Origin of the sequence: Flavobacterium sp. DSP2-3-1 (genome assembly GCF_049896865.1) — a bacterium.
Classification (GTDB): Bacteria; Bacteroidota; Bacteroidia; order Flavobacteriales; family Flavobacteriaceae; genus Flavobacterium.
Genome location: NZ_JAFCVD010000015.1, coordinates 1 through 52497, shown reverse-complemented (window position 1 = coordinate 52497; position 52497 = coordinate 1). Strand labels below are relative to the sequence as shown.

Sequence of the window (52497 nt, the reverse complement as noted above, 5' to 3'; positions counted from 1 at the left end):
GTCAGGAGCAAATAAAGAACATTTATTCCATTCGAGAGAGAGGGCTTTTTAAAAGTCCTTTCTTTTGAAAAAATGTCTTTATCTCCCCCCTAAAAGTTGCATTAATTAGTTGAATCTAGTATCTGAAAGGAATTTATTTTTTCAACATCAAATAAGCCAGTCCTGAATCATCAGTAGTCGTTCCATTTCAAATTGCATAATCTCTTGAATATCTTGTTTTATCTGCAGATAATTTCGCTGTACCATCGAAGTATCAATCTTTATTAGTATTGCAATATCTTTATAATTAGCCTCTTCTTTTTTTGGCACATCATGGTCATTGAGTATTTCACAATGAAATGTTTTTAATTTAATTTTGCAGTCAGGATCTTCAGCAACCATACCGACGAATTCACCGGAACTTAAGTAAGAAATGGTAGAAGGCGGGACGGCCGACTCTAATTGTATCGAACGGCTTATGGAGGTGTCAACGCTGTTAATAGATAGTGGTTCTCTGACTTGCATAATCTTACCAAAACGTCAAGACAATTGCTTGGCAGTGTCACCAGTTAATTGACCGCTAACAATGTTTCCAGTGATGGGGTGCAAATGCATTTTAAGGAAGCTGACAGTGCGGGCAATTTCAAACTGAATCAGTATCATCAAAATTATGGTTATGATCTGGAGGTAGCACTGTCCAAACATCCAATCAAGGAACTGAATACTCGTAAATTTAAAGAAGATTTAATGGATTCCCTAAAAAAAGGAAACTTACAATCGGCCACTTTCGTGAAAGACGGTAAAGAAGTCAAGCATTATATTGAAGCTAATCCACAGTTTAAAACCATCAATGCATATAATGGAAATCTAAAACGTATTGACAACCGCCAGACGAAAGTGGAAAAGCAATCAGAAGGACAAAATACCTCACAGAAGCAGGACAATAAAAAACAGAGTCAAAATACTGATGACGATGGACCTGCCGCTCCCCAGGAAGCCAAAAAGAGAAAAAGAAAACAGTCTAATTCAATGTAGATTTTGATGGAACTACTAAAGCCCTTATCCGATTTCTTTAAAGCAATAGAGAATGACTACCGTATTAGCATAACGCATATTGGTATTTATGTTGCACTATTGCAGTTTAGAGCGGGTAAGGGTTTTAATAATCCAATACAAGCGTACCGATATGAAATTATGGATTTAGCGAAGATCGCTTCGCCAAAAACATACCGTAAATGTATGCGGGAACTCAACGAGTATGGTTATATTATTTACAAGTCCACCCGCAAGCGAAATTAAGGGAGTACCATTTATTTTCCATATTCTCTATTTGATGTAGAAGTTAAATTTCCAAAGGAAAAGAGCTATGAAAAAGTTAACAATTGAGGAGCTTACCAAAGTAGTAGAAACGTTATTTGGGAAAATTGAATGTATTGAGATCTTAATGAAGGAAAAGAATTTACTTTACAAAAAAAATGATCGTGCAAAAAACGGTTTAAAATTAGAAAAATGTATTTCAAACTTCAATAAAAGAGATTTGGCGCAGTTCTTCTATATTCTTATGGATGAAAAAATTTTATTTTTTGATGCAAAAGCAGAAAATTCTAATAGGAGTAAAATGCAGCATTTTGTACAAACAAACTTTACGTATGTTGGGGATTCTAAAATGCAAATAAATATTGAGAATATCAGTAAACAATTTTCTGAATCTAAAGGCTTTACTTATCGAGATAAACAGTAACAATTTCTAGATAAAATTAACGAATCGACTTACAACTATAGGAATGAGGATTTAAAGAAGCTATTTGGATTGTCAAATAACACCATTATTAAATATCGACAGACGGGAATTTTACCCTATACTAAACTCGGTGACTTATATTTGTAAGAAGCTATTAAAATTAAAAAAAATATCATCCGAAAACGAGCAATGAAAATGGAATTTTGATCTGTGTTTTGCTTTATATATATGTTATATTACAAAATATTTGATAAATGATACTATTAGAAATAACAAAAGGATTCCAATTGGAATCCTTTTGTTATTTAGTTGGATTTTACTTGAAAGTATCTTGTATTTGGAGATCAGCTGTATTTTTACTTTAGTTTTGACATATCCTCCATTACATTTACATCTAATACTTTTGCATAATGTTGTGTTTGCTTAATATTAGTATGACCCATCATGGATGAAACATTTTCTATCCTCACTCCGTTCCCTAAGGTTACCGTAGTTGCAAAAGTATGTCTTGCGACATACCACGTCAGATTTTTAGTTATACCGCACAAATCAGCAATCTCCTTAAGATAAGCATTCATTTTCTGATTAGAAATCTGAGGTATTAATCCAATCTGGAGATGTTTGTACTTATCAATAATCTTCTGGGTGGGAGGTAGGATAGGAACATTTGCTCTAATTGCTGTTTTTGCCCTATTAGTCATAATCCAAAGTGCATCACTACTATCCTGAAATATATTACTTGCCGTAAGGTTAGAGGCGTCAACTGGGGCATAACCCGTTTAGCAACTAAAAAGGAAAACATCCTTAACGCGCTCCAATCGTTTTACTGAAAATTTCTTATTCTCAATTCGATCTAATTCTTCATGTGTTAGAAATACAGCATCTTTGATACTTAACTTTCCATCGTAAAGATTAAATGGATTCTTCTCCATTAATCCCATTCTAATACAATAATTACAGGCAGTTTTGTACATTCTCATATACTTTACTATCGAGTTATTTTTAATGCCTATTCTTCCTTTAAAACTACTTTCATACTTTAGGTACGATTCAAGATTGTAAACAAAAGCGCTGGAAATCTCATTAGAATGAAGATCCTCGACTCCATACTGCTGCTTCATAAAGTTTACGAGTAATTCCTTGGAACGTCCATACTTTTGGAATGAAGCTTTAGATCGCTTTCCAGCCGTTACTTTTTTTTCAAAGAAAGCATTGTGCTTATCCATGATTTCTAAAATGCTCGAGCCTTTTGTTTGACTAGTGGTTTTACCGTTAAATTCATTTTTAACCTATACCAGTGAAATATCAGAACTTACCTTAGCTAGTTCATTAAATTTCTTTTCGATATTCAATTGGAAAAGATCCAAGCTGTGTTTTAATACCTTTTCCTTTTCAAGTTTAAGCACCGTTCTGAGGTTTTTGGTAAACAGCCAACTTTCTTTTAGAATTGATTTACCGGTTGTCATCGTGATGGACTGTTGGTTGTAAGAGATACGGGCAAAAATGGGAGATTCTCCCTTTTTGTTAGCTTTTCCAGCTTTGAGATAAAAAATTACTTTTAACATAACTTCTTGTTTTTAAATTAATAATCAAATTGATTTAAAAACTTTGAGAGTTGCTAGTGTCGGCGGGGAATTCCCGGGGAATTCTTCCGATTTAGTGACCCTATTTTCTCGAAAATGGATGAAAATAAAATAGGGTCACCAATAGGGTCACTGTTCTTTGATTCTATGTGTGTATTTTGACACATTATAAAAAACGAAAAAGCCTTTAAATACTACTATTTAAAGGCTTTTGACTTTTAAAGTTTCTTTTGAAACCTTATGTGGCGGAGAAAGAGGGACTACAATTTTACAAATTCCCAAAAAAATGAAAATACCATCTATATATGTTAAGTCAATAAATTCAATACTTTACAAGGTTTTTTTAATAATTATCTTTGGATAATTAGGGATTAATTTGGATAGTTTTTGATAAATGTGGGCTAGATGTGGACTAGATTTTGTATCTTTATGTTATATAAAAAGGCAAAATTATGGCTTCTATCAATCTTCTTTTGCAAAGCAAAAATAGTCCAGCAGTAATTTATGTTCGATTACGTGATGGAAGAACTCTTGACATCAAAGCTAAGACAAATTATCATATTGACATTGATAACTGGGAGGAAGCGGAACAAAGACCAACGAAGAAAGCTATGAAGTTAATTGACTTCGCAAATCTTGATACAGATTTAGCAACTTTAAAAAATGACCTCCTAAAGGCGTACAACAAAAGTAAAGGTGTAAAAACTGTTGACGCACAATGGTTGAAGGATTTTGTGAACCCACCACAAGTAGGCGAAAAGCATACAGATAAACTTGTGGATTACATTGATACTTTTATAGACTTTAAAAAACGTGATGTAAAAAGTAGTACTATAACAAAATGCAATGTTATTAAACATCTATTGGAGCGATATCAGAAACATACTAAATCAATCTTATATATTCGTGACATTGACACTAAATTCAAAATGGATTTTGAAAAATATTCCATCAGTGTTGGTTATGCTCCAAATACTACAGCTAGAAATATTCGTTTCATCAAAACATTTTGCAAGCACGCTAAAGCAAATGGAGTTGAAACACATCATCAATTAGATAGTATCAAAGCAAAGTACTATAAAGTTGAAAGCATCTATTTAACACCAATAGAAATTGAAAGCATTGAAAATATTGAAAGCAAAGATTTAACCGATGGTTTAGAAAATGCTCGTGATTGGTTATTAATAAGCTGCTATTGTGGCCAGAGGGTTTCTGACTTTTTACGTTTTGATAAATCAATGATTAGATACGAGAAAAATAAAACAGGAGAACTAAAACCTTTAATCGAATTTACCCAGGTTAAAACCGATAAAATAATGACAATTCCATTGCACTCAAAAATTATGGAAATACTTAAAAAATACGATGGTAATTTCCCAAGAAAGATTTCAGACCAAAAATACAACGAGCATATTAAAAAGGTTTGTCAAGCAGCTAAAATAAAACAACCTACACACGGTGTGAAATTCGACCACGAAACTAAAGTAAAAGTTGAAAAAGATTATGAAAAATGGGAATTGGTTTCAAGTCATATTGGAAGAAGATCCTTTGCTAGTAATAATTACGGAATTATACCAACCTCATTTTTAATGTATATTACTGGTCATACAACTGAAGGTATGTTTTTAACTTACATAGGAAAAAGCAATAAAGATATTGCGATGGAATTAACTAATTATTTTTAAATATTATTTAGAAGATGGAAGTTGAAAAAGCAAACAATTTTGAATTTACAAATATTGGCAAAGGTATTATCGTTCCTGTTACTTATAACGAAAACCTTGATAATGATCCTTTATTAAATTCCGAAAATGAATACCTTATCTTAAATGAAAAATTTATTGAAGAGTATTGTTTAAAAGTAGAATACACAAAAATTGAACAATTAAAACGCAACTTTACTACAGGCTTTAACTTTAAAGAGTGGGAAAACATACAAAAAAAAGAAGTAAGGGACTCTTTTTTAAAATTGGTAAAAGAATTAGATCAAAAAAATATTTTCTTTTTTGGCTGTTCATTTGACAATTACAAACATAATTATGATTGGCGTTTAAAAGCATTTTTAGAATATTTTAGAGATGCTAGTCAAGATGATTTCATTGATGTTGAGTTAGAATTTTTGGAAAATATTTTATGTGACTTAAAAAATTATGATGACTATCCGGATGATTTTTATCAATCACAAATCCCTAATTTTGGTAGAGTTTATGAATTAATTACAATAATTGGTAAGCAATTCCATTTTTCTCATAATAAAAAAATAACTTTTCTTAAAGAGAAACAAGATTTAATCAAACAGTTTGTAGAAAATATAGAGTTAAGAGATAAGAATGAGGAAGAAAAAAGCCAAAATGAAATTCTAAAAATCACTCTTGAAGATGGGATATATAAATCAAAAAAACATATTTCAAGCTCAAATTATATTGAAGAAAGTTTAGGGGTTGAAGATAAAACTGGAAATGAAAATCTATATATTCATATTTTCTCAAATGGTGATTCTTTTTATTTATTTGAAAAATTATTCTCTTATTATAAAGATAGCAAGAATCAACTTGCCGACTTTAGTTTTATATATAGAATGATGTACAAAGACGGTTATATCTTACCTCATTTTAAGCCGAAAATGTTTATTGACTGGATTGGCGGTGAACCATACGAAATTTGTATTGATAAAATTAAAACATCAGATAAATGCTCAACTGATGCTAAAATAATGGCTTATTCTACCGCAAAAGAGCTTATTCAACTAAAATAATAAACCGTTCCGCAAAAAGAACAAAATCATACCGTCAATAGAATGAAAACGGGTTGATAAAAGCCTCCTCTTAAAGTGAATTTTGCCTTGTTAATAATTTAAACAAGCAAAATTTATATGATCACAAACTCAATCCTACTCGAAACCTTAACAGTTGAACAACTTCAACAACTGATAGGCACATCCGTTAAAAACGGAATTCAAGAATTTCAAAAAGAAATTAAAACAAAAGACAATTCCGAGGAATTGCTTTCAAGAGACGAAACCTGTCAATTTCTCAAAATCGATTCTTCGACTTTGTGGGCTTGGACCAATGCTGGCAAAGTTAAAGCCTATGGCATAGGAGCGCGCCGGTATTATAAAAGAAGCGAATTATTAGAAAACCTCACCTTACTCAAAAAGTAGGGCAGAGGTTTTTCTTATTTCAAGTAGACCATAAATATACTATAGTCTACAAGTTGCTCAAAATTCAAAAAAAAAATATATCACATCAAAACTATTATTATGGTCCATTCACGTGCAGAAAGACTCCAAAACATAGAAAAACGATTAGAGGAAATAACAAATAAAGTTATTCAAAGACAAAACCAAAATACAACGGATTTGACAATTGATGACGAAGAATTTCAATATATAATGGCATTCTGTTCCGGAACCGGAAGATTTTGGAGAGAACAGAGAGTTATTGAATACACTCAAAAGGATGGTAAATTTTTCTATACTATTGAAGCAGTAAATAAAATGCTAGTGCAAGAATTCGGAGCGATAAAAAAAAAGTAAAGGCCAACAAACATATTTCGGTGCCTATTGAAATGTTTATCGATGCTCAGAAATTTGGTTATCAAAAAGACTTGAACTTTTTTCTTTTTTTGAAACTTACTTTCACAGAAGGAAAGGTCAAATTAGATTCAAAAGGGTTATTGATTATTGAATTTCTGCTACAAATAAAATGCAGAAAAACATCACTTAGATACATTCACCTCTTACAGGAGTTGAACTTTCTAACTTATAATGAAAGAACGAGCTATTATACAATCAATTCATTTGACAAAATAAGACAATTTCACGGTTGGGAAGTTAGATTAGCATTTCCAATAGATTACAATACTTATAATAAAATACAAGCAGTTACAGGGGCAGTTATTTATGGTTATCTCCATAAGGATTTTTGGAGAAAAGTGAAGAGAAAGAAAAGCGTACAAATAAAAGGGTGTACCTATAATTTTCCATCTCCAACTTTCAACTATAAAAAGAAATTGGCTCCTGTTTCTGTTATTGGTGTAAGTAAGATTTTTAAAATATCTATTGCGACAGCTTCACGATTAAAGACTGCAGCGTACAAAGAAGGATTCGTAAAACTTAAAAAGAACTTCGAAGATATTAATATGGATATTCCTTTATTGATGTCAATCCATAAATATAATGATTTGAATGATAATATTGTTTATCACAAGGATGATTATAGAATGCAGTTAATTGACACGGTTTACCCACTTTTTTATTTTATCAAAAGAACTAACCTGAAAACATAAAGAAAAGGGATTATAAGGGAAAAAGGAATTGTAGATTAAATAAGCAAATGGGGAGCGAATTCTAATAGTTTTAAATAGTAATGTGGGAAACCGTAAAGGAAATCTATTTGCGGTTTTTATATTTGTAACAGCAGACAGATCACCTAAGAATTAAATTTAGTTACTTGAATAGATTAATTTTCTTATAGCTATATTAGCACCCCTAAACAAGGTAAAAACAATGAAAAACGATAAAATAAAACTTTCTCAATTAGAAGGCTTTTTAATGAAAGCAGCCGATATACTGAGAGGTAAAATGGATGCATCTGAATACAAGGAGTTTATATTTGGAATGCTTTTCCTAAAAAGAATGTCTGACATATTTGAACAAAAAAGAGGGCAATATAAAAAAACAGATTACGCACATTTAGACGAAGAAACTTTAGCGATTGTTCTAGAAGACAAAGTAACCTATGGCGATACTTTTTTTGTTCCTAAAAGAGCAAGATGGAACGAAGGTTTTATTGATGAAAACGAAAATCCACAACCTCCAATAAAATATTTAAAAAGCAATATTGGTCAAATGCTAAACAAAGCATTAGATGCAATTGAAGACGCAAATTCAGAAACATTATCAGGTATTTTTAAAGGTCGAATTAATTTCAACAAGGAGGTCGATGGAAAGGCAATTGTAAAAAATAATGACCTTATCAAGATGTTGGAACACTTCAATTCGTTTCCGGCGTTAATTAATGAAAACTTTGAGTTTCCAGATTTATTAGGTGCTGCTTATGAATACTTATTAAAACACTTTGCTGATGAAGGAGGGAAAAAAGGAGGGCAATTTTATACACCAAACCAAGTAGTTAGATTGTTAGTACAATTGATGAAACCTGAAGAAGGAATGTCAATTTATGACCCAACAGCAGGGTCGGGAGGAATGTTAATCCAGGCACATCAGTACATTGAGGAGCAAGGGCAAGATGCTAATAATTTAGAATTGTTTGGTCAAGAAATGGACCCCACTGTAGTTGCAATTTGTAAAATGAATATAATCTTACACAACATTTCCAAATACACTATTGAATATGGTGATACATTAGAAGAACCATTAAATGAAAAAGATGGTAAACTATTACAATTTGACAGGGTAATTGCTAATCCTCCATTTTCTCAAAATTATAAAGAGGCCGAGATGAAATACAAATCTCGTTTTCCTTATGGCTTTGCTCCTGAAGATGGTAAAAAGGCTGATTTTATGTTTGTGCAACATATGTTGGCAAGTTGTAAAAAGAACGGGAAGGTGGTCGTTGTAATGCCTCACGGTGTCTTATTTAGAGGTGGAAAAGAAAAGGAAATTAGAGAAGGAATGTTAATAGACAATGTAATTGAAGGGGTCATAAGTTTGCCACCTCAGTTATTCTATGGTACAGGAATTCCCGCTTGTTTGATTGTTTTAAATAAAAATAAACCGGATAACTTAAAGAATAAAGTGTTTTTTATCAATGCAGACAAAGACTTTGCAGAAGGTAAAAAGCAAAATTCCTTACGTCCAGAGGATATTGAGAAAATTGATTATGTTTTTACAAATAAAGTTGAAGAACCTAAATACTCCAAGTTAGTTGATTTAAAAACGATTGAAGAAAACGAATTTACTTTAAACATAAGAAGATACGTTGACAATACACCTGAACCTGAACCTGAAGATGTAAAAGCGCATTTAGTGGGTGGTATTCCTATTACTGAAATAGAAGCTGTTCAAAACTCAATTTGTCAAAAATTTAATTATGATGGTAGTGCATTGTTTAATGTTAAAAACGAACTATACAAAGACTTCGTAATACAAGATAAAGCAGCAATTAAAACTCAAATCGAAGAGGATCAGAATGTTGTAAAAACATTAGTAGATTTAGGATTACATTTGGAAGATTGGTGGCAGTTAGCAAAAGAAGATTTTTCCACATTAGCACCATTAAAAGCAGTAGGAAAACCAAATGCAATGGAAGAAGGAATTACTTCCTATATTTCTCTAGGTGGCGATAAAATACCAAAAGTCAGAAAAGAATTATTGGATACGATCAAGAAAAAGTTTGTTCCTGTTGGTGTATTAGATAAATTTCAAGTAGCAGGCGTTTTCGTGAATTGGTGGGATAATATCAAGTATGACCTAAAAACCATTATGCAAAATGGTTGGGATGCAGGACTTATACCTGATGAATATCTTATTGCAGAATTTTTCACCAAAGAACAAGCCGAAATTGAAAACCTTGAAATAAGCCAATTCGAGAAAGAAACCAATTTGGAGGAAGCTATTGAAGAAGCAATCAGTTTGCTAGAATACGAAGCAGAGGAAGATGAAAAAGTTACTAATGCCAAAGTAAAAGAGCAACTTAAAAAAAACATAGATTATTTAGTTAAAGAAAAAAAGAAGCTCAATGAGGCAAAAACATTTCAAGAAATCAATAAAATCATATTGAAACTTGAAGCACAGATTAAAGAATTAAAGGCAACTTTAAAAGTCAAGAAAGCCGAACTAGAACTTAAACTAATTCTAAAACGTTACGGATCTGAAGAGGAAAAGGAAGAAAGTGTGAAGCTGTTAAAAACAGTAAATACGGAATTGGATAAACTGAACAATACCACAATAGAATTAATTGTTGATTTCAAAGCTGATTTAAAAAACACTGCCGATTTTCAACAAATAAAAAAATCTGTAGCTGAATTAGAAAAACAGTTAAAAGCCGATAAAACAAAGGAAGCTGAAACTTTATTAAAATTATCTAAAGTAATAGAGGCTAAAAAAACAATTGCTGAAGTATCAAAACAAGTTACTGCACTAACCAAAGACAAAGGCATTATCACAAACAAATTAAACAAACTGGATAATTTATTAGTAGAAATTGGCGGAATGATAACTACCGATGAATCTCAAAAACTAATACTTAAAAAACATTTTGATATTATAAACAACCAGTTGCAACGCTACTTAAATGCTGAGAAAAGAGCATTAATTGGTGCCTATGAAAACCTTTTTGATAAATATTTTGTTTCGGCTGATAGTATTGAAAAAGACAGAATCAACACAATGAATGAACTAAACGATTTTCTAACCGCTTTAAATTATTTAAATTAACATGGAAGAAAATAATAGTATTCCTGATGGTTGGGATAATCTTGAATTATCAAAATTGACAAATTTTGCTACAGGGAAAAAAGATGTAAATCAAGGAAGTTCAATTGGTGAATATCCTTTTTTTACTTGTTCAAAAAAAGTCTTTTCATCGGAATATTATTCCTTTGACAAGGAAGCTTTATTAATTGCAGGAAATGGCGATGTAGGTACTGTTCATTATTATACAGGTAAATTTGAAGCTTATCAAAGGACATATATTTTATCTGATTTTAGTGTTAACGTTCAATATTTGTATCAATACTTAAAATCAAATTTAATAAAACACTTATCAGAGGGTCAAAGTGGCACAACTATTCAATTCATAAAGATTTCACAACTAAAGAATTTTAAAATATTAAAACCTGTCGCTCTAAAAGAACAATCCAAAATAGCAGAAATTTTATCAAAAGCTGATAATGCAATATTAGAAACAGAAAAAATTATTGCAAAATACAATCGTATTAAAATAGGTTTAATGCAAAACTTATTGACTAAAGGAATTGATGATAAAGGTAATATTAGAAGTGAAGAAACACACGAGTTTAAAGATAGTCCATTAGGTAAAATACCGAAAGAATGGGATTTTTCACAAATTGCTAATGTGTATGATTTAAAATCAGGTATAACCCCTTTAAGAAGTAATAAAAAATATTTTTCTCGTGAAGGACATAATTGGGTAAAAACACTTGATTTGAATGAAGATTATTTATTTGAAACTGAAGAAAAAGTTTCAGATTATGCTTTAAATAATACATCACTAAAATTAATGCCAATCAACTCGATACTAATTGCAATGTATGGTGGTTGGGAACAAATCGGAAGAACATCAATACTTAAAAAAGAGGCAGGAACAAATCAAGCTATAACTTGTTTGAGTAACCCGAAATTTGAAATGAATTCTGATTTTGTTCAATTCATTTTGCAATATTACAGGTTCAAATGGAAGCAATTTGCAGTAAGTACACGGAAAGATCCTAACATTACAAAAAGTGATGTTGAAAATTTTTTATTGACATATCCACAAGATATATCAGAACAAAATAATATTGCAGATAAAATAAATTTAATAAAAAAGAATATTTCATATAATGAAATTGAACTAAAGAAACTAAAATCTATTAAAACCGGATTAATGCAAGACCTATTATCAGGCAAAAAAAGAGTGCAAATATGAAAAAAGAAAGAGAATTAGCTGAACTAATTTTTGATAAATTCAGAGCAGCAAATTGTAAAACTGGTCATATTGTTATGATGCGTTCTATAAATTTTGGACTTATTGATAAACTTAATCCTAAAGAAAAGGATTTGTTCTTTACTGTATTTAATGGTTTGATTTTTACCGGGTGTTTTACCTATGAAAAGGGAAATCCTGAATGTATACGTTTAACCGAAAAGGGTTATAATTACATTTATGAAGATGACAAAGCTGAATTAATGCTTCAAAAACCTTGGATTGTTCCTCCAGTAGATGACACAGATTGGGATAAAGCATTTTTCAAATTATGGAAAATTATAGGCCCTCAAGATACTGCAACTCATTATTTGAGTGGTCCACAATTTTATAAGTTTATTATGGAGTTGTCTGATGATATACCACCTTCGTACAGTAAGTACATTGAATACAGAAATAAAAAGGAATTATCGACAAGCCGTGTTGATTTCTATAATGATTTAATCAACCATTTGGATGAAGAAAAGCGAATAGAGTTGTATGTAAATATTCAATTGCTTTTTGAAGACAATTCAATTTCTCAAAATGTAACTAAAGAAGAGTTCAGTTTCGAACCATTTTATAGCACCTCAAATGAAGTAACGTTTGCTGAAGAATTAATACCTGCACAACAAATTACTTCAGTGAATTCAGAAGAAGCTGATGAAACTGATGAAACTTGTCCAACTGTTTTTATATCATACTCTTGGGACAGTCCAGAACACGAAAATTGGATAATTAATTTAGCTACTAAACTTTGTGAAAACGGTGTGAATGCCATTTTAGACAAGTGGGATTTGGGTTCGCTTGGCAAGCCTTTACCACATTTTATGGAACAATCAATTACTAAATCACAAAGAGTAATTTGTGTAATGACACCTAATTACAAAAAGAAAACAGATGATCTTTCAGGCGGTGTTGGTTATGAATACTCAATAATATCTGCCACAGTATTTACGGAAGGTGTAAATACGTCTAAATTTATACCCCTTTTCAGAAGTGGTACAGATTCAGATGCAATACCAACTGTATTAAAAGGTAGAAAGTATGTTGATATGAGGGATGATGACCAATTCCAGGAGAAATTTGTACAAGAATTATTGAGAGATATACACGTAGAACCAAAATTTAAAAAGCCATCAATTGGTAATAAACCAACCTTTGATTAGAAAGTAGTTTAATAAAAAATCTTATGATAATAACTAACGATAACAAATACAGAGGCAATCAGGGTACAAGTCTAAAATTAGACGAGTATTCACACGTAGAAAAACCTTTTTTGGAACAACTTATTGGTTTAGGTTGGGCTTCTAGCAACAACGAAGTGTTGGAATTAGCATTGCAACAAACGCCACAACAAAGTTATCGTACTTCATTTTCAGAGGTCGTTTTACAACCCAAATTGCGTAAATCTTTAAAAACGATAAATCCTTTCTTAACAGAGCCACAAATAGATGATGTAGTACGCAAAATAACTACGTTTGAAAAAAACAGCTTGATAGAAAGCAATCAAAAGGTACTGGATTTATTATTAGAAAACACAACCGTTTCTAAAAATGAAGAAACGGGAGAAGTTAGTCCAACAGTACGTTATATTGATTTTGAAAATGTAGAAAACAATATTTTTACAGCTATATCACAATTCAAAGTAAACATACCAGGAACCGATCATAACATTATTCCTGACATAGTTTTGTTTATAAATGGCTTGCCAATAGTTATAGTCGAAGCAAAATCATCAAAAGTAAAAGAGCCAATTCCAGAAGCTATTGACCAATTATTGCGATATTCAGAGCAACGTGGCGATAGCGGAGAAGGAAACAAAGAATTATTCTTTTACAATCAATTTGTAATTACGACTTGTAGTTTAGAAGCTAAATTTGGAACGATTACTACAAATATTCAGAAACATTTTTATCGTTGGACGGATCCATATCCAAAATCATTGAATGATTTGGTTCACGGAAAATCATCGCCAAACGACCAACAAAGATTAGTTGCCGGAATGTTAGATAGGAGAAATCTTTTAGACATCATTCAAGTATTTACAGTTTTTCAAATAAACGATAAAGGCAAAAAAATAAAAGTAGTTGGGAGATACCAACAATTCAGATCGGTTAAACTAACAACTAAACGTTTAATTGAGGGAAAAAATCCTTTAGAACGTGGTGGAATTATTTGGCATACACAAGGTTCAGGAAAATCATTAACAATGATGTTTTTAGTTCGTGAAATGCGTTTAAAACCTGAATTGTTATCTTGGAAAATTGTTTTTGTTACCGACAGAACGCAATTAGAAGAACAATTATCAGAAACTGGGGGGAGTATTGGATTTAATATAAAAACGGCTAATTTCATCAATCCCAAAACAACACCAAACGGACAAAGTCTCAAAGAATTATTAGCTACTGACAATTCTGATTTGGTAATGGCAATGATACATAAGTTTCAGGAAAATGGAGATTTAAGTGGTTTACAAATCTTTCCAGAACTTAATCAGGGTACGAATATTTTAGTAATGACTGATGAGGCGCACCGTTCTCAATACTCAATATTAGCGGCTAATTTAGACAAAGCATTACCTAATGCAACATCAATAGGATTTACGGGAACACCCACAGGAAAAACCGAAAAAAAATACAAAGATTACATTGATAAATATACTATGCGTCAAGCTATCGATGATGGTGTAACATTAGAAATTGTATATGAAGGATTAACCCACAATGCCGAAATTCCTAATAAATCAGGAATGGATAAAATGTTTGAAGATGTTTTTAGTGAATATACACTAACAGAACGTTTACAAATATTAGGGTTTGGTACTCGTAATGCTTATTTGGATGCAATTGAAACGATTACAGATAAGGCTACCCATATGGTAAATCATTATGTGGAGCATATATTTTCAGGAGGATTCAAGGCTCAAATAGTAGGTAACTCAAGAGAAGCTTGTGTTCGTTATAAAGGTGCTATTGATACCGCATTAAAAGTAAAAATAGCCCAGTTAGAAATAGCTAACCCGATGCTCGTAAATATTGAGGTTTTAAAACAATTGGAAACAGCGGTAGTTATTTCGGGAGACCATAACGATAAACTTCACATAAAAGCTTTTACAAATAAAGAGTACCATAAAAAGAGTACCAAACGTTTCAAATTACCATTTGGAACAACAGATGAAGAGGATAAAGCGGTAAACGGTAATGTGGGTATTATTATCGTAAACAATATGTTATTGACTGGCTTTGACGCACCTATAGAACAAGTAATGTACTTGGATAGAGTGATCGTTGCTCACAATTTATTGCAAACCATTGCAAGGGTAAATAGAATAGGACCAGAAGGAAAAGATAGAGGTTTTATTGTCGATTATGTTGGTGTTGGTCATCATCTAAAAAGAGCATTGGATACTTATGCAGAAAAAGAATTACAGGAAATTATCGATTGTATTACCGATGATGAAACTGAATTAAATGATTTAATAAAGGCACACAATGAAATTTGGGAATATCTAAAAGAGCAGGGGTTAGATGATCTAACAGATATAGATGCCTTTTTTGATGTCTTTTATGATGAAGATATTCGTTTTGAGTATATTAAACTTTATAATAAATTAACGATCTGTTTTAATAATGTTTTACCACGAAAAGAAGCTTTAGACTTTTTTACCGATTGGAAATCATTTACAGAAATTAATGCTTTAGCAAATAAACATTTTAGAGACAATCGTTTCAGTATGAAAGGTATTCCTCCAAAATTGAGAGGAATTGCAGATGAGTTTCTTAAATCAAAAGGTATTGAACAAACTATTGCACCAATATCTATTATTGCAGATGATTTTTTAAAACACGTAAAAAATAAAGAGCGAACAAAAACTAAAGCAGCTGGAGTAGAGCACGCAATCCGCCATTTTATTGATATTAATTTAGATGAAGACCCAGAATTGTTTGCCTCTTTCTCTGAAGCATTAGAAAAGATATTGGAAAATTTCAAAGGAAATTGGAAAGTTATTTATGAAGAATTAGAAAAACTTCGTGAGAAAATTAAAAATAGAGAAAAAGAGGAAACATATGGTTTAGACCGTAAAAAACAAATGCCATTATTCCGTATTTTCAAAGCAGAGTTATTCGACAACAGGGCGTTAAACGAAGATGAAATAGCCCTAAATGTAAATTTGACACAGCACATCTTTAATCTTGTAGTAACAGAAATAAAACTAACAGGATTTTGGGATAGTGTGCCAGCTCAATCAAAATTAAAAGGGGAATTACAAAAAATGCTTTTATCTGCAGAATTTAATAAATTACCAAATATTATTCAAAAGAGGAGTGAGTTAATTTCAAGAATAATGGAGCTTTCAAAAACTAATCATTTCAAAATGATAGCAGATTAAGATGCAGATAGAGTACGAAATAAAATTTAGCAAAAGAAAGACACTCAACATAACGGTTGAACGTGATAGGAAGATTATTGTCCGTGCCCCACTAAACTTGTCATTAGAAAAGATTGAAGAAATAGTACAATCAAAAAGGCAGTGGTTAAAAGAAAAAATGAATCATATTCAAAAATATCCTGCTGATACAGAGCCAAAAGAATTTATATCAGGAGAAACGCTATTGTATTTGGGTAGAAACTATCAATTATTAGTGGTTGATGAAGTAATTGAAGGAATAGAATTTAATCAACGCTTTAGAATTTCAAAGGTCAATCAAGAAAAAGCTAATCAATTATTTAAAGCTTGGTATATGAAACAGGCTTTACAAAAGATAGAGCCATTAGCTAAAATGTATGCTAATAGTTTAGGAGTAAAATACAATGAGTTTAAAACATCAGAAATGAAATATCGTTGGGGCTCCTGTACACCAAACAATAATATTATTTTCAATTGGAGAATAGTAAAAGCACCAATGTATGTTCTAGAATATTTAGTAGCACACGAATTAGTCCATCTTATAGAAGGTAACCATACGCCTCGTTTCTGGAATATATTATCCATTCAGGTACCTCATTATCAAAAAGCAAAAAATTGGCTAAAAGTTAATGGCCATTTATTGGAAGTGGATTTTTGATGTTTAATAATAAATTCTAAAATATAATTAATGAATACCTACAACATTTTACTTACTTGTATATTAATAATTTTTGTTTTCTTGCTTTTATCAATGTTAAGCTTTAAAAATATATTTGACAACTATTTCAAAAGTGAGAAGAAAAACTATTTAATTAAACCATTAGTAGTAATTGGAGTAGCATTAATAGTAATTTCTTTCGTTTCTCCATATTTTTACACAGGAACAAATATTGGCGACCAGATAACTTTTACAGCAAAAACCGGATATACAGGAGACACATTAGGCGGTATAATGAACCCTTTCATTGCTCTCGCTGGGGCCGTATTAACTTTTATTGCTTTTTATATTCAAAAAATCGCAAATGATGATATTAAAAATCAATTCAAAACACAACAGTTTGAAAATCAGTTTTATGAGAGGCTAAAACTTATTAAAGAAGAGATCAATACGATTTATTTACCATTAACAAATGGGAACACATTATCAGGAAGAAAGGTGTTTTACGAACTTGATAAAGAAATTAAATTTATTTATTTTATAGTTTCAAATCTTTTAAAAAATTTCGACAACTCAGTTATTTTTCATATTACATATCAGATTTTTTATAAAGGAAGAAAAGATTTTTTTTCAGATAAACATCTCATCTATGTTAGTGAGAAATATAATATTAGAAAAATAGATCTATTAGAATTAGATGAAATATTTACAAGTGTCTATAAGTATTTTGTAAATCTTTCCGATGATTATTCAATTCATAAAAGCATTCCTGTTGAAATCAATGAGGAAGCTATAGACTTAGAAAGAGTTGTGTCAGAATATCTAGAAAAGCTGGATAACGTAAAATATAAAGAATTATTCGAAGATCTTCTTAATGATGATGCAAATTATCACTATTCTTATTTGATTTTTAAGGACAAATATGATATTAAATTTAATCATGTCCCTTTTAAAGGTATGGAAACAAAGGTATCATTAATATTGAGACAGTTATTTTCGTTAGTGAAATTTGTTACTAACTATAGTACAGTTGATTACAAAGAAAAACGCAGTTATTTAAGAGTATTACGTTCTATATTATCAAATTACGAACAACTTCATATTTTCTACAATTGGTATTCTGGTAACGGCTCACCGTGGGAAGACGGTAAAAATAGATTTTTAACAGATTACAGAATGATCCATAATTTACCTCCTAATTTTTTAATTGAAGGATTTGATTTAGAAAGTATTTTTAGTGATAGAAATTTTGAATATGAAGAAGGTAGGAAATTAGAAGACTCTCTTTTTGAACAAATAGATATATTCAGTACCAAATCTTAAAATGGAATAAATAAGAGTAGCGATTTTTAACATAACAAATCTATGGCAAGTAAAGTAATTCTCAATAACGAAAGCATTGTTCCATTTTTTGGTGATAGAATTAGTTTTATAAGAGGACTAGATCCATTAGGCCTGCAAAACACATCAGATTCAACCTTCTCTCTATTACTTCCAGGACTTAATAATGTAACAGGACGTATAAGATATTATAGTTTTTATTGCTGGTTATTCGATGTATATAGCAAAGCAATAGGTAGTACAAATCCAGAAGATCAAAAACAGTTTATTCGTAGATCCGAATATATTATTGCATTAGCTTCTCAATATATTGAAGGAGATGCCTCAAGTATTCCAGGAAGTAATTATGCAAGACAAGAAATAGTATTTAAAGGAGAGGTTCAGCATAGTTTACAGGCGGGTACTTTCAAAGAAGATGGCAGCACTCGAGAAACCTATTGGAATTATGGAACGGGAGCATTTGGCCAGTATTATTTAGGTTCACTTCGTGATATTGGAATAATATCTGAACGAGACAATCATATAGGAGTATATGTGAGAACTAATAAAAGAGAAGATGGTTCTATTAGTGGAGAAGAATTGGCAGAAGCTTTTGAATCCAATATAACTCCATATATTAAAAGTTTGTTTTTAAAATGTATCAGTGCGGGTAGTATTTCAGATAACCAATTAAAAGAATTATTACCAGAGTTTGATTTAACCAAAATTCCACAAGATTCTGATGAGCAAAGTTTATTAGTTAAACTGCTTTTACAAAAAGATTTCCCATTACGTATCGAAGAAAATCCAAAAACACTTCGCAATCAAACGATCAAACATTTACTAGATTTTATTAAAATAAATGAAGGTGATTTCTCAGACAGAATTTTTATTTACAACTGTTTTGATAAAAAAGGGGAAATTAAGAAAAATGAAGACGAATGTTTAATGGGATGGTATTACTATCAGTTTAATGAATTTTGGCATTTTGCGAATACTTCTATATTCAATGGAACACTGGCGCATTTAGAAAAAATATCGGATCCTAATTGGTATCCATTATCTCATTTGGTTAAGGAAGTATCAAATCAAGTTGTAGAACAATACATTGAACTAAATTTCGCAACAGATAAAGAAAGCACTGTTGATGAAGTTTTAATTAATATATCTGGTAGTTCTACTATCTACGACTATTTGGAATTAACAACTAAATCAGTTTTAAGCGATAAGGTAAAAAATGCCTTTTTATTAATGTTTACTTTATATATTGAAAACAGAGCAAAATTGGTTGATTTAAAAACCTATGCAGAGAGCAATCAAGTGGCCAAAGATGGAGAAGGTACCGGTTATTTTATAACGCAATTTGAATCTAAAAAAGGGATGACATTTCAAAAGTTTGTTTATGATTATATCTACTTAAATATTATTTATCGGCACCAATACGTTGCTTTTAGAAAAATAGGAGGAGGCTCGCAATCAACTCAAAAATTTATTATTGAAGACAACTATATCAGATATTTAGGGAATTTTGAAGCGGGGTATACTGGTCCCAGAATAGGTCGTTTGATAGCGTTTTTGAAAGACTTAGATGTTATTTCAAATGAAAACAAACTAACTTCAAAAGGAGAATTATTAATTTCAGAATTACAAAGTACAAATGATTGATAGAAGAAATCTTTTAGACCTTATTGGTAAAAATAGAGGAAAGTATCATTCGTGTATACTAACTTGTTATTCGTTGGATTTCTCATTCTTTGAGGAACGTGTTTTACCAGTGTTGAGAACAGCTAACATAAAAAATGTTAATGTATTTGCAGATGGTAAATTTCTTGAATCTGCCCAGGAGAATACTACCGGAAGGGAGTTTAAATTTAATAAATCATATAACTTTCAACCAATTTATACCACAGGGGTTTTTCATCCTAAAATTATGTTATTGACCGGAGTTAAACACGGACTTCTTATTATTGGTTCGGGCAATATTACTTCTTCAGGTTTAAATACAAATGATGAAATTTGGGGTGCATTTCAGTTAGATAACCTTAATAATGACAACGCTCCTTTATTTAGTTCGGTTTGGGAATATTTACAGCAATTTACGAAACAAACTTATGGGTTTATTCCCCAGAAAATGCAGTGGATTTCGAAATATTCTCCGTGGTTATTGGAATTACCATCGGGTAAAAAATCATTCGATTTAGAAAGTTTGAAACAATCAATTCAGTTTGTTTATAATTCAAAGGAGAGTACCATTTTTAACCAAATTAAAGAAACGATACCCAAACAAAATCTTTCCGCAATAACAGTGATTTCACCTTATTATGATGTAAAAGGAGAGTTTATTAATGAACTTCATAGCCATTATAGTCCGCAAAAATTCAATTGTGTATTAGATGTTGATTATGGTTTACTCCCAACAGGGATAAGCGATGCTCTAAATAATATTGTGTCTTTTTATGATTGGAAAATTTGCAAAAAAGATTTTGATACAAAATTCAATAGACTACACGCTAAAATATTTCATTTTCAATATGAAGATGGTAACGAAATAATGGTTTTAGGGAGTGCTAATGCTACCAAAGCAGCAATGGGTATAAATGGTATTGCTGCAGTAAACCACGAAGCAGGAGTAATTATTAAAAGAATAAGCAAGATTAATTGGTTGACGGAATTGGGGATAAAATTACCTGAAGAAACCATTAATGCAGTTAAAGAGTTAAAACCAAATCTAGCGATGCTTTATCCTAAGGAACCATCTAAGATATATGCTATAAAGATTCTTTATTCAGAACTTAGAGCGAATGAAATTACTATATATCTCAAAGAGAATACTATTGATAAATCGCTTAAAGTAGTATGTGTATCACGGATATCTGAAATTACAGAACAAATTGAGTGTTTGATTGATGGCAACAGTATAAAAGTCCTTTGTGCTAAGCCAGATGAATTATTTAAAATTTATTTAATAAACAATGAGGGCCTTCAAATATCTAACTTTAATATCATCCATCGTCTGGATTCATTAATAAAGAGTAATCCAGACCCACAACAGGAAAAATTAGATTATCTTTTTGAACAAGATTATCCTGATGGTGAGGGTATTACTGAATTATTACAATATGCAGATTTTAGCTGGGCTGATGAAGAAAGTAATAATAAAATTAATAAATCAAGTAGTGGCATTTCTCATAGTAAAATAACAGATACTTCAAAGTTTTATGAGAAGTTAAATGCCAAAGATTTCAATACGATTAGCAATGATGTATTTTTAAAACAGACAGGTGAACTAAGTAATTCAAGTGTTAAAATCGTCGATTTTTTAAGGATAGTTTCGTCTGACGGTTCATTTACAACTGCTAATGATTTTAAAGAAAGTGCTGAACAATCATTATTAGAAGATACAGAGCAAAAAGGGCAAGGAGAGAACATTGAACATTCAATCAAAGCTAAAATAGCTGCAGAGAAAGAACAAAGGGCTATCATTAATTATTTTAAAAAATTACACGACCAATACAAGGATAAATTAAAGATCTTTTATGAATTAAAAACTTTAAAAGATACTCCAAAAGAGGAAATCACAATAAAAACACTGTCTAATGTGTTGATTGGTTTACAATTAATTCAATTATTTCAAGGTAAACAATATACTATAGAAAATTCAAATGAGTTAAACCAAGAAAAAACTTTAGTAGAGAAAACTTATTTGAAAGATGGAGAATTAAATTCAGAATTTGACTCGATAAAAGGATTCCTATTTGAAGTCTTGGGTAAATTTCTGTTACTTTCAACTGGATCAATGAAGACTTATGATTACGAAATTCTCATTCAAAAACTTAACCATAATCGTAAAGAGACTTTTGTTAAATCACTATTCATTATGATGAATCTAAATTGGAAAGAAAGAGAAATGGTGTATAGAGATTTATTGATACTAAACTCGTTGTATTTTATTAATCCAATAGATCCAAAAGACTTAGATTTTCTTAAAAACTTGCAGGAATCTATATTTAAATTAAAGTCAGAAGCAAAATTCATTTCAAATTCATTTACTTCAAATTGGGACTATTTCTGTGATTCAATTTTTCCTAAATATAGTATTTGGTATCAATCCTTTAATGATGCAGAAAGCAAAAAATCACTTATTTTAGATGTAGTAAACTTAAATAGTAATTCTATTATTTTTAATAGGGGTGTAGGTTTCAATAATGTCCATAAGGTAAATAAAACATCAAATGGGAATTATTCACTTGATTTGAAAAGAGAAGGCTATGAGTGGAATGATGATATGAAAAAACATATTACCACATCAATAGATTTTCCAGTAAAGTGTATAATATATTAAGCCCTATATTCGATGATATCGTGTAGTTTAAATCACACTTAATAATATGAGAAGTTCAGAACAACTTATTTCCAAATTAATAGAACTGAAAGACAATAATTCTATTTCGAGTTATTCACACATAAAAAACATCATTAAGAATCAAAGAATTCCGATTGCTTATACAGAAATTAAACCTTTCAAATTAATAAGATACAGGAGATATAATAACGATGAAGATTTTTTCGAAAGTGCTGAACAATTGTCTTATAGAAATGATATTTTGCACATAAATCATTTTGGTCGAGCAAACGAACCAGGTCAAGGCTTCTTTTATTGTACTGATAACAACAATCAAAATACAGGAATAGCTGAAGCGGTATCAGTTTTTCGTGGAAATGAAGATAGTGATGAGGAAATATTGACCATTGGTGCTTGGAACCTAAAAGAGAACCTAAAACTAGCAATGATTTTACCAAGTATGGAAAATGCTGGAATAAATGATGAGTTCGACAAAATGAAGGACTCATACAACAATTTAGAAGATAGTTCAGAGTTTGAAGACCTCAAAAATTTTAATGAATTTCTTGCGAAAGAATTCACACTTGATTTAGAAAAACACAAATCTAATTATAAAATAACTTGTGCCTTTTCAAATTACATTAAAGAACAATTTCCAGAAGTAGATGGTATTATGTATGCAAGTATTAAATCAGAATTTAACGGAACTAATATTGTTCTTTGGCCAGAAGTAGTTGACACAAAAACTGAATTCTTTGCAGCACGTAAATCAATTTTTAAAAGAACCGCTACCAAAACTTTTACAGAAGTTAAAACATTTGACAGTAAGAGTTACGACAGTCTACTTGATAAAATTAGTTGGTAAAATCCTTGTCTATCTGTAATAGTAGTTCTTAAATTTATAATTAAATCAAATACAATAATATTTTCATAAAACATCACGGGCAATCAAACAGTTTCTCTATACAAGTATAATAATGTAATTAAAGTTATATATTTGATGATGCCTGCTACTTGTGTATAATTTTATAGAAAAATATGAAAATTGCTATTTCGTCATTTTGTTGGGAGTGTTTTACCGAGACAGATCAATCAGCAGATGCATATGAAAAACTAAAAAAAGAATTGAATTCAGACGTTGATTCTGAAGTCGAACTTGATAATGAGAATATACATAAGTTTATTTGTCCAAAAGGGCATAGCTCATTCACACAGCTTCAAGAACAAAAATTTCAAATCTTATTTGATTTAGCATCTATGGCACTTAATGACGGATATACTAAAGAAGCGGTTTCAAGCTATTCTGGAGCATTAGAAAGATTTATAGAATATTTTATTCTAGTTTCTTCACTTAGAAACTCAGTGACTTTAGAAAATTTCAGTAACACTTGGAAGCAAATGTCAAATCAATCCGAAAGACAACTTGGAGCTTACTTTATATTAAGATTACAAGAAGGAAAGCCTACTAATTGGGATGAAAAAAAATCAGCTTTCAGGAATAATTCTATTCATAAAGGTTATATCCCTTCTTCAGAAGAAGCAATCGAATATGGCCAATATGTACTAACATTTATTAGAACAACTTTAAAAGAGTTAAACAGCACGAGTAAAGAGTTTTTACAGAAAGCGACTTTAATACATTTAAGTAAGAATGGAGAGAAATTACCTAAAAATGTTCGACTATCAAATAGTTCTATTCCGACAATAATAACTATTAGAGATATCGAATCAGAGGATTATGGAAAAAATACTTTGAAAGAAGAATTAAATTCCATTAAAGAAAATGGCTTTTACAAACACTTTTACAGGAAAAAAATATAACAGATAAGCCGCAGAGACGCCGGATGACATTAAAAAAAATGACAAAGAATAAAGATGTTTTTTAAGATAATAGATTTTATAAAGGATAATTTTATAAAAAAGAAAAGCCCTTTTAATTCAATAATTAGTTCTTTAGATTATCCAATCAAGAACGAAAGAATCATATGGCATATGAATGCTATTCAAAAAGGACTTTTAAAAAATGATTTGAGTTTAACAAATATTTCATATGCAAAACTCATTGAAAGCATAAGACAACAATTAGTAGATAAAATAGAGGGTGGTGAAGAAGTACTATCTAAAATAATAATTGAATACGATAAATTTAGGAAGATATATAAATTAGAATATCCTAAAAATTTTATTAAGAATGAAAATCTAAAAATTAATTCAAAGGATTATGAAACTATTTTAAATAAACATTTTGAAATTCAGCACAGAATTATTCAATATTATAAAAATCGTGAAGTTGAAGGCTACTTAGATAAAGCAATTACTGCTTGTAGAGAACAGATTGAATTATCATCTCAAGCAAAGATAGCTTTCAAGAAGGAATCTAATAATGATTCTTTGCCTGGGCATACAGGATATGAACAACTAGCTATAATCCTTGAGAAACTAAACAAACTCGAAGAAGCTTTAACCTTGTCAAAAAAAGGAAAAAAGGAAGGATGGGGTTATGACTGGGATAATAGGATTAATAGATTAGAAAGGAAGATTGCCAAAAAACAATAAAATAAGTTATGGACTATATAAAATTAAAAACAAATTACCCCAAAAGTACTAGAAGGTTTTTTGAATGGCTTTCCAATAATCAATCAAAAGGAGGATATGTAGATAATGCCTACTTTAGGTCATTCTTCGGTGGTGTTTTTAGGGTAGTGAGATCTAATTCTGGTGATTTTGTCTTTTGGTTAATCGAAATTCCAGAACAAGTTAATATATTAAAAATAATTTTTCCGGAAAAATACAATGAGAATGATCAGGATTTAACTTTTTTAATCGAAAATGAAGATGATTTTGATGTACTTTTTAAATGTATGGAAATATTAATTTCAAAAAAAATATTATGAAAGAAAATCAGTTACTTGCAAATCACCTGCTTAAATTAGGTTTAAACATTACTTGCATAGCCAACTATATTACAGAATATAATTTTTACGATGCAAACATTCTCAAAGGACCATATCATGAATGGGAACATTTAAAAAATGAAAAGCAATCAAAAGAAGAGCTAAATAGTTATGATTGGGAAAATTCGGTTGGTATGGGCACTATTGCTGGATATAATAATTTACATGTTTTAGATATTGATGGGTGTTCAAGCTATGATTTTGTTGAAGATCTTCTTGTTATTCTGGGTTTGCCTACTTATTATGAATGGGTAGTTAGATCAGGGAGTCAAGATGGGTTTCACATATATTTTTATTCTGAATTGTTAACAAAATTACAAGAGGATCAAGTAGCTTCTACTTACCCTCCAAATTTAGATAATATAGGTTTGTTTGAGAAGATTGAACTCTTATGGAGAACTCATGTTGTATTACCAAACTCATTACATAAATCCGGGGCACAATACTCTTTTACAAATTGTAAATTTCCAAAATCTATACCTACTATTATTGACATTAAAAAGTTTGAAATAATTGAAGCATTATTTCTAAATATTTCTAAAATAGAGATAAAAAAAGTATACTATAAATCATCAATAAAAAAACATAAAGATATTAATCAACCTAGTAATATTGATATTATTGATCTTTCAATTATTAATAAAGAATTGTTTTTTTTGTTTGATATTGAAACAGATGGTCTAATAAAAAATGGTAATTACCCTAATATTTTACAAATTTCATGGGTAATAATGGATTTTGATGGTATTATATATAAAAAAAATACCGAACTAATAAATAGTGATTTTAATGATCAGTCTGAGGCATTTAAAATTAACAGACTTAAACCAGAAATAATTAGAAAGATTGGTAGAGATCCTGAAGATATCTTTCAAGAATTATGTTATGATTTAAAATACTGCAACGTTATTTCAGCTCATAATACTGATTTTGATGTATTGGTTTTACAAAATGAATTTCAAAAATATAATATTGCTTTTAACTTCAATAACATAGATAAATTTTGTACAATGAAATGGGGTTTTGATAAATTCAAAAATAATGAAAGTCCCGATCCTAAGTTTCCCAAATTAACAGAAATATATAGTTATTTATTTAATCATGAGATTAACCAGTTGCATAATTCTCAATCTGATGTAACAATATTAGCAAAATGTGTAAAAGAAATGCTTTATAAAAAAATGATCACTAAAGACTCTATAATTTTAGAAACATTGTAAAGAAATATAGAACAATTATATTAGTCAGAAATTATAATGTTTGATAATTCATAATGCTATTATGAGAATTATACTTATTTAAATTCATTTTTATCAATTAAATTAAAATTTTTTACTTATTCGTAAAAACTCGTTTACTATAAGTATTTCTACATTCACATTTTTTTATTTCTTATAAAAACAACATTTACGTTCCAAACAACACGGGCAAACAAGCGGTCTCTCTACGGTCGTTCCCTTTGTTCCGTTCGGCTGTTCCAGTCGGTCAACCTTATATTTTCATAAGAACATTTTAAATAAATACGCAACTTTATACTTTCAATTTAATAGTTAGGTTTTCCTCCATTTTACAGACACTTTACAGCACAAAAAAACAAGGCAGCCTTAAAAAGGCAACCTTATTTTTTGCGCTGTTTCGTTCCTCATCTTCACACGGTCTCTTCCTGCGTTCGGTCGGGCTTATGCATCCACAATACAGCTTCATTTCGTTACACTCCGCAGGCTACGCTTCACTACATTCCAGCAGTATTATGTGTGCCGCCCTTTATTTTTTCAGCGGTTGCTCCTTCGCACAGCCATCGGGGTTGGCTCCGCTTACCTCACTTACGTTATCTTAGAAGCATCCATTTCTAATTATCAATTATCCACTATCAATTATCAGTTGGTTCGGTCGCTTTGCCCTAAATCAAGGTACACCGCCTAAAAGGCGGTTGCCTTCTATTTTTTACCCGCCGTTTCACGCTCATATCCGCTACGTTTCGCTTCGTACCTCCGCTCAACTCTCGCGATTATGGTGACTGTTCGATTGCCGCAACCCCGCCACTGCGCTCCTCGAAAAATAATAATTTCCGCTATCGCTTTAATTATCATTTTCTGCGGTGCTTGGGGGTGTTAAAATCTTTCACGAGAACTATGGTGCATTTTATTGAAAAGAAAGAGAAAAAAAACCAACAAATTTAGCATTCATTCCTCACTTCCAGTCGGTCGTGCCTTCCTCCATTCCCGTTCGTCATTACTGCTTCGTATAGTGGCTTTCTTTTTTTCTCTTTTTTCTTTTCAAAAAATAATTTACCTGGAATAAGTTATATATTTTTATAGAATATTACCTACTAGATAAAGTTTATGAAATTTTTAAAACCAAATAGCGTTTCGGGCGAAATTATGAACTTGTTGGACGAGGCTAAAGAAAAAGTGATTATTGTTTCTCCTTATTGTAAATTCGATAAATGGTATAAACTCGTTAAGAAATTAAAGGATTTACAATCGAGAAATATTGAAATTGAATTTTACATAAGAGATAATGAACCAGAAACATTGGAACAAGTGTTGAAAATAGGAATTGTGCCAATTTGCATCCCTAATTTGCACGCAAAAGTATATCTCAATGAAAAAACCGCAATAGTTACATCTATGAATTTGCTGCTAAGTTCTGAAATTAATTCTCTAGATTTAGGCTATATGACTAGTACTAAAGAAGAATATCTAGAATTGATTGATTTTTATGAAACGTATCTAAAAAGAAATTTTTTAAGTTTTAATGATGATAATCATAATCATGATAATGACTGGAAAGATAGATTGCTTAATTTATTGAGGAATAAAATTAAAAAAATTACCGCCTTCGAAGATGAACATAAAATATTTTTCAAAACTTCCTCCAACAATTATGAAGTTTTTATATCTAATGATTACCAAAAAAACACCTTGAGAATGACTGGGATTATTTCCAGAAGTGAATATGAATATGCTAATTCAATCGCAGATGAAATGGATAAAAATGATTTGATATTTCAGGTAGCGAAAGTGAGAAATAGACATTATGACTCAATATGGGCAAGTCTTGATATTAATTTAAAAGCATCTAATATAAATGATTTAAATAATATTGAATCCCGAAAAGTTATAAATGCGGTTGTAGATTTCATTTCTCAAGTAGAAGAAATAAAAGAGTATTGTTATAAAAACAGATAGTCTAAATTATTATGAGAGAGGACTTTAATGTTACTGGGCTGTTTTATGAAATTCAAGAATACAAATTCAGAAAATTTTTAAATATTGTAAAGAAGGATTCAAATTGTCAAATTCCTGATTTGATGGTAGTAATGATGAATCCTGGAGGATCAAGACCAATTAATGGTTATGATGATTATGAAATTGAAACTGAAACAATCCCGGATAGAACGCAGGATCAGATAATGGTATTGATGAATAATTGTAAATTTAATTATGCAAGAATTTTGAATCTATCAGATTTTAGAGAACCGCAAAGTCGAAAATTTTACAATCAAATGGATGATTTTGAGATTAAAAATATACATCATTCTATTTTTTGCGAGGAGAGAAAAGAAGATTTTAATAAACTATTCATTAAAGATATTCCTGTAATTTTTGCCTGGGGTGTTAATAGAAATCTTTTTGAATTGGCAGCATTAGCAAAAGAAAGAATTGGACTGGTAAACGTATCTGGTCTAAAAAAGGAAGGGGAGGAGTATGCTTATTATCACCCTTTACCTCAAAACTATAATAAACAAAAGGAATGGGTAATTAATATTACTGAAACGATAAAAGCCTAGTTGTTAGACTAGGCTTTATCAGTCAATATGGAAATCTTTGTCAATCAAAGCGGTGTTATTTATTTTTAAATTTGATCAAGCTTTTCAGTAGGAGAGAAACCATAAAACTTACAATGGCACCAACGATAGAAAAATGTGGAATGCAAATAGTTTTAAAGAATCTTCAGGTGTATTAGTTAATTTAAGATCTAGACCTCAATTCCGAAATGGGAATTAGAAAGAATTAGGAATTATAAAAGTATTTGTGTCAATCGATTAATGAAAATTTGCATTAAACCGTTTTAATAAATAAAGCCTGGTCTGTAATGAAATTTGTAAAAAGTAAAAACTTAAGAATGGCAATATATTTATATTATAGCTTTTTTTGCACCTACTAGGATGGTAAAAAATATCCAATATGACATTTAAGCCATTTACCCCCGACTCCAAGTTTCGATATCATCACTATTGCCGTGAAAATCATCAAAATCTCCAAGGTTGCCATCAGTCATAGTATCAAAATATTCTCTTTCTGAGTCTTCAGGCGTTTTAACATTGAATCCATCAAACATTGACTTTTCTCTTTTGAATTCTCTAAATTGAATTTCTAAACTTTCGCGATCTTTGAAAACAGCTAAACATTCCTCGAAACTACCAGAAAAAATTAAATTTTTCTTTATACTTTTTTTTATTTTCCATTCTAATCTAATATTTTCAACATTATCCTTAATAATTTTCGGATATGGATTGTAAACATTTACATTTCCTATTGGAAGTAATTTTAGAGTATACATAGAGTTACGGTAGTTAATAGTCATTTCACCCTTTAAAGGAAAGTCACTAGAAGATTCTCCTTCCATGTTAAAAATACCATACTGTATCTTATCCCAATTTTTATTCTCTACATTAAAAATTGATTTCAACATAATTCCATCAAATTCAGTATTTTTTATTTCAGTTGGGTTATTACATAATGATTCAATAATTGAAACAATATAAAGCATTAGACCTTGATTGGATTGTGATTTAATTTCAGACAATGCTGTTTTTCTGTAGATATATTTTAGGTAAAGAAAGCCATTATTTGATATTCCAAAATCATCCGGAGTTTTATCCAATAGTACGAAGTAAGGTATATTAACATATACATCTTCACACAATATATTTAATACGACTTCCATTTGTATCATTTCACTTTTTCCATCAAATGAAAGATAGGAACATTTAAAAAAATCTGTAATTTCTTGTACTATTTTTATTTTCTTATCATTGACAAAAAAAGAAAAAATATTTATATGCTCCATAAAATAATTTTTATAACTCTATAAATGTAAAATTTAAATTTAATAAAGACTAATCAAACGTCGCATTATAAGGTCTATTTTCTTGAACTGGCTTTGCGTTGAATAAATTTTTTGAGGTTTATTTCATAATAATAGCTAACAGTTTGTTCAAAAGCCCTCAGTTAAAACATAACTACCTAATATTTAAGTAAAATAAAAGCTTGATACAATGTATCAGGCTTTTAAATAATTTCGGAAAAAAGTTACCAGGTCAAACTCGTATTATTTCTTTTTAGATTTTGTCAACCATTTTAAAAGCAGGGAAACACTAAAACTAATTATTGCTCCTATAATTGCTAGAATAATTGTTTTCGCAATATCTTGGGATAGGATATTAGGTAAAACACTCAAAAAAGTTCCTGATGCTGTTCCGGTTCGGAGGGAAATATTAGTCTCCATCTCTGGATTTATTTAAGTTTCTATCATCTACCGCCATTTGACTAACTGCAGATATAACACCTCCTGCAACTGCCATATATCCTGCAACAGTTACTACAGTTGCTGGTAATATAATGGGGGCAGCCACAACTGTTCCACTAATGGCCAATAAGGCCAAACCAATACTTCTCAAAATCTTGAAAAACTTAGGAGTTGGTGCTTTTACTCTTTTTATAATATTCATAATTATGAATTTAAAATTTAACAATCAATTCAACACTTTCATTGCTTTCCATAGCTTTATAAACCAAGTCTTTTAATTTGGCATAAGCTTTTCTTGACATAAGGCCTAAACCAGGTCCTGAAAGTTTCGTTACTGGAGCTATACATCCATTCAATTCTAATGAAGCATTATTAGCTGGATGAAATAAAATCAAACTTCTATTCACCACATTTGTAACTTCCAAATGCCATTTGAACTTATTACTGTATCGCTTTTTTATAAAATATTTCCCTTCCGGAATGCAGGAAACCCTTTTCTCGTTATCCTTCCAAGGCAATTCAATTGTATAACAAATAAATTTACCTTCACATTCGAGTTTTCCGTTAGTTCCGTTAGGGAAATAAGTTCTTTGTAGTTGAATAACCATTCTACAATCCGCTAACTGAAACCAACGCTAATGGATTATATGCGCCATTTTTCAAGGCGTACATTTGTCCATTCACTTCTTGGTAAAACTCCAGTCCTAAGGCCAAAAACAGGGGTTTAGTACTTCCCGGAGTCACTGTGTTTACTTGGTTAATCACTGCTGTTGCAGTTTGTCCCCAAGGAAGAATATCACTTTCAGAATGTGCTTCAGTGAAAGTTTCAGCTTCAAAATCAATTTCTGCACCTGCAGAAATGATTTTAAAATGCGTAGTTCCACTAGGTGCAGCAATCATATTTGAAGGAACAAAAGAATCCAAATCAACAGAAATCACACCACTACCTCGATCAATAACCCCAACATAGGGAGCGAATAAACTGGTGCCCAGTTTTCCTCTAATGTTGAATTCAAAGCCAGAAAGCAATTCTGCTTCACCATCAATTACATTACGCAGTCCTCTCTCACTAGTCACATCCGCTTGGATTACTTTAATCATTGCTTGAGTCAATCTACTTACCATTCTACTATCAGCAGAATTCAAGAGTAAAGATCTCATTGCTGTTCTCAAAATCTTTCCGGCCTTACCAGCTCTTCCAAATTCAGCACCGTTCTCACGTGTTCTTTGAAACGCAGGATCACTCTTAATTCTACTAGCGTCAATTCCGCCTTTTTCACGTGCCAAATGCCCGTCTTTGGTTTTGTAAAAAGTAATATCTCCGATAGTACCTTTCAACTTAATTATGCCTTTTTGCCTTGCCATAATTTCTAAAATTTAAATTAATAATTTGTTTTAAATTCGCTCAATCATCATCCTGTTGCAACATCTTTCGATTGAATTGGTAACAAATATGTTATTTAAAGTTTTAGTATAAAAGAAACGTTTCATTACTTTGTACTATAATGATATAGATGTCATAAATAAACATTAATGTCATTCTAAATGGAAAGAATATATTTACTAATTTTATAATCTGACAGGAAATAATGTTAGTGGTGTTTTAATAGTACTCAAAGCCTAGGCAAAGGCATAGATAGTGTATGAAAATCGAAAATAAGAGACTGTGTATTTATCCAAAGGACATACAGCGCATTACAGGTAAAAGTTATCGTCAAAGCATTAGATTGTTGCACAATATCAGAAAGGAGCTAAATAAGCTCCAAAATGAGTTTGTAAGCATAGAAGAGTTTTGCCAGTACACCAGTCTAAAACAAGACCAGGTTGAGTTATTGATTATTGGTTAGAAATGGGTTTGATATTTTTTAATAAGTACAGATTCATTTCAAAATATTACCGAAGGTGAAGGGTGAGCTATTTATATCTGTGCCAATGATTATTAGAATATACTTTCTTTTTCAATTGAGAATCACTTAAATCTAATGAATCCCTAAATCCTACTTCATTTAATTCTAGCGCTTGGTCTTTTCTAAAATGCCAAAATGAATTATAACTTCCAACCTTAAGAGTTATATGAATGTTTTGTGTTGTGTCCTGAAATTCGTGTTGTATTTCTTCAACATAAAACCAATTTATATTTGTTATCGCTTTGACAAAAGGTAAGCTAATATTTTCTCCAACTCTAGGCAGATGTTCAAGTTTGTCTATAATGAAATAACAGTTCTTTCCATAATAGTTAATAGTAAAATGATATAATACCTTATTGAAACTTAATTTCAAATTATTAGTGAATCCAAATATTTGATTGTGCATTTGTAATAAAAGCTTTCTAAGCATATGACTTTTTAATCCTGTTGCCTCTTCAATATCTTTCATTCTTGGAAAAGGTATTTCTAGATCATCATCTAAATAATCTTTGGCAAGTAAGAAGTCCACTATGGGTTGGTATTCTATTTTGTCTTTAAATAATATTTTTAATTGCTCTCTTATGTAGATAAAATCAATTAAAATTTGTTTGATTGAGGGTGTATCGTTCATAATTTCTGTTTTTTCTATTATAAAATTAATGAAAAAAGTAAAATAAATGAACCGTGGGCTAAATGTGGGCTAGAAGTAAAAACAAAAAACCCTAACGCCTTTGTTTACAAGGGTTAGGGTAATTTTCCTGCGGAGAAAGAGGGATTCGAACCCCCGGACCTGTTACAGTCAACAGTTTTCAAGACTGCCGCATTCGACCGCTCTGCCATTTCTCCAGGATGTCGCATTCATTGTCTGATTGCGAGTGCAAATATAAGAACCTTTTTTGGTTATGCAAATCTATTTTTAGAAAAAAAGCATCTATTTTTTGGACTAATTTTTAAAGGTTTCATTTTGTATACTTTAGATAAAAATATTTTTATAATTTTTTTTAAAATGAATTTAATAATTTACATATTCTTTAATTTCTAATCCATATCCAATCATTCCAACGCGTTTTGTTTGCTCAGTATTGGATAATAAACGGATTTTTGAAATATCAATATCATGTAAAATTTGAGCACCAATACCAAAATCTTTATTATCCATCTTTATTTGTGGTGCTTTAAATTCTCCTTTCGCTTGCAGTCCTTTCAATTCTACAATCCGATTCAATAAGTCTATTGATTGCGCTTCCTGATTAATAAATAAAACCGCCCCTTTTCCTTGATCATTTATCAATTGAAACATACCGTCTAATTTCTTATTGACATCATTGGTCAATGTTCCTAAAATATCATTATTGACTAAAGTAGAATTGATTCTGGTAAGTATTGGTTCACCAATATTCCAGTTGCCTTTAGTCAGGGCAATATGTATTTGTTTGTTAGTGGTTTGTTGGTATGCACGTAATCTGAATGTACCAAAACGAGTTTCAATATCAAAATCTTCTTTTTTAACAATTAAGCTGTCATGTTGCATTCTGTAAGCGACTAAGGATTCGATTGAAACTAATTTTAAATCGAATTTTTTTGCCACTTCGACTAATTGGGGAAGACGTGCCATTGTTCCATCTTCATTCATGATTTCCACAATTACTCCAGCTGATTTAAATCCAGCTAAACGAGCAAAATCAATTGCTGCCTCTGTATGGCCTGTTCTTCTCAAAACACCACCCTGTTTGGCAATTAGAGGAAAAATATGTCCGGGTCTTGCTAAATCATGTGGTTTCGTTTCTTGATTTACAAGTGCTAAAATTGTTTTTGCTCTATCAGCTGCTGATATTCCAGTTGTAACGCCGTTTCCTCTTAAATCTACCGAAACTGTAAAAGCGGTCTCCATTGGATCCGTATTATTGGTCACCATCACATGCAATCCTAATTCTTTACAACGGCTTTCTGTCAACGGAGCGCATATTAATCCGCGACCATGAGTAGCCATGAAATTAATCATTTCGGGTGTTACTTTTTCGGCTGCAGCCAAAAAATCTCCCTCATTTTCACGATCTTCATCATCAACAACTATAATAATTTTTCCTTGACGAATATCTTCTATTGCTTCTTCAATTGTGTTAAGTTGAATTTTATTTAAGTCCATTTCGGGTGTTAGTTTTGTGATGGGAATATTTTTTTTATTACTTTTTGGAATGGAGCTAAAATAACATCCATATTTATTAAACCAATATCGTTTGTAGCTCTGTAAGTCAATAAAACAGCTAATGGTGTTAGTATAAATGAGGATAACCAAGCTCCCATAAATGGAGTCATTCCGTTTTCCTGAGCAATCCTTTTTCCAAAAGTATTTATAAAATGAAAGGTTATAAATATAAAAACAGCAAAAACTATTGGAAGTCCTAATCCTCCTTTTCTAATAATTGCTCCTAATGGCGCTCCTATAAAGAACATTAGAAAGCAAGCATATACGATTACAAATTTATCGTAAAAAGCCAATAAATGTCTGTTTATATTTTTCTGCTTATTGAACAATTCGGTTTTAGAAGAATCAATGGAATAGCTGGTGCTGATCACATTACTGCTGGCGATTTTTAAAATATCCGATTTTTGTTCGTTGGTGTATAATGATAGAATATCATCTGGAAGTGGTTTACTTTTTTTGGCTACTGGTACTAATTTTTTTTTCCCTGGAAATCCAATTCTTGCATTGCTGTTTTCGGTAAACGTAATGATGTCCGTTTTCATATTTTTATTTAATGAATCTAAAGTGTAATTTAGTTCATTAACGGTCAGCATGGTATTTGTGTTGGCAACAGATTCGTCATTTACATCCACTTTATTCAGTTCAGATAAATCTATATTTATAATTTGCTTTCTAAAGGAGCTTTTTGCAAAAGGCATCTTACTGCGATCTTCATATTTTTTTGGAACGATGTCTTCGTAATAATACCCTTTGTTAAGCACTAATTGCAGAATACTGGATTCTTCACTACTAATTAATTCTCCATTTTTGGCTTTGATTACAGTTTTACTTCCATCACCAATTTTAGATTTTTTGTGAATAGTTATTCCGGTCAGAATATTTCCTTCTGCGCCACTTTTTTTGTTGACTTTTATATTATAAAAACCAACATCATTAAATTGTCCTTCGGCGATAGCCAATGCTGGTTTGACCTGTGCGATATTTTTTCGAAAATTAATAAACTTGTATTCAGCATAAGGAATGACATTATTCGAAAAGAAGAAGGCCACGATACTTAATAAAACGATGAATACAGTGAGACTTCTCATGGCTCGTTGAAGCGAAATTCCCGAAGATTTCATTGCTGCAAATTCATAATTTTCAGCCAAATTTCCAAAAGTCATTATCGAAGATAAAAGTATAGAAAGTGGTAACACCAAGGGTACAATTCTAGGCATGGAAAAGGCCAGGAATTTAATAATCATTAAGAGATCTAAATCTTTCCCGGCCAATTCTGATATAAATAACCAAACGGTTTGAAGTATAAATATAAAAAATAGGATTACAAATACCGTAATAAATGTAGTCAAAAAGGTTTTTAATAAGTATTTGTCAAGAATTTTCACTTAGCGCATTAATCTAATTTGTTGATGTAGTAATTTGGATATTTACTTCCCGCAAATGTAAATTGATTTTTTGACAAAGGTTGGTTGGTTTTGAAAGAATTAACCGTTAAAGTTGTTTTTGTGCCTTTTTTGCCCATTTCTATTAAATTGTAAATGTGTTTCGTTTGAACATCAATTCCCAATAAGACTTCTTTTCTTTGATCTTTAGCATTTAACGGAACTAATTTAATATATTGAATTTTTCTGCCTTTTACATTTTGCAAAATATCCATATTATATCTGTAACCCGTATTAAAAAAAGTCAACATTTTTGATGGAGTTATGGCATTATCGTCTTTTTCATTTACTGCTGAAATGGTAATTTCTTCATCTTCGGGAACAATAGTATATGTTTTTTTACCATCAAAAATTTTAGTGACTCCCATGAAATTTAAAACATATTGATTTCCTTTCATCGTAACATTTCCTTTACTGTCCTGATTGATGTTTTCTTTGGCGTTATTCAAGGAGTATTTAAAATCAATAGCAATATTATCATAACTTTTAACTTTAGCAGTAACTTGATCTAAAAGGTCTTTTGCTTTTTTATCTTGTGCTTGAACTGAAAAAGTAAGAATAAATATACCCGCTAATAAAAGGAACTTTTTACTCATATTTTGTATGTTGCTTTTTTTAGAATCTTGAATTTTTGATTTCATCGTAATTATTTGTTTTTTTCATTGTTGAAAAATTGATCAAGAGAACTCATGTCCAGAATGTTAACACTGCGTGCTTTACTTCCTTCAAAAGGGCCTACAATTCCAGCAGCCTCGAGTTGATCGATTAATCTTCCTGCTCTATTGTATCCTAATTTAAGTTTTCTTTGTAATAAGGAAGCTGATCCCTGTTGTGCATTCACAATGATTTCAGCGGCCTCTCTAAACAAAGTATCTCTGTCGGAAATATCCATATCAAGATTAATGCCACTTTCGTCACCAACGAACTCAGGAAGTAAATAAGCAGTAGCGTAGGCTTTTTGGGAACCTATAAAATTAGTAATTTTCTCCACTTCAGGAGTGTCGATAAACGCACATTGTACCCTTACCACATCATTTCCATTGGTGTAAAGCATATCACCACGTCCTATCAACTGATCCGCTCCTTGCGTATCCAAAATGGTTCGGGAATCAATTTTTGAGGTCACTCTAAATGCTATTCTCGCAGGGAAATTGGCTTTAATTAAACCTGTAATTACATTTACAGATGGTCTTTGTGTCGCTATAATTAAGTGTATTCCAATGGCTCGCGCCAGTTGTGCCAAACGAGCTATAGGAACTTCCACTTCTTTGCCTGCAGTCATAATCAAATCGGCAAACTCATCAACTACAAGAACAATATAGGGTAAAAATCGGTGTCCGTTTTCAGGATTCAGTTTTCGAGCCTTAAATTTATCGTTGTATTCTTTGATGTTACGGACCATCGCATCTTTTAACAAAGAATAACGGTTGTCCATTTCTACGCAAAGGGAATTTAATGTATTAACTACTTTTGCATTGTCCGTAATAATAGCGTCATCCATATCTGGAAGTTTTGCTAAATAGTGTCTTTCGATTTTGTTAAAAAGTGTAAGCTCTACTTTTTTAGGATCTACCAAAACAAATTTAACTTCAGCTGGATGTTTTTTGTATAACAGCGAAGTCAGAACGGCATTCAAACCAACTGATTTTCCTTGACCAGTAGCTCCTGCCATCAATAAGTGAGGCATTTTGGCTAAATCCACTACAAAAGTTTCGTTAGAGATTGTTTTTCCAAGAGCGATTGGTAATTCCATTTCAGCTTCTTGAAATTTGGCAGATCCGATAACACTTTTCATAGAAACCATCGTTGGATTCTTGTTAGGAACCTCAATTCCTATGGTTCCTTTCCCCGGAATAGGAGCGATGATACGAATTCCTAAAGCCGAAAGTGACAGCGCAATATCATCTTCTAAGCTCTTGATTTTTGAAATGCGAATTCCTGCTTCAGGAACAATCTCATATAATGTAACCGATGGGCCAACGGTCGCTTTTATTTGAGCAATTTCTATTTTATAATTGCGAAGGGTATCTACAATTCTGTTTTTATTTTCTTCTAATTCTTCCTGATTGATGGTAATTCCCCCTGTAGAATATTCTTTTAATAAATCAATCGTAGGAAATTTATAATTGGATAAATCCAAAGTTGGGTCGAATAATCCAAAATCAGCTACTAATCGAGACGCTAAGTTTTCTTCGATAATGTCTTCTTCAGGAGCGGTTTCTATTATAAACGATTCCTCAGCATTCGAAATAACTTCTGGAGTTGCTATTGGTGTTACTTCCATTGCAAGCGGTTTTACAATAGGATCTCTATTAATATCAGATGAATTACTAATAGTTGGTTTTAATGCTTCTTTGTTGATTTCGAATTGTGAACCATTTGTTTTTAAATGAATGTCGTCAATTTCTTCCTCTTCAAGAACTGCAAATTCTTCCAAATTATAACCGCTTTTTCCGTTGTTTAGCGGATTGGTGATGGAAACTGCTTTCATTTCTTTTTTGGTAGTATCAAAAAACAACTGAATACTTTCCGGGGAAAGCTTGATTTTGAAAATGATATAAATAATGAGTCCAAAAAGCAAAATCAGTAATGTCCCTGTTTTTCCAATGTAATCTTGCAAAAATAAATTCAATTCATATCCAATAGTTCCTCCTAATTCAGGCGCCGAAGTAGCAAAGAATCCAAATAAAACGGATACTATTATGATCACAAATAAATCCCAAAACCAAATATTCTTAAGTTTTCCTAAAGAAATACCAAGAATCATATATATTCCTGAAAGGAAAAATAAACGTACGAATATAAAAGCGGCGATTCCAAAACCTTTATAAACCAGTAAATCAGCTAAAAAGGCGCCAAATTTTCCAAGCCAGTTCTGAACCGTTTCTGAACGATCCGTCAATTGTTGAACAGCACTTTGATCTTGTTGTCCATAAAGGAACAAGGACACAAACGCAAACAATAATGCAACGGAAAATAAAACCAGTAAAGAACCAAAAACAATTTTATTCTGTTTGGTTAATTTTAATGGTGTTTTGACCGCTGATTTAGTTTCGCTTTTTTTTATTAAAGGAGCTGTTTTTGTTGTTTTTGCCATTCTTATTTGTAATAATACCTAAAAAACGAAAGGGATATATATAATTAAACCAATTACTATTGCTGTCAAAGCAGCAAAAAATACCGCTCCCGCAGCAATATCTTTAATGAAGCCAATTCTTTCGTGATAATTGGGATGAATAAAATCGGCTATTTTTTCAACAGCCGTATTTAAACCTTCAATACTCATCACTAAACCAATAGCTAAAGTCTGAAAAAGCCATTCTGTTTTAGAAATACCAAAATAAAATCCAGCAATGCTGACCAAAATTCCAAGAGAAAATTGAACCATTATGCTGTGTTCTGTCGTAATAAGTTTTAAAGCTCCCTTTAGAGCATAAGAGACACTTTTTAATCTTCCGGAAAAAAAAGTATTGTCTTTTTGAAATTCCATTAAATTCAGATTAAAGTACCGCTAACGCAGCTTCGTAGTTTGGTTCATCTGCAATTTCAGCAACTTGTTCCGTATGTGTAATTATTCCGTTTTCATTAACAACGATAATAACTCTTGAGTGTAATCCGGCCAGAGGACCGTCGGTCATTTCTAAACCATTTGCTTTACCAAAACTTCCTTCTGAAAAATCAGATAAGTTAACAACATTTTCAAGTCCTTCTGCACCACAAAAACGTTTTTGTGCAAATGGTAAATCTCTTGAAACACATAAAACAGTAGTATTTTCTAAAGTACTGGCGCTTTCGTTGAATTTTCTAACAGATGCTGCACAAGTTCCGGTATCTACGCTTGGAAAAATATTTAAAACTAGTTTTTTACCCGCAAAATCTTGTAATGAAGCGATAGAAAGGTCCGTTTTTACTAACTTAAAATCAGCGATTTTTGTACCTATTTTTGGTAATTCCCCTGAAGTATGAATTGGATTTCCTCCTAATGTTATTGAAGCCATAATGTTTGTTTTTTTATGAGGTTCAAAAGTATGAAAATTATTTAAGAATTTGTCCTCAAATAGAGGTTTAAAGTTTACCATTTTACGCAAATCATTAACTTTAAAATTATGTTATCTTTTAGATTTATTGAATAAAAAAACGCACCCGTTTCGGAATGCGTTTTAGTAGAATTAAATAAAAAATTCTTTTATTTATCGATGGAACCCAAAACACGTTTCATGAAAGTGTTTAAGGCTTCTTTTTTATCAGTTCCGGTTTTTACTAGTTTGTTTACTTCTAATGCGCCGTACATATTAGAAATTAATTCACCAATGACATCTAATTCTTCATCTTTCAATGATGAAATTTCAGTCATAGCTTCCAGAACTTCTATCGTTTCAATGATGTAATCTTCATCATTTTCCTCTATAAACTGCGTTAAATGCTTAATAACAGGTAATTTCATTTTTTTTTCGATTTTTAAATTGTAACATTTATTCGATTTTTAGATTTGTTGGGACTCTAAATTGAATTTAAGTATAAAAAAGATTTTTAGGTTTTTAAAATCTTAGAAGTATATAAATCTAATTAAGTCTAAAAATTTAATCTGATAATCTTTTTAAACAATTTCGTTTACTAATTCAATTAGCACTTCTTGTTTATTAGTTTGTGTTTCGTTTACCAGTTTACCATTTACAAAAGTGGCAAAAGTTGGCAAATTACTCACATTTGCTAATTTTCGGGATTCCGGAAAATTTTCAGCATCAACAAGAGCAAAAGTGATTGTTTCATTTTCTGAAGCCAATTTTTTGAATTTAGGCTTCATAATTCTGCAATTTCCGCACCATGATGCCGAAAATTGAACCACTACTTTTTCGTCTTTTGCAATTAAATCCTGTAACGTATCTTCGGTTAATTCGATTAACATATTTTTAAATTTCAAAATGCAATTGCAATACTAATATTTACTGTATTAAATAGAAATTTAGTATTACAATTGACAGTGTTATTGATTTAGTTTAAAGTCAAGTATTCAGCAGTACTGATTCGGTCTGCGCTCATTGCTTCTTTTCCGGCTTCCCAGTTTGCAGGACAAACTTCTCCTTTTTCTTGAATGTGTGTGTAAGCATCAACCATACGTAAGTATTCATTTACATTACGACCTAATGGCATATCGTTTACGCTTTCGTGGAAAATTTTTCCAGTTTCATCAATAAGGTATGTTGCTCTATACGTTACATTAGAACCTTGAATAATAATTGAATCAGTTTCTTCGCTGTAAGCTGTTTCTTCAATATCAAGAATTCCTAATATATTTGATAAGTTTCTGTTGGTATCCGCAATAATTGGATAAGTTACACCCTCAATTCCACCGTTGTTTTTTGGAGTATTTAACCATGCAAAATGTACTTCGTTAGTATCACAAGATGCACCTATAACAATTGTATTTCTTTTTTCGAATTCTGGTAAAGCGGTTTGAAAAGCATGTAATTCAGTTGGGCACACAAATGTAAAATCTTTTGGATACCAAAATAAAAGTACTTTCTTGTTGTTGTTTACAGCTTCTTCAAAAATGTTGATTTTTAAATTATCACCCATTTCAGAGATAGCGTCTACTGCAATACTTGGAAATTTTTTACCTACTAATGACATTTTTATTTACTTTTTAATTGTTTTTTTGTTGGTGCAAATGTAGTCATACAAAAACTAAATTGAAATAGCATTTGATTATAAATACTTATCTCAAAATAGGGAATTATTATGATAAAATTTTTTAAAGATTTTACCTATAATTAACCCGTTGGGTGTAATTAATAAAAATTTGAATTAATCTTAAATAAAAAAATTGAACCACATAGAAACATAGAAAAAAAGATTTGGACATACCAATTTTTAGCTTCATACAGCTATGATTTTCTCTAAAAAAGTGAGACGCCTTACATAATTTTAAAATCTATGTTTCTATGTGGTAAAAAAATTAAACAAATTGAATTACACCCAACGGGTTATAATTATAGAAAGTTAACCTCTACAGGAATAGTTCCTTTACATTTAGTATTTTTCAAAAGTTGTTCGGCAGCGGTCTCCTGAAATTCTGAAAAATCCTGATACATTTGAATAATTCCTGAAGCATCTTTCAAATTTGGAATAATTTGCAGCGCATAAGGATTCCCGAAAACATATAAAATGCACTTTTTGACGGTAAACATGTTACCTAAAAATTGAAGTACGGAATCTTCAATATCAAAATTGTTTAATGGTTTTGCCTTTGGAACAAATAAAGAAATGATTAGAGTGTCAAATTTATTTAGATCATTTCCTAATTCATTCAAAATGGATTCACCTCCAGTTTCATAACTGAATTCAGGTGAAGGTAAAGCGTTACTTAAGGTATGAAAAAATACATTATCGGTATTTTTATAGATGCTAATTTTGGCAAGATCACCTCTATTTTTTGCGTCAAAAACAGTCTCTGTATTGTGATTGTCTTTTATTTTTGTAATGCAGTTTTGAGCAATTTTCAGATTTAATTTAGAAGTGGTTTCAAAATCAAAATCAGTCGCTGAAAGGTTTGGCAAACTTAGTTTTCCATCTACAATTCCTGCTTTTTGTTTGCATTTCCAGATGCGTTGAAAACTAGCTTCAATTCTTTCAGGTTTTGCATTTTTAAGGATTTCCTGGATTCCTTCAACAACATTTTCTGCGAAGCACAACACATCATTACCCGCATTGAAAGCTTCCCATTCCAACTGTCCTTTTTTATCGTACAATTTAGAAACGCTGTGCATATTTAACGCATCCGAAATCACTAGACCATCGTATCCTAATTGCTTTCGCAAAAGCGTTTCAATTACGGATTTTGATAACGTGGCTGAAGTGTCTTTTTCATCGTTTAAAGCGGGAACTGCTAAGTGGCCAATCATAATCGAATCAACGTTATTCTCAATTCCTTTTATAAAAGGAACTAATTCATTGGCTAATAATTCTTCCAAAGTTTCTTTTAAAACGGGTAATCCTAAGTGCGAATCAATATTCGTATTTCCGTGTCCGGGAAAATGTTTAAAACAACCTAAAATCCCGACATCATTCATTCCTCTAAGATATTCCAGCGAAAAATCAGCTACTTTTTCTTTGTTTTGACCAAAAGAACGGTACCCTATTACAGGATTATTAGGATTATTATTGATGTCGGCCAAAGGCGCTAAATTATAATGAATCCCAACAAATTTTAAGTCTAAGCCTATTTGTTTACCAACTTCGTAAACCAAATTTTTTTCATTAATAGGTAAAGCGCCAAGTGTTATAGCATACGGATATTGTGGTGTTTTTTCGACGCGCATGGCTAAACCCCATTCGGCATCGATACTCATTAATAACGGAGTCGTAGCACAACTTTGATACCTTTTAATAAGTTCCTTTAAACGTTGAAAACTATCATCATTTAAAACTACTTTTTTCTTAGATTCATAATTCGTCGCTGCACTGGCTCGGCTGTGAAAAAAAGTCAACCCTCCGATGTTGTAATGCCTTATTAATTGTTCGGTAGCTTGAATGTTTTCTTCAGTATCATTAATGAAAACGGCAGGAAAAAAAAACTGCCCTATTTTTTGTTCTAATGTCATTCGTTACTATTTTATACTTTTTTGTTACGCATATAAAACGAATTCTGTTTTAGAAAACGCAGAGAAAAACGGATTTTTAAAAACGGTTTTTATTGTTGACTTTACACAGTAAATCCGTCTTATCCGTGTGCTATTAAATTATTCGGTTTTCTTTCCAAAATCGGCTGGAAAAATCAAAAATCGGGATAAAATTAATCCTGGAATGGTTGCCAAAAATACCCAAATAAAGAAATTTCCATAGCCCAGATATTCTTGGATATAACCACTCAACATTCCCGGAAGCATCATTCCTAAAGCCATAAATCCAGTTGCGATAGAGTAGTGGGACGTTTTTGATTCGCCATCAGCCACATAAATTAAATACATCATGAAAGCCGCAAAACCAAATCCATAACCAAATTGTTCCGCAATTATCGTCAAATAAACATAGATAACGGAACCCGGATGAAAATGGGAGAGTAATATAAACCCTATTATGGGTAAGTGCATAGCTAAAATCATGGGTAGCATCCATTTTCCTAATCCATCTCTAGATATGACTATACCGCCCAGAATACCTCCAACAGTTAGTGCAATAACCCCGAAAGTGCCATAAATTATACCAACATCCTGAGTGGTTAATCCCATTCCACCTGCAGTTATCGGATCGATAAGAAAAGGAGTCAACATTTTTAATAATTGCGATTCTCCTAATCTAAACAATAAAATGAAAGCTAAAACTAAACCAATTTGTTTCTTTTGAAAAAAAGTAGCGAAAACAGCAGCAAAACTTTTATTAGGAACCGATTCCGCTTTTGTTGCTAAGATTTTTGCTTCAATTTTTGGAGTCGAAAAATAATTATAAATGGTAATTACGGTCATAATGATACCGACAATTACCATCGTGTAGGACCATGCTTTTTGCTTATCACCATATTCTTGTTCTAAATAACCCGCAATAAACACTATTAATCCATTGCCAGTAAGCATGGAAAGTCTATAAAAAGTACTCCTGATTCCAAGAAAAAAGGATTGCTGTTCTTTTTCTAAAGCCAACATATAAAATCCATCGCTTGCTACATCATTAGAAGCGGAAGCAAATGCAGCAACCCAAAATACGGCTAAACTAATAACGAAAAAATTACTTAAAGGTATCGTCAAACCCACCACTAAAAAAGCGATAGAAATGAGCAATTGCATGGTTAAAAACCATTTTCTTTTTGTCGAATAAAGATCAATAAATGGGCTCCACAACGGTTTAATTACCCACGGTAAATAAAGTAAACTGGTATAAATCCCAATATCTTCATTATTGATTCCGAGGTTTTTATACATGATCACCGATACCGAAATAATGATGGCATAAGGCAATCCGGAAGCAAAGTTTAAAACGGGAATCCAATACCAAGGTCTGTTGTCTGTTTTCATTTATAGCGTGTTATATTCGATTCAATTTTACAGCGTAAAGTTCACTAAAGTTGCTTCACTTTCATTACCATAAAAATCAATGAATGTAATTGCGCAGGTTGTATTTTTGTCTAATTTATAAGATGGAATCACAACTTCAACCGTATTATTATCATCTTTAAATGCTATTTTATCAATAATTTGACTTGGATCGTTAATATCAATTTTTGAATTGAATTTGGCTCCATAAACCATTACGTAACGCACTTTACTGTACAAAGGATAAGTAACATTAAATCGTGACGCAATTGGGTCTATCAAAATGTTATTCGCTGTAGGCACGATCGCCATTTTTTTAATGGAACCGGGCACTACAGTTGGAAGGGCAGCATATTTGTACTGGTTTTCTGTTAGTAACTTGGTCACATTTTGATTTCTGTTCAAGAATGATTTGGCACTAAAAAAAGCATTTCCCTGAATGTTTTTGTAGGATCTGGTAATGTCAATTTGATTTGGTATTTCATTTGGATTATTCCATCTTTTATCAGAATCAGTGTTGATTTTATACGTTCCATTTCCAATGTAAATTGCTGTATTCGTTGAGTTTTCAGACCACCAACGCAATAGTTTTGAATAGGAAGCTTTTGGGTGATCCATGCTCCAATATAATTGTGGCACAAGGTAGTCAATCCATTTATTTTCCATCCACGCTAAAGGATCAGCGAATAAATCATCGTAATTCGTTTGTCCCGCCTCGGTTTCAGAACCTCTGGGATCTACTGATTTATTTCTCCAAACTCCAAATGGGCTGATGCCAAGTTGCACCCACGGTTTGATGTTTTTTATCGAAAGGGAAACACATCGTACAAAATTATTCACATTCGAACGTCTCCAATCTTCGATACTTAGTCCATTACCGTATTTTTTGAAAGAATCGGTATCATCAAATAGTTCTCCTTTTATTCTGTACGGATAAAAATAATCATCAAAATGTATCGCATCAATATCATATTTTTCCACTACCTCTTCTACGATTGCCGTCAAGTGGTTTTGAACTTCGGGTAATGCCGGATTGTAATAATATTTTCCACCATATTTAATCATCCAATCTGGATGCTTGAAAAAATCATGTTGCGGACTCAAAAGCGACGTGTTGTAATCCATTGTAGCTCTGTATGGATTCATCCAAGCATGAAATTCAAAACCTCTGGCGTGAGTTTCAGCAATCATCCAGGCTAATGTATCAAAATATGGTTTTGGAGCTTGTCCTTCTTTACCAGTCAAAAAACGTGACCACGGAGCTAATTCTGTTGGATAAAAAGCGTCACCAACACTTCGAATCTGAACAATAACAGCATTATAATTTAATTTTTTGTAGGTGTCTAAAATCTCAATATAATCCGCTTTTTGTTTGGCAACATTATCAGTGCTCATTTTTGGCCAGTCAATATTTACCACGGTAGCAATCCAAACGGCTCTAAATTCATTTTTTGGATTTGTAGCCAATGCTTGTGCGTTACCATTCCAAAAAGAAAGTAAAAGGAACGTAATAAGCAAAAGGGTGTGCTTGAAATTTTTCATCGGAGTATCGTTTAAATAGTGTTCAAAAATAGTTTTTTTAGTGAAATTTACCAGTTAAAATGGTTTTAAAATTTGACTTATTTTAGCAGCGCAATTTCTTTGCCAATTTTTTTAAAATGAGATTTAAGAAAACTTTCCGGTAAATAACAAAAGGATTTGAATTTTTCTTAGTTGTTTTTAAGGTATAAACTGCTATATATTTATATTTGTGAAAATAATAGCAATTTACTCCACTAAATGTTAATCACGCCTCAATTACAAGAATTATCTCAGTCATTAGAAGGAACACTTTTTAATGATGATCTCCATAAAACATTATATGCCACGGATGCTTCCGCGTATCGAATTATGCCAGTTGCTGTAGCGATTCCAAAATTAGAGGAAGATATTGTAAAAATTATTCGATTTGCAGCAAAAAATAAAATTTCAATTACGCCCAGAACTGCCGGAACTTCCTTAGCTGGACAAACGGTAGGGAATGGAATAATTGTAGATGTTTCGAAACATTTCACTAAGATTGTCGCTTTTGATTACGTACAAAAAACGGTTACCGTTCAGCCGGGAGTGATTCGGGATGAACTGAATTTGTACTTAAAAGAACACGGGTTGTTTTTTGGTCCCAATACTTCTACTTCAAATCGTTGTATGATAGGCGGAATGGTAGGCAATAATTCATCGGGAACTACATCGATTCGGTACGGAGTTACCCGCGATAAAATAGTGGAGATTAAAGCAGTTTTGAGTGATGGAAGTTCGGCAGTATTTAAAGAAATGACTTCTGTTGAATTCATTGAAAAGACAAAAGGGAACACGCTTGAAAGTTCTATTTACAAGACCATTTATGAGGAACTTTCGAATAGCGAAAACCAAAAAGAGATTGTAAAGGAATTTCCGAAACCTGAAATTCACCGAAGAAATACCGGATATGCGATTGATTTATTATTAAAATCGGAACTTTTTGGAGGAACAGAAAAAACAATAAATTTAGGGAAACTCCTTTGCGGAAGCGAGGGAACGCTTGCTTTTACCACCGAAATAACGTTAAAAGTGGACGAGCTGCCACCAACGAATAATGTAATGGTAGTGGCTCATTTTCATAGCATTCAGGAAAGTTTGGAAGCTGTGGTTACTGCTATGAAACATCATTTGTATACTTGTGAAATGATGGATGATACGATATTAAACTGTACCAAAACCAACAGAGAACAAGCGAAAAACCGATTTTTTATTCAAGGCGAACCAAAAGCGGTTATCATGCTCGAAGTGGCGTCGCATCACAGTATGGAAGATGCCGAAAGACAAGCTAATGATTTAATTACTGATTTAGAAAGAAACAATTTCGGGTATGCTTTACCAAAAATTTATGGTGTTGATATTGATAAAATAAATGAGTTGCGCAAAGCAGGTCTTGGACTTTTAGGAAGTATTGTAGGCGATAATAAAGCGGCTGATTCTATTGAAGATACAGCAGTTGAGTTGAGTGATTTACCTAATTACATTGCCGAATTCACGGCAATGATGGAGCGTCACGGTCAGAGTGCCATATATTATGCACATGCCGGGGCCGGAGAAATTCACTTGCGACCGGTTTTGAATTTGAAAACAAAAGAAGGGCTGCATCAATTTAGAAATATCGCAACTGAAGTAGCCATTTTGGTGAAAAAATATAGAGGATCTTTGAGTGGGGAACATGGCGACGGGATTGTTCGTGGCGAGTTTTTGCCTTTTATGATTGGAGACAAGAATTATGAATTGATGAAAAGAATCAAACATGCTTTTGATCCTAACAGTATCCTGAACGTTGGGAAAATCGTAAATGCGTTCAAAATGGATGAAAATCTTCGGGTGGAAGCGGGCAGAGTGGAACCGGAAATACAAACAATTCAGGATTTTTCGGATAGTATGGGAATTTTACGGGCAGCGGAAAAATGCAATGGTTCGGGTGACTGTAGAAAATTACCTTCGGCGGGCGGGACTTTATGTCCCAGTTACCGCGCAACCCGAAATGAAAAAGATACGACGCGCGCCAGAGCCAATGCGCTGCGAGAATATTTGACACATTCCGAAAAAGACAATAAATTCGACCATGAAGAATTATATAAAGTATTTGAATTGTGTGTGAGTTGCAAAGCCTGTGCCAGCGAATGTCCTAGTAATGTGGATGTGGCAGCGTTAAAATCGGAGTTTTTGTACCAATACCAAAAATCAAATGGATTTTCATGGCGCAATAAAGTGTTTGCTTTTAATGCGAAACTGAATGGCCTGGGAAGTATCACTCCAAAATTCACGAATTTCATGGTGAACTTGCCCTTTGTAAAAAAAAGTATGGGGATTGCTGCCAAAAGAGAAGTGCCGCTTTTGGCTCCAAAGACATTTCGAAAATGGTATGAAAAAAATTGGAATCAAGCACCAAGTGATTCTTTTGAAAACGGAAAAGTATGTTTGTTTTGTGATGAATTCACTAATTATTATGATGTTTCAGTTGGAATCGATGTGTACGAGTTATTGACAACATTAGGATATGAGGTGATTCTGGTGGATCACGAAGAAAGCGGAAGAGCTTTTATTTCTAAAGGTTTTCTCGAAGAAGCAAAAGCAATTGCGAATATAAATGTTGCCGTTTTTTCGGATTATATTACTGCAGATTTACCTTTGATAGGAATCGAACCTTCAGCGATATTGACATTTAGAGACGAATACATTCGATTGGCCGATGATAAAGAAAGTGCGGAAAAATTAGCCAAAAATGTATTTACAATTGAAGAATTTTTCAAAAATGAGATTACAAAAGGAAAAATTCATACACAACAATTTTCCGAGGAGGCGAAAACAATAAAAATTCACGGACATTGTCACCAAAAGTCATTGAGTACGATGGAAGCGACTTTTGCGATGTTGAATGTGCCCAAAAACAGTTCGGTTACCATTTATAATTCGGGTTGTTGTGGCATGGCAGGTTCTTTTGGATACGAAAAAGAACATTATGAAATCAGCATGCAAATGGGAGAAGATACGTTGTTTCCAAAAATTAGAGCCACTGATGCGACAGCGGTCATTGCTGCAGCGGGAACCAGTTGTCGCCACCAGATTTTTGACGGAACTACCAGAAAAGCATTGCATCCGGTCACAATTTTAAGGAGCTGTTTGAAGTAGAAACTATTTTTTAAAAGACAGATAAATTGTGACTGGCTTTCGTTTTCCAAAAATATTGGAAGACTTTTTTAAAAATAAAAATAATAAAATTCTTTTATATTATTATATCCGAACAAAAATAGATATTATTGCAAACTGCAAGTAAAAAGGCGTAAAAATAGATTAATTTTTTAATGATAAAATTTAGATATGGCATTTTCAAGTTTATTTAGAAGAAAATCAACAACAACAATAGTACAACAAGGCGGTGATGGAGATCACACCGAACTCCATAAGGTATTGACAGTTAGGGATCTTACTTTTTTTGGGATTGCAGCCATCATTGGTGGCGGAACTTTTAGCGCTATAGGAAATGCCTGTTTTTCGGGAGGTCCCGGAGTAGTAATACTTTATGTTATTTGTGCTATTGCCTGCGGATTTACCGCGATGTGCTACGCCGAATTTGCTTCACGTGTGCCAGTTTCTGGAAGTGCTTACACTTACGCGTATGTCTCTTTTGGGGAATTATTTGCATGGATCATCGGATGGGCGTTGATAATGGAATATTCTATCGGGAACATTTATATAGCTTTCTCTTGGAGTGGTTATTTTACGAATTTGTTGGAAACTTTTCAAATTCATTTGCCACAATGGCTCACGATAAATTATCAATCGGCACATTCTGCCTTTTTAGAAAATAAAGCCGGAGAAGGATTTAATGCTTGGCAAACTGCACCGATGCTGGGCAACTTGCGAATAATTTTTGATATGCCAGCCGTTGTAATCAATTTATTGATCACTTATTTAGTTTACAGAGGCACAAAAGAGTCCAGAAATATCAGCAATGTCATGGTAATGATTAAATTGGTGATAATAGTTTTGGTCATTATTGTTGGCGCTTTTTATGTAGATATTGACAATTGGACTCCGTTTATGCCAAATGGTTTTAAAGGAGTTATGGGTGGTGTTTCGGCAGTTTTCTTTGCTTATATTGGGTTTGATGCCGTTTCAACATTAGCAGAAGAAAGTAAAAATCCGCAACGTGATTTGCCTCGCGGAATGATTTATTCCTTACTGGTTTGTACTGTTGTCTATATTATTTTAGCGTTGGTAATTACAGGGATGGTGTCCTACACTTTGTTGGGCGTTAGCGATCCGTTAGCTGAAATATTTGCTTTAAAAGGCGTAAAATGGATGTTATTTATTGTTTCCATTGCGGCCGTGGTGGCTATGACCAGCGTAATGTTGGTTTTTCAAATGGGACAACCACGTATCTGGATGACAATGAGCCGTGATGGACTGATGCCAAAGAAATTTTCAGAAATTCATCCAAAATATAAAACACCGGGGTTTGCAACTATTGTAACGGGTTTAGTGGTTGGAATTCCAATTTTTTTCACCGATGAAAACTTCGTATTGGACTTTACAAGTATTGGGACTTTATTTGCTTTTGTGTTGGTTTGTGGCGGAGTTTTAATGTTATCTCCTCAAAGTGAAGCTGAAATTGCGGAGCGTAAGACCAATGGTAAATTCAAAATTCCATATATAAACTCCAAGTTTATTTTTCCTCTAATGGTTGTGGCTGCCGCATTTTTAATTCGATATTTATTTCCGACATTCTTTGTGGATACTTTCGATTTCTCTGCAGATAAAATGGCAACAAATAGCACGATGATCATTTTCTTTATTTTGTGTATCGTGATGGCAATTTTGTCATTCCTCAAAAACCTTTCTTTAATTCCGTTATTGGGATTAATTTCATGCTGTTATTTACTTACTGGAATGGCGGTTTCTAATTGGAAATGGTTTGGTGTCTGGTTGCTAATCGGATTGGTGTTTTACTTTTTTTACGGATATAAAAACAGTAAGCTTAATCCTAACAGGTAATACGAATAAAGGTGTCTAGTCCTGAAAAAAGTTGACACGAACTAGATTTTAAAATTACATTAATGATTAACCTCTGAAGTAAAAACTTTCGAGGTTTTTTTCTTCCATTTTTTTGATTTGATTACTTGTTGTAAATGCGTCTGATTTGGCGTTAACATTTGACAACTTAAGTGAGGCCTATTTT

Annotated in this window: 47 protein-coding genes and 1 tRNA gene; 25 read left to right on the top strand and 23 right to left on the bottom strand. The window is 31.8% G+C overall.

Going from position 1 to position 52497, the window contains the following annotated elements:
• Window positions 1-147: 147 nt before the first annotated feature.
• The gene (locus ACP7AT_RS15160; RefSeq protein WP_426065262.1) at window positions 148-504 is read right to left on the bottom strand and encodes a hypothetical protein; all 357 of its coding nucleotides are present in this window, start codon (window positions 502-504) and stop codon (window positions 148-150) included.
• A 48-nt stretch (window positions 505-552) separates the two neighbouring features.
• On the opposite strand from ACP7AT_RS15160, the gene ACP7AT_RS15155 reads away from it, so the two are divergent.
• The 3 genes from ACP7AT_RS15155 to ACP7AT_RS15145 all read left to right on the top strand — a co-directional run bounded on the left by ACP7AT_RS15155 (window position 553) and on the right by ACP7AT_RS15145 (window position 1720).
• Entirely contained in the window at window positions 553-1014 is a 462-nt protein-coding gene (locus tag ACP7AT_RS15155) for a hypothetical protein (protein ID WP_426065261.1), read from the top strand.
• A gap of 6 nt (window positions 1015-1020) precedes the next feature.
• Entirely contained in the window at window positions 1021-1278 is a 258-nt protein-coding gene (locus ACP7AT_RS15150; protein WP_426065260.1) for a hypothetical protein, read from the top strand.
• Between the two features lie 67 nt (window positions 1279-1345).
• Window positions 1346-1720 (top strand): hypothetical protein, encoded by a 375-nt coding sequence (locus ACP7AT_RS15145; protein WP_426065259.1) that lies wholly within the window; start codon window positions 1346-1348, stop codon window positions 1718-1720.
• A 356-nt stretch (window positions 1721-2076) separates the two neighbouring features.
• Here ACP7AT_RS15145 and ACP7AT_RS15140 read toward each other — a convergent pair whose 3' ends face one another.
• The 3 genes from ACP7AT_RS15140 to ACP7AT_RS15130 form a co-directional block, all read right to left on the bottom strand.
• Window positions 2077-2421, bottom strand: coding sequence for a site-specific integrase (locus ACP7AT_RS15140; RefSeq protein WP_426065258.1), 345 nt, complete (start codon window positions 2419-2421; stop codon window positions 2077-2079).
• Window positions 2422-2499: 78 nt separating this feature from the next.
• The gene (locus tag ACP7AT_RS15135) at window positions 2500-2946 is read right to left on the bottom strand and encodes a phage integrase SAM-like domain-containing protein (protein WP_426065256.1); all 447 of its coding nucleotides are present in this window, start codon (window positions 2944-2946) and stop codon (window positions 2500-2502) included.
• A 63-nt stretch (window positions 2947-3009) separates the two neighbouring features.
• On the bottom strand, window positions 3010-3285 hold the full coding sequence (locus ACP7AT_RS15130; RefSeq protein ID WP_426065255.1) for an Arm DNA-binding domain-containing protein: 276 nt from the start codon (window positions 3283-3285) through the stop codon (window positions 3010-3012).
• A 470-nt stretch (window positions 3286-3755) separates the two neighbouring features.
• Here ACP7AT_RS15130 and ACP7AT_RS15125 point away from each other — a divergent pair, with 470 nt between their 5' ends.
• The 20 genes from ACP7AT_RS15125 (at window position 3756) to ACP7AT_RS15030 (ending at window position 29429) form a co-directional block, all read left to right on the top strand.
• Window positions 3756-4988 (top strand): phage integrase SAM-like domain-containing protein, encoded by a 1233-nt coding sequence (locus ACP7AT_RS15125; protein WP_426065254.1) that lies wholly within the window; start codon window positions 3756-3758, stop codon window positions 4986-4988.
• Window positions 4989-5002: 14 nt separating this feature from the next.
• Window positions 5003-6058 carry a hypothetical protein gene (locus ACP7AT_RS15120; RefSeq protein WP_426065253.1) on the top strand — a complete coding sequence of 352 codons (1056 nt, stop codon included), beginning with the start codon at window positions 5003-5005 and terminating at the stop codon, window positions 6056-6058.
• Between the two features lie 117 nt (window positions 6059-6175).
• Window positions 6176-6463 (top strand): helix-turn-helix domain-containing protein, encoded by a 288-nt coding sequence (locus tag ACP7AT_RS15115; protein ID WP_426065252.1) that lies wholly within the window; start codon window positions 6176-6178, stop codon window positions 6461-6463.
• 99 nt (window positions 6464-6562) lie between these two features.
• Window positions 6563-6838, top strand: a complete 276-nt coding sequence (locus ACP7AT_RS15110) for a hypothetical protein (RefSeq protein WP_426065251.1) — start codon at window positions 6563-6565, stop codon at window positions 6836-6838.
• Window positions 6839-6858: 20 nt separating this feature from the next.
• Window positions 6859-7590 carry a hypothetical protein gene (locus tag ACP7AT_RS15105; RefSeq protein ID WP_426065250.1) on the top strand — a complete coding sequence of 244 codons (732 nt, stop codon included), beginning with the start codon at window positions 6859-6861 and terminating at the stop codon, window positions 7588-7590.
• 220 nt (window positions 7591-7810) lie between these two features.
• Window positions 7811-10702, top strand: coding sequence for a type I restriction-modification system subunit M (locus ACP7AT_RS15100; protein ID WP_426065249.1), 2892 nt, complete (start codon window positions 7811-7813; stop codon window positions 10700-10702).
• A gap of 1 nt (window position 10703) precedes the next feature.
• The gene (locus tag ACP7AT_RS15095; protein WP_426065248.1) at window positions 10704-11915 is read left to right on the top strand and encodes a restriction endonuclease subunit S; all 1212 of its coding nucleotides are present in this window, start codon (window positions 10704-10706) and stop codon (window positions 11913-11915) included.
• The gene (locus ACP7AT_RS15090; protein ID WP_426065247.1) at window positions 11912-13120 is read left to right on the top strand and encodes a toll/interleukin-1 receptor domain-containing protein; all 1209 of its coding nucleotides are present in this window, start codon (window positions 11912-11914) and stop codon (window positions 13118-13120) included. Before ACP7AT_RS15095 ends, ACP7AT_RS15090 begins: the two co-directional genes overlap by 4 nt.
• 23 nt (window positions 13121-13143) lie before the next feature.
• Window positions 13144-16344, top strand: coding sequence for a type I restriction endonuclease subunit R (locus tag ACP7AT_RS15085; RefSeq protein WP_426065246.1), 3201 nt, complete (start codon window positions 13144-13146; stop codon window positions 16342-16344).
• Window position 16345: 1 nt separating this feature from the next.
• A complete protein-coding gene (locus ACP7AT_RS15080; protein ID WP_426065245.1) occupies window positions 16346-17020 on the top strand; it encodes a M48 family metallopeptidase in 675 nt (224 codons plus the stop codon).
• A gap of 30 nt (window positions 17021-17050) precedes the next feature.
• Window positions 17051-18343 (top strand): putative phage abortive infection protein, encoded by a 1293-nt coding sequence (locus ACP7AT_RS15075; RefSeq protein ID WP_426065243.1) that lies wholly within the window; start codon window positions 17051-17053, stop codon window positions 18341-18343.
• 42 nt (window positions 18344-18385) lie between these two features.
• Window positions 18386-20005, top strand: coding sequence for a hypothetical protein (locus ACP7AT_RS15070; protein ID WP_426065242.1), 1620 nt, complete (start codon window positions 18386-18388; stop codon window positions 20003-20005).
• Entirely contained in the window at window positions 19998-22682 is a 2685-nt protein-coding gene (locus ACP7AT_RS15065) for a hypothetical protein (RefSeq protein WP_426065241.1), read from the top strand. The genes ACP7AT_RS15070 and ACP7AT_RS15065 overlap by 8 nt, the downstream gene beginning before the upstream one ends.
• A 46-nt stretch (window positions 22683-22728) precedes the next feature.
• A complete protein-coding gene (locus ACP7AT_RS15060) occupies window positions 22729-23547 on the top strand; it encodes a hypothetical protein (protein ID WP_426065240.1) in 819 nt (272 codons plus the stop codon).
• A gap of 173 nt (window positions 23548-23720) precedes the next feature.
• Window positions 23721-24503, top strand: a complete 783-nt coding sequence (locus ACP7AT_RS15055) for a hypothetical protein (protein ID WP_426065239.1) — start codon at window positions 23721-23723, stop codon at window positions 24501-24503.
• Window positions 24504-24557: 54 nt separating this feature from the next.
• Window positions 24558-25238, top strand: coding sequence for a hypothetical protein (locus ACP7AT_RS15050; RefSeq protein WP_426065238.1), 681 nt, complete (start codon window positions 24558-24560; stop codon window positions 25236-25238).
• A gap of 8 nt (window positions 25239-25246) precedes the next feature.
• Window positions 25247-25576: a hypothetical protein gene (locus tag ACP7AT_RS15045; protein ID WP_426065236.1), complete on the top strand. Its 330-nt coding sequence runs from the start codon at window positions 25247-25249 to the stop codon at window positions 25574-25576.
• Window positions 25573-26856 (top strand): exonuclease domain-containing protein, encoded by a 1284-nt coding sequence (locus tag ACP7AT_RS15040; protein WP_426065234.1) that lies wholly within the window; start codon window positions 25573-25575, stop codon window positions 26854-26856. Before ACP7AT_RS15045 ends, ACP7AT_RS15040 begins: the two co-directional genes overlap by 4 nt.
• Before the next feature lie 1122 nt (window positions 26857-27978).
• A complete protein-coding gene (locus ACP7AT_RS15035; RefSeq protein WP_426065232.1) occupies window positions 27979-28827 on the top strand; it encodes a hypothetical protein in 849 nt (282 codons plus the stop codon).
• A gap of 11 nt (window positions 28828-28838) precedes the next feature.
• The gene (locus ACP7AT_RS15030) at window positions 28839-29429 is read left to right on the top strand and encodes a hypothetical protein (RefSeq protein WP_426065231.1); all 591 of its coding nucleotides are present in this window, start codon (window positions 28839-28841) and stop codon (window positions 29427-29429) included.
• A 413-nt stretch (window positions 29430-29842) separates the two neighbouring features.
• On the opposite strand, the gene ACP7AT_RS15025 is transcribed toward ACP7AT_RS15030, so the two are convergent.
• From ACP7AT_RS15025 to ACP7AT_RS14935, 19 genes are all read right to left on the bottom strand, one after another.
• Window positions 29843-30712 carry a hypothetical protein gene (locus ACP7AT_RS15025; RefSeq protein ID WP_426065230.1) on the bottom strand — a complete coding sequence of 290 codons (870 nt, stop codon included), beginning with the start codon at window positions 30710-30712 and terminating at the stop codon, window positions 29843-29845.
• Between the two features lie 261 nt (window positions 30713-30973).
• Window positions 30974-31150 (bottom strand): hypothetical protein, encoded by a 177-nt coding sequence (locus ACP7AT_RS15020; RefSeq protein WP_426065229.1) that lies wholly within the window; start codon window positions 31148-31150, stop codon window positions 30974-30976.
• Window positions 31140-31373 (bottom strand): hypothetical protein, encoded by a 234-nt coding sequence (locus ACP7AT_RS15015; RefSeq protein WP_426065228.1) that lies wholly within the window; start codon window positions 31371-31373, stop codon window positions 31140-31142. Before ACP7AT_RS15015 ends, ACP7AT_RS15020 begins: the two co-directional genes overlap by 11 nt.
• Window positions 31374-31383: 10 nt before the next feature.
• Complete coding sequence (locus ACP7AT_RS15010) at window positions 31384-31779, bottom strand: DUF5675 family protein (RefSeq protein WP_426065227.1); 396 nt, start codon at window positions 31777-31779, stop codon at window positions 31384-31386.
• A gap of 1 nt (window position 31780) precedes the next feature.
• Window positions 31781-32536 (bottom strand): hypothetical protein, encoded by a 756-nt coding sequence (locus tag ACP7AT_RS15005; RefSeq protein WP_426065225.1) that lies wholly within the window; start codon window positions 32534-32536, stop codon window positions 31781-31783.
• 549 nt (window positions 32537-33085) lie between these two features.
• Window positions 33086-33709, bottom strand: a complete 624-nt coding sequence (locus ACP7AT_RS15000) for a hypothetical protein (RefSeq protein ID WP_426065224.1) — start codon at window positions 33707-33709, stop codon at window positions 33086-33088.
• 130 nt (window positions 33710-33839) lie between these two features.
• Window positions 33840-33924 (bottom strand) — tRNA-Ser (locus tag ACP7AT_RS14995).
• 166 nt (window positions 33925-34090) lie between these two features.
• The gene (gene ribB, locus ACP7AT_RS14990; protein WP_426065223.1) at window positions 34091-35224 is read right to left on the bottom strand and encodes a 3,4-dihydroxy-2-butanone-4-phosphate synthase; all 1134 of its coding nucleotides are present in this window, start codon (window positions 35222-35224) and stop codon (window positions 34091-34093) included.
• Between the two features lie 8 nt (window positions 35225-35232).
• The gene (locus ACP7AT_RS14985) at window positions 35233-36669 is read right to left on the bottom strand and encodes an LptF/LptG family permease (RefSeq protein WP_426065222.1); all 1437 of its coding nucleotides are present in this window, start codon (window positions 36667-36669) and stop codon (window positions 35233-35235) included.
• An 8-nt stretch (window positions 36670-36677) separates the two neighbouring features.
• Window positions 36678-37322: a LolA family protein gene (locus ACP7AT_RS14980; protein WP_426065263.1), complete on the bottom strand. Its 645-nt coding sequence runs from the start codon at window positions 37320-37322 to the stop codon at window positions 36678-36680.
• 50 nt (window positions 37323-37372) lie between these two features.
• Window positions 37373-39823 carry a DNA translocase FtsK gene (locus ACP7AT_RS14975; RefSeq protein ID WP_426065220.1) on the bottom strand — a complete coding sequence of 817 codons (2451 nt, stop codon included), beginning with the start codon at window positions 39821-39823 and terminating at the stop codon, window positions 37373-37375.
• 18 nt (window positions 39824-39841) lie between these two features.
• Window positions 39842-40216: a diacylglycerol kinase family protein gene (locus tag ACP7AT_RS14970; protein ID WP_426065219.1), complete on the bottom strand. Its 375-nt coding sequence runs from the start codon at window positions 40214-40216 to the stop codon at window positions 39842-39844.
• Between the two features lie 10 nt (window positions 40217-40226).
• The gene (gene tpx / locus ACP7AT_RS14965; RefSeq protein ID WP_426065218.1) at window positions 40227-40724 is read right to left on the bottom strand and encodes a thiol peroxidase; all 498 of its coding nucleotides are present in this window, start codon (window positions 40722-40724) and stop codon (window positions 40227-40229) included.
• A gap of 188 nt (window positions 40725-40912) precedes the next feature.
• Complete coding sequence (locus ACP7AT_RS14960; protein WP_091172168.1) at window positions 40913-41170, bottom strand: DUF6952 family protein; 258 nt, start codon at window positions 41168-41170, stop codon at window positions 40913-40915.
• A 153-nt stretch (window positions 41171-41323) separates the two neighbouring features.
• Window positions 41324-41632, bottom strand: a complete 309-nt coding sequence (locus ACP7AT_RS14955; RefSeq protein WP_091172170.1) for a thioredoxin family protein — start codon at window positions 41630-41632, stop codon at window positions 41324-41326.
• A gap of 86 nt (window positions 41633-41718) precedes the next feature.
• Complete coding sequence (locus ACP7AT_RS14950) at window positions 41719-42357, bottom strand: peroxiredoxin (protein ID WP_426065216.1); 639 nt, start codon at window positions 42355-42357, stop codon at window positions 41719-41721.
• Between the two features lie 359 nt (window positions 42358-42716).
• Window positions 42717-44327, bottom strand: coding sequence for a glycoside hydrolase family 3 protein (locus ACP7AT_RS14945; RefSeq protein WP_426065214.1), 1611 nt, complete (start codon window positions 44325-44327; stop codon window positions 42717-42719).
• 138 nt (window positions 44328-44465) lie between these two features.
• The gene (locus ACP7AT_RS14940) at window positions 44466-45734 is read right to left on the bottom strand and encodes an AmpG family muropeptide MFS transporter (protein ID WP_426065212.1); all 1269 of its coding nucleotides are present in this window, start codon (window positions 45732-45734) and stop codon (window positions 44466-44468) included.
• Between the two features lie 27 nt (window positions 45735-45761).
• Window positions 45762-47294, bottom strand: coding sequence for a glycoside hydrolase family 10 protein (locus ACP7AT_RS14935; RefSeq protein ID WP_426065211.1), 1533 nt, complete (start codon window positions 47292-47294; stop codon window positions 45762-45764).
• A 237-nt stretch (window positions 47295-47531) separates the two neighbouring features.
• Here ACP7AT_RS14935 and ACP7AT_RS14930 point away from each other — a divergent pair, with 237 nt between their 5' ends.
• Together ACP7AT_RS14930 and ACP7AT_RS14925 are read left to right on the top strand one after the other, a co-directional pair.
• A complete protein-coding gene (locus tag ACP7AT_RS14930; RefSeq protein WP_426065210.1) occupies window positions 47532-50447 on the top strand; it encodes an FAD-binding and (Fe-S)-binding domain-containing protein in 2916 nt (971 codons plus the stop codon).
• 189 nt (window positions 50448-50636) lie between these two features.
• Window positions 50637-52313: an amino acid permease gene (locus tag ACP7AT_RS14925; RefSeq protein ID WP_426065209.1), complete on the top strand. Its 1677-nt coding sequence runs from the start codon at window positions 50637-50639 to the stop codon at window positions 52311-52313.
• The last annotated feature ends 184 nt before the right edge of the window (window positions 52314-52497 follow it).

What these genes read in the sequence shown, in the direction of transcription:
- ACP7AT_RS15160 (WP_426065262.1), bottom strand. Translation starts at nt 504, where the DNA reads ATGCAAGTCAGAGAACCACTATCTATTAACAGCGTTGACACCTCCATA.
- ACP7AT_RS15150 (WP_426065260.1), top strand. Translation starts at nt 1,021, where the DNA reads ATGGAACTACTAAAGCCCTTATCCGATTTCTTTAAAGCAATAGAGAAT.
- ACP7AT_RS15145 (WP_426065259.1), top strand. Translation starts at nt 1,346, where the DNA reads ATGAAAAAGTTAACAATTGAGGAGCTTACCAAAGTAGTAGAAACGTTA.
- ACP7AT_RS15140 (WP_426065258.1), bottom strand. Translation starts at nt 2,421, where the DNA reads ATGACTAATAGGGCAAAAACAGCAATTAGAGCAAATGTTCCTATCCTA.
- ACP7AT_RS15135 (WP_426065256.1), bottom strand. Translation starts at nt 2,946, where the DNA reads ATGGATAAGCACAATGCTTTCTTTGAAAAAAAAGTAACGGCTGGAAAG.
- ACP7AT_RS15130 (WP_426065255.1), bottom strand. Translation starts at nt 3,285, where the DNA reads ATGTTAAAAGTAATTTTTTATCTCAAAGCTGGAAAAGCTAACAAAAAG.
- ACP7AT_RS15125 (WP_426065254.1), top strand. Translation starts at nt 3,756, where the DNA reads ATGGCTTCTATCAATCTTCTTTTGCAAAGCAAAAATAGTCCAGCAGTA.
- ACP7AT_RS15120 (WP_426065253.1), top strand. Translation starts at nt 5,003, where the DNA reads ATGGAAGTTGAAAAAGCAAACAATTTTGAATTTACAAATATTGGCAAA.
- ACP7AT_RS15115 (WP_426065252.1), top strand. Translation starts at nt 6,176, where the DNA reads ATGATCACAAACTCAATCCTACTCGAAACCTTAACAGTTGAACAACTT.
- ACP7AT_RS15110 (WP_426065251.1), top strand. Translation starts at nt 6,563, where the DNA reads ATGGTCCATTCACGTGCAGAAAGACTCCAAAACATAGAAAAACGATTA.
- ACP7AT_RS15100 (WP_426065249.1), top strand. Translation starts at nt 7,811, where the DNA reads ATGAAAAACGATAAAATAAAACTTTCTCAATTAGAAGGCTTTTTAATG.
- ACP7AT_RS15095 (WP_426065248.1), top strand. Translation starts at nt 10,704, where the DNA reads ATGGAAGAAAATAATAGTATTCCTGATGGTTGGGATAATCTTGAATTA.
- ACP7AT_RS15090 (WP_426065247.1), top strand. Translation starts at nt 11,912, where the DNA reads ATGAAAAAAGAAAGAGAATTAGCTGAACTAATTTTTGATAAATTCAGA.
- ACP7AT_RS15085 (WP_426065246.1), top strand. Translation starts at nt 13,144, where the DNA reads ATGATAATAACTAACGATAACAAATACAGAGGCAATCAGGGTACAAGT.
- ACP7AT_RS15080 (WP_426065245.1), top strand. Translation starts at nt 16,346, where the DNA reads ATGCAGATAGAGTACGAAATAAAATTTAGCAAAAGAAAGACACTCAAC.
- ACP7AT_RS15075 (WP_426065243.1), top strand. Translation starts at nt 17,051, where the DNA reads ATGAATACCTACAACATTTTACTTACTTGTATATTAATAATTTTTGTT.
- ACP7AT_RS15070 (WP_426065242.1), top strand. Translation starts at nt 18,386, where the DNA reads ATGGCAAGTAAAGTAATTCTCAATAACGAAAGCATTGTTCCATTTTTT.
- ACP7AT_RS15065 (WP_426065241.1), top strand. Translation starts at nt 19,998, where the DNA reads ATGATTGATAGAAGAAATCTTTTAGACCTTATTGGTAAAAATAGAGGA.
- ACP7AT_RS15060 (WP_426065240.1), top strand. Translation starts at nt 22,729, where the DNA reads ATGAGAAGTTCAGAACAACTTATTTCCAAATTAATAGAACTGAAAGAC.
- ACP7AT_RS15055 (WP_426065239.1), top strand. Translation starts at nt 23,721, where the DNA reads ATGAAAATTGCTATTTCGTCATTTTGTTGGGAGTGTTTTACCGAGACA.
- ACP7AT_RS15050 (WP_426065238.1), top strand. Translation starts at nt 24,558, where the DNA reads ATGTTTTTTAAGATAATAGATTTTATAAAGGATAATTTTATAAAAAAG.
- ACP7AT_RS15045 (WP_426065236.1), top strand. Translation starts at nt 25,247, where the DNA reads ATGGACTATATAAAATTAAAAACAAATTACCCCAAAAGTACTAGAAGG.
- ACP7AT_RS15040 (WP_426065234.1), top strand. Translation starts at nt 25,573, where the DNA reads ATGAAAGAAAATCAGTTACTTGCAAATCACCTGCTTAAATTAGGTTTA.
- ACP7AT_RS15035 (WP_426065232.1), top strand. Translation starts at nt 27,979, where the DNA reads ATGAAATTTTTAAAACCAAATAGCGTTTCGGGCGAAATTATGAACTTG.
- ACP7AT_RS15030 (WP_426065231.1), top strand. Translation starts at nt 28,839, where the DNA reads ATGAGAGAGGACTTTAATGTTACTGGGCTGTTTTATGAAATTCAAGAA.
- ACP7AT_RS15025 (WP_426065230.1), bottom strand. Translation starts at nt 30,712, where the DNA reads ATGGAGCATATAAATATTTTTTCTTTTTTTGTCAATGATAAGAAAATA.
- ACP7AT_RS15020 (WP_426065229.1), bottom strand. Translation starts at nt 31,150, where the DNA reads ATGGAGACTAATATTTCCCTCCGAACCGGAACAGCATCAGGAACTTTT.
- ACP7AT_RS15015 (WP_426065228.1), bottom strand. Translation starts at nt 31,373, where the DNA reads ATGAATATTATAAAAAGAGTAAAAGCACCAACTCCTAAGTTTTTCAAG.
- ACP7AT_RS15010 (WP_426065227.1), bottom strand. Translation starts at nt 31,779, where the DNA reads ATGGTTATTCAACTACAAAGAACTTATTTCCCTAACGGAACTAACGGA.
- ACP7AT_RS15005 (WP_426065225.1), bottom strand. Translation starts at nt 32,536, where the DNA reads ATGGCAAGGCAAAAAGGCATAATTAAGTTGAAAGGTACTATCGGAGAT.
- ACP7AT_RS15000 (WP_426065224.1), bottom strand. Translation starts at nt 33,709, where the DNA reads ATGAACGATACACCCTCAATCAAACAAATTTTAATTGATTTTATCTAC.
- ribB (WP_426065223.1), bottom strand. Translation starts at nt 35,224, where the DNA reads ATGGACTTAAATAAAATTCAACTTAACACAATTGAAGAAGCAATAGAA.
- ACP7AT_RS14980 (WP_426065263.1), bottom strand. Translation starts at nt 37,322, where the DNA reads ATGAGTAAAAAGTTCCTTTTATTAGCGGGTATATTTATTCTTACTTTT.
- ACP7AT_RS14975 (WP_426065220.1), bottom strand. Translation starts at nt 39,823, where the DNA reads ATGGCAAAAACAACAAAAACAGCTCCTTTAATAAAAAAAAGCGAAACT.
- ACP7AT_RS14970 (WP_426065219.1), bottom strand. Translation starts at nt 40,216, where the DNA reads ATGGAATTTCAAAAAGACAATACTTTTTTTTCCGGAAGATTAAAAAGT.
- tpx (WP_426065218.1), bottom strand. Translation starts at nt 40,724, where the DNA reads ATGGCTTCAATAACATTAGGAGGAAATCCAATTCATACTTCAGGGGAA.
- ACP7AT_RS14960 (WP_091172168.1), bottom strand. Translation starts at nt 41,170, where the DNA reads ATGAAATTACCTGTTATTAAGCATTTAACGCAGTTTATAGAGGAAAAT.
- ACP7AT_RS14955 (WP_091172170.1), bottom strand. Translation starts at nt 41,632, where the DNA reads ATGTTAATCGAATTAACCGAAGATACGTTACAGGATTTAATTGCAAAA.
- ACP7AT_RS14950 (WP_426065216.1), bottom strand. Translation starts at nt 42,357, where the DNA reads ATGTCATTAGTAGGTAAAAAATTTCCAAGTATTGCAGTAGACGCTATC.
- ACP7AT_RS14945 (WP_426065214.1), bottom strand. Translation starts at nt 44,327, where the DNA reads ATGACATTAGAACAAAAAATAGGGCAGTTTTTTTTTCCTGCCGTTTTC.
- ACP7AT_RS14940 (WP_426065212.1), bottom strand. Translation starts at nt 45,734, where the DNA reads ATGAAAACAGACAACAGACCTTGGTATTGGATTCCCGTTTTAAACTTT.
- ACP7AT_RS14935 (WP_426065211.1), bottom strand. Translation starts at nt 47,294, where the DNA reads ATGAAAAATTTCAAGCACACCCTTTTGCTTATTACGTTCCTTTTACTT.
- ACP7AT_RS14930 (WP_426065210.1), top strand. Translation starts at nt 47,532, where the DNA reads ATGTTAATCACGCCTCAATTACAAGAATTATCTCAGTCATTAGAAGGA.
- ACP7AT_RS14925 (WP_426065209.1), top strand. Translation starts at nt 50,637, where the DNA reads ATGGCATTTTCAAGTTTATTTAGAAGAAAATCAACAACAACAATAGTA.